This is a genomic window from Acidobacterium sp. S8 (assembly GCF_009765985.1).
Lineage (GTDB): Bacteria > Acidobacteriota > Terriglobia > Terriglobales > Acidobacteriaceae > Alloacidobacterium.
Genome location: NZ_LMUM01000016.1, coordinates 1 through 57,671, shown reverse-complemented (window position 1 = coordinate 57,671; position 57,671 = coordinate 1). Strand labels below are relative to the sequence as shown.

Genomic DNA, 57,671 nt, shown 5'->3' with positions numbered 1-57,671 from the left:
ATTGCTGTATACGGTACCGACTCCAAGACCCCTATTAGTGAACTGGTCATAGACGGCAACGAAGTGCATCATCTCAAGACCGGTTCAAGCGAATCGCTCGTAGTGAATGGGAACGTCACGAACTTCCGCATTACGCGCAATGTTGTCCACGACAACAACAACATCGGAATCGACGTCATCGGTTTCGAGCGCACCGCTCCCGACCCAGCAGTTGACCAGGCGCGCGACGGAGTGGTGAGCGGCAATCTGGTTTACAACATTACATCGCGCGGCAATCCGGCATATGGCAATGATGAATCTTCCGATGGTATTTACGTAGACGGTGGCACCAGAGTCCTGATCGAACAGAATGTCATCCATGATGTGGATTTTGGAATCGAACTGGCCAGTGAGCACAAGGACCGCGCCACCAGTTACATCACTGCACGAAATAACCTTATCTATCACGGCCATACCGCCGGTGTTTCCATCGGAGGTTATGCGCCTGAGCGCGGACACACAGAGCATTGCACCGTGGTTAACAACACGCTCTACGACAACGATACGTCGGGCACAGGATCTGGTGAATTCCAGATGCAGTGGAACATGACGGACAATATTTTTGTCAACAACATAGTCTACGCGGGGCCCCGCTGCCTTCTCACGGTGAACAAATCGCAGACTAATAAAAGCCAGCCGCCCGTCATTGTCGATCACAACCTTTATTACTGCGCCTCCGGATCAAAGGCGAGCAAATGGGGAGCGTCTTCCGCCGCTATGACAGGATTCGACAACTATGTTCAGTCAACGGGGAATGACCGTCATTCCCGTTTTCTGGATCCGCATTTTGTTGATGCTCCCAAGGATTTTCATCTGCGATCAGATTCTCCCGCGATTGCTGCTGGCACGTCCGACAAAGTGCCGGTGGGAGAACTGGATCTTGAAGGCTCACCGCGCGTCAAATCCGGAAACATAGACATCGGCTGCTACCAAACAAAATAGGAAGGAGTCTATTTACACCTGGCGCCGTGAAGTTTTGAGGTTAATCAGTTGATCCATGCGATCGCCCCTCGTTCGACGGATGGAAGCGTAAACCGCATCTGGCCGCCCCGTTGCTTTCCGGAGATCCTCGACTCAACTCCCAGGAATGGAAGGATGTGGAGTTGCGTACCCGGGGGCGCTTGCAACGTAATCTGTATATCGTGTTGTGTGCGCGGCGTCGCTACCTCGCCGGCCTTCAGGCCATCGAAGTTCGCGAGGAATATGAACTGACGCCTGCCGATCGTTGCGACGTGAGCTACGAGGTTTCGTGATGCCGTGACTTCGACCTTGTCGGAGAGATGGAGGGAACGGAGGAAATCGATCGCCCATGGGGAATCGGGGCTGCTGAAGTCCGTCTCCGCATTTTTTAAGTACGCGCGCTCTGGAGCATCAGGATACCGAACTGCGTTGCTCAAATCGTTCAACTTTGCTTCAGCCTGGCCAGTCATGATCACTCGGCCACCGTGCGCAGAAAATCGGTGTATGGCGTTTGATTCTGCATCGCTCATGACACGGACGTCAGGAAGAATGAGTACCTGTCGATCAAAGCTATTCACGGTTCGCGGGGTCACAATTCTGAACTGGATGTGATTCCGCAGCAAAAGCAGCAGCACACCTCGATACGAAGCGACAAAGTCTCGGGGATAGAAGTTCCGCGTGGTGTCGGAGAAGTACACGCCGACCTCACCGGTAGGTTCGCGGTGCACACCGAAGATATCCTCATGAGCGGCAACCCATTTGAAGATCTCGATGCGCGTCGCCAGGTCATTCGAGCCGGACATAACATGCCCTTTTGCATCCCAAAAATTCGCCCCCGCCATTAACTCCGACATGGCCAGATTGAGCATGGCATCCCGGGGGGCCACATGGGCCGCCCCATCCCATGAGTAGTTGAGGATCCATGTCGGCTTGTCGCCGGCGAAAGCACGAAAGCTACGAATGCCAATCTGATATTGAAACCAATCCAGAGGGGTGCGCGAGGCTGCCGTGTGATCTTCACTCTCGCCGAATTCGTATTCATGGGCAATCGCGTCAACCTGCGGATAAAGTTGGTAGACATCCGCGCCAACCCGAGGTGCCTCCGCTTCGATACCAGGATAGATCTCAGGGATAAGCGATATCGACGGGTTGACAGCGACGGCGTTGCTGAGAATCTCCGCAAGAAAGTCGGTGATGGTCTGAATGCGGAATTCGACCCACTTGCGAAAGCCTGGATCAGCAGTATCTCCCAGCTTTATGTCCTTGCGCGCATCGAGACCAGTTTGTGCCCGGAACGCCGCGACTGTATTGTCATCGAAGCTCGCCCAGCTATCTTCCCATCCGGTGAAGTGGGTCATCCAGTAGGGGATGTCGACATAAATGCCATCGATGCCGGTAGCTGCGATCTGGCGGATGCGCTCCATGTACATCTTGCGCCAATCCGCTGCATACGGACTGACCCACACGTCCTCTTCCCCTTTGGCTATCCAAAACGCGGCCTTGGTATCAAAAACAGCCGGCTCGCCGGAAAGCTTGCGCTGCAACCACTGCGGGTGCTCTTTGGCCAGGGTATGCGGGCTGTCCGCATGGGCGGAAATACATTCGAATCCCGCAATATAGACGAACGCCTTATTGTTTACGCGATGGGCCGCAGCGGCGACAAGACGGATGGCCTCTAGCTTTTCGCTGGGATTCCAAAGGCTCTCGTATCGGCCAGGGATGTCATTATCCACTTCAATTCCGTAGACGCCGCTGGCCTGTGCCTGCTGGACAATCTGTTCTGCATTTTTGGGGGTCAACGGGTAAGCGGCGATGCGCACCTTCTGCAACCAGGCTCGGTCGGGCTGCTGAGCCGGAAGCGATCTGGGGGTCGACAAAAGCGCGGCGCCCGAGAGGAGTAAAAAGAGCCGTGCTTTCCTGCTCGCGCGGTGAATCATTTGGATCACATGCCTTTCACACCGGCAGGTACTGGAACCAACGGGTGATTAGAATTCGTACCTGACGCCAAGTTGCATGTTCCTGGGCAGCGCCCCGCCCGCGGTACTGGAGATAATGCCGAAGGTCGAATCCCCATAGCCGTAGTCTGGGAGCCCGAATCGCTCTGTATTAGTGCAGTTCAGGCATTCTCCGTGAAACTCCAGATGACCAGCTCGATCGCCAAGCTTGTAAATTCGTTCCACGCTTATATCGGTGTTGTGGATGCCATCACTGCGGAGCTGAGAGAAATAGCGCGGAGCACTGCCAGCCTGCTGGTCACCGGGATCGGCGAAACAGTTTGCGTTGATATAAGGCATGCCATACTCCGCAGCCTTATGAATACTAATGCCGGTGGTCAGCGGCTGACTTGGACCGCAGGTAACATTCGGTCGCTGGTTGCCGTCTGCAATGCGGCCATTGCTCATCGTAATGTCGAGTGGTTGTCCGGTTTGAAAGGTGGTGAGGGTCGTAAGTTGCCAGCCACCAACGAGGGTATTCAAGAAGCGATTCATGTTCGGGCCGATCAGGGATCCGCGGCCTATCGGCAGTTGCAGCACAGCGGCCAGTACAAAGCGATTGGTCGCGTCATTCGCGCTCACCGACCATTCGGCCTTGAGATTATCCAACTCCTGCGGATTTCCGTTGTTCAAGGTGCCGACAAACGCATTAAAGCCGGTGGACGAGTTGTCCGTATTCTTCGACCACGTGTAGTTGCCTTCCAGATTGATATAGCGCCCTGCCCGCTTTTGAAAGACGACCTGCAAGGCGTTGTACCACGAGGCGGCGACGAGTCGCGGCAGGCCCTGAAAGACTCCGTCAAATTGCGGATACGGGCGCAGTAGGTTGAGTAGCGGCAGTTGAGGATCGCCATAGCGCGATTCCGGTTCGTTGAAGATGGCGCCTGGTCCGCTGAAAAGACTCTGGAACGGGTTGTTCACAAGGTTGTTTAAGTCTTCACTCGTGTATTGCTGCCGGATTGCAGAAGGAATGAAGTTGCGATTGTTGGTGCTGCTATAGCCGCCCCAGGGAAGGTGCGTGCTGTGATTCGCCGAGTAGTTGATGCCGACCACGACATTGTCCGGGAACGCCTGTTGAACACCTAAGTTCCATTGGTAGATCTCCGCATTCCTGGCGGTGCCAGTATCGAGATTATTGCCATTGGAAAGTCCCCACTCAGCGAGTTTGCCGTACTTGGTCCCTTGCGGTTGCTCGATGCCAGAGGGGAAAGGATTCTCGAGTGTGGCCGACCGAGTTAAATAGCCATCCTTGGTGAAGAAGACAGCAGGGCTGGCGGTAAAGGCGGTCCCGGGATATTGGTAATTTGTCGCGACACTCATGCCGTAGTAGATACCGGCACCTCCGCGTATAGCGAGCTTGTCATTCACCAGATAGGCAAAACCGAGACGCGGAGCGACATTGTTCCAATCCGCTGGTACGCTTCGCTTGTCGCTGGTGGCAAAGATGGTTGTGCCTGGAAGATTGCCGCTGATCCCGGCAACGCCAATGCCGCTACCGCTGGTGAAGTCGCTGAACTGTGAATTGTTGTGGCGCTCGGTGTATGGGCTGCTCCACTCGTAGCGCATCCCCAGGTTGAGAGTCAATTTCTGATTGACACGCCAGTCATCCTGAAAATAGAAGCCGGTCTCTTTGGACTTATCGGCCACGGATTGCGTAACGTTGATACTTCCTGAATCTCCGTAGCCCAGCAACAGGCCGGCGAAAGAGTTCCCTTGTATTCCGTTATCCGTGTCGTAGGGGACCTGCGCTGTAACATCTTGATCAAAGCTGAAGTATCCATTCGGATAATTAGGCTGGAAAAAGTTGTTATAAAAGAGCCGCTGCTCGCCACCGAACTTGAGTGTCTGTTGCCCTTTCGTCCAGGAGAAGGCGGAAGAGTAATTGACCAACGTGTGGGCAAATTTTGTGTCGACACAACACTGATCGTAGATCGATGTCCAGGGTGATTCCGGCATGATGATGGAGGGCATGCGCACAATGCCATTCTGTTCAAGATAGCTGGGAAAGCCGACCGAGGTGGGGCTTGGATAGTTCGAGGTACTGGGTGACGACACACGATCCAACCCGGCAGTGACGGTCCACAGCGTATGCGCGGTGGGCGTATAGGAATAGATCACTCCATCATTAAAGACCCGCTCCGTATACGCAGTTCCGTCGTTGAACTCGCCGTCTCCAAAGACTGTGGGGGTCGAACCATTTGAAAAGACGTTGCTATAGCGGCCTGAGAGAGTGGACTTATCGCTGAAATGCTGGTCGACTTTGATATCGAATTGTACGGTTTTTGACGTCGATAGAATGACATTTCTATAGTTATTCGCACCCGAGACGGCGTCGCCAGTGGTGTTGGGTTGTGGATATAACTTGAGAATCGCCTGTCCAACCGGATCGATTTCCGAGCCAGGGATCACGTTGTTTGCATACGCGGGCCGAGTGTAGGAAGCTGGGTCGATCTGGAACGGATCAAAGATCTGATTCTGGACCGGATTACCATCCTGGTCATAGGTCATTGCCTGGGAAAAATCACCGCCGATCTGCGCAGCAGTTGGAACGGTGGCAACGATATTCACGGGGTTGCTGGAGATGACGGTCTCAAGATCTGCAAAAAAGAACGTTTTGTTTTTGACAATCGGACCGCCGATCGAAGCGCCAAACTGATTCTGCGAGTGGCCTGGTTTCGGGCCGCTGTTGAAATAATCGCGCGCGTCAAAGATGGCATTCTGATTGAACTCGTACGCGCTACCGTGTAGTGAGTTCGTCCCAGACTTCATGACCTCATCAATCACGGTGCCGCCGTTGTTGCCGTACTCCGCGGAAAAGCTGTTGTTCTGGACTTTTACTTCCTGCAAGGCCTCGACCGTAGCCTGGTAATAGATATTCGACGTACCGCCCTCTCCCTGCTCCGGGGCGGTGGTGAGCGTGCCGTCGAGGCGAATTTCGGCAGTGGAATTTCTTTGCCCATTAGAAACGAAATTTGTTCCAGCGGGATACGAGTCGTTGATACCGGAGCCAGCGCTTTCAGTGACGCCGGCGGCGAGGAAGGCGAGTCCGAAGGGATCGCGGTTTGCAAGCGGTACCTGGGTCAGATACTTTTCGCCGATGTCTGTTCCCAGTGTGGCGTTGTCAGCATCAAGGAGAACCGGCACCGATTCTACGGTCACGCTTGTGTTCGCGGCGGCGGGCACCAAGGTAATGTTCAACGTTGTTTGTTGATTGACGGCGAGAACGATTCCTGGCTTCTCCACCGGCCCGAAGCCTGGTGCTTCGATCAGCATGCGGTAATTGGACGCGGGCAGCGCAGTAAAGACATAGAGCCCGTGATCATTGGACACCGTCCTTTGCGAGACGTTGGTACCGGTATCCGTCAAAGTAACGGCAGCATGGGGAATAACTGCCCCTGAGGAATCAGACACGGTGCCGCGCACTTGCCCCTGTTCGTTCGACTGCGCGTTGGAGCAGAGCGGGAAGCAGCAAATACACAGAATGATGAGGATAATAATTCGGAACCAAATGAAAGATCTCATAGTAATGCGCCCCGGACTGAGATTTCCGATTCACGTTCTCTTTTGTTACGTAGTGTCGTATTTAGTTGCTTTTAATTTGCATGTCAAGAAAAAAGGTTCCCCAACCCATCGTTCTTGGCGCAAAAGCGAAAAACGAATATCGACAGCGGTCGTTATGTAAGCGCATTGCCCGAGAATCTTCTCGGCAGTCACGATCCGGAACGATCTGAATGAGCTGCATCAACGCGGGCTGCGCTGCGCTCTTAGGGTTGCAACCTGATCCTTGCGTAGCACTCATCTGTTCGATGAGAGTCGGAGTTTGTTGTTATCGAGAGCTATCCATTCGAAGGCACACGAACACGATCAGAGGAATGCCTCTCTTCCTACAGAGCCCAGGCCAATTTCGGCGCACGCTGTGAAAGCATTTGTAACCCCCACATCCGCTTTGGCTTGCTCCACCGCAGTGAGAATTGTCCCCACTTTCCGTTTGCATCCTTCGGTTCATTGTCATATATTACGCACGATCCCATAATTGGAACCAATCGAAACCTTCTGGGACGAATGCTCAAGCGAGTTTCTTATTCCTGCTTCCTGAGACAGAGGCAATTGTTTGTCCAAGTGAATAACTGTTGCGATCGCGAGCACACGCTTTCCCTCTCAAGGGATTTCCTGGTGGATATCGCAGAGGCGATTGGTGGGAACGCGTCCCACATGCAACCCCAGCGAGGTAGAGAAAGGATGAATGGAATGACCTGGATCAGCCGTCGAAAGGTATTGTCCGCCACCGGCATGAGCATCTTGTCTGGAGGTTTGGGAAGGCTGTGGGGCAGTGAATTTGCCGGCGATTCGCGGGTAGATAAGGCGCAAAAGGAGGGCGAGAATGAGCCCCTTGCGTTAGCGAACTACGAACCGGCAAGCATGCTCCGCCTGCAGGAAACGCACGTGGCGAGAGCCAGATACCCTGTCATCGATTTCCACACGCATCTTACCCATTCCGCTCACACAGTCAATGGTGTCGCCCTCGGAGCGGAACGGGTTATCGCCGGTCCGCCGAAAGAGATGCTCGCCGTAATGGAACGCAAGAATATTCTTGCTTTAACCAACCTCACCGGCGGTTTCGGCGCCGGGCTGCAAGGCGCAGTCTCTCAATACGACAAGAGCTTCCCGACACGCTTTTATACCTTCACCGAACCATCCTATAACCTCTTTCAAGAGCCGAATTACGCTCAGTTGCAGGCGGATGCCATTCTTAGCGCGCATCAAGCAGGTGCTTGTGGCCTGAAGATTTTGAAGACACTCGGCCTGTATTTGAGTGAGCAAACCACCACAGGCAACCTGGTCAAGGTGGATGACCCTCGCTTTGATCCGATGTGGGAGACATGTGTCGGCCTGCAGATGCCGGTTGCGATCCATGTGTCCGATCCGCTGGCATTCTTCAGGCCTACAGACCGATTCAATGAGCGTTATGAGGAACTCAGCAATCATCCTGATTGGTCCTTCGCGGGGCCCAGGTTCCCATCGAATGACGAACTACTGCAAGCACGAAATCGAGTCTTTGCACGGCATCCCAGGACTAACTTCGTTGCGTTGCACGTCGGAAACCTCGCGGAGGACCTGGCGAACGTTGCGGAAAACCTCGATCGCTACCCAAACATGAACGTGGACATCGCGGCTCGTCTCAATGAGCTCGGGCGGCAGCCGCGGGCCACGCGTAAGTTCTTCGACAAGTACCAGGACCGCATCCTCTTTGGGACGGATGCGACTCCACAAGGAGAAAAATTCCCACAGCAGGTTTTCAATGACAGCCTGTACGAAATCTACTTTCGCTTCCTGGAAACAGATGATGAATACTTCGATTACGCTCCAGCGCCGATACCTCCTCAGGGGCGCTGGCGAATATCCGGAGTAGATCTGCCCGATTCGATTTTGCGTAAGATTTATAACCAGAATGCTGCTCGATTGCTCAACATCTCGGTTACTTAACGAGCGTTTTCTCTGAATTACGCCTTCACACTTCTACGGGCAACCACGAAGAATATGGCTGTCCTCCGTCACATCCCTAAAACGAGTTCTTATGAACCAACATATTGGTTTGTGCGCCTTGCTCCTCTTCGCTGTAACGATTCAGGGATACGCTCAAAATGACACCGTCATTGTCCGCCCGGTTGAAATCAACGATGTGCTTGTCAATCCCGGGATGGGCATTACGACATTTCAGCGGTTCAACGGCCACGAGCTAAACGGTCCTTTCGTCTGGTCAGAACGCGGTCCTGTTACGAAGCTGCCCGACACGTCCAGCAAGCCCAACTTCCCGGATACGTCGATTGCCTACCTGCGATGGTACTGGAGTACCCTCGAACCGGAACATGGCAAATTCCGCTGGGACATTATCGACTTAGCTCTTGAGGAAGCGCGAGAACACCATCAGACGTTGGCCATTCGGTTGATGCCGTACTCGGACCGTGATCCCCTTCCCGACTGGTACCGTAACTCAGGGGCACGGCGGGCCAATAAGTCGACTGATAAGGACGGAGATATCTGGCAAACGGACTTTAGCGATCCGTTGTATCTCAAATTCTGGGGCGAGTTAGTCGCCGAAGCCGGACGCCGATACGATGGCAACGCTACCCTCGACAGCGTCGATATATCTTCTGTTGGCTATTGGGGAGAGGGCTGGAGTAACTATATGCCCGACTTCTCTGCCCAACGACCGCTCATCGATATCTGGCTCAAGAGCTTTCACAAGACAACATTGTTGATGAACTTTGATGAGCCCGAAGCGCTGGCCTACGGAACGCAGCACGGCACCGGCTGGCGGTTGGATTGCCTCGGGGACATGCGTGCACCGTCTCCGGAGATGCTGGATGTATATCCACAACAGGTGGTTCGAGCCGGCATTCAGGATGTTTGGCAGCATGCTCCAGTATCACTAGAACCTGTGGCACACCATCGAGTTGGAAGAGAGATGGATTTGACGTGACCTATATCCTGGACCAGGCGCTGCGCTGGCACATCAGCTCCCTCAATGTGAAATCGTCTCCGCTCCCCTCCGAATGGAAAGACCGGTTTGAAGACTTTGAGAGACACATGGGATACCGGTTTATTCTTCGGCGTCTCGAATATCCGGCTAAGGTCACAGTCGGTACGGAGATGCCGATTCACATGTGGTGGCTGAACGCCGGAGTTGCTCCTATCTATAAGGAATATCGGCTGGCCGTGGAATTAGAGTCTGACAACGACAAGATTGTCCTGCAAGTTCCCGCAGATGTCACAAAGTGGCTCCCCGGAGACGCAGTTGTAGACCAATCACTTCGAATATCCCCCGATTTGCCGGCTGGTACCTATCGTTTTCTTGTGGCCCTGCTAGACCCAAGGACTAGTAAGCCTGCCATCGCGTTGGCAATTCGAGGGCGACAGACGGGCGGGTGGTACGACATGGGCTCGGTGGAATTGAAACCATAGCAGTTATGAATTTTTTCTCAAGTCATCTTTCAGGCCAGACCCAGATCATGCAACGCCAGGCGAGCGCCCCTTAGATTGGCTAATTTCATCTCGGAATACTTCCTTGAGAGAATGACCCCGTCGGCCCCGCCGCGGAAAGCCGCAACAACCGCATCCCTGGTGCCGTCAGGCGTGCACTTGCTATGACCGGGTTCTGTTGGAATGTCGATGTCAATGCCTGGCCACAACTGGGTCTTGGCTCCCTTAAGCCCCGCGCGTGAACGTTTGGTCTCACGATATACGTAATCCGCCGACAGACCGGCGAATGGGATCTCAGCCAGACTCTTTTCCTGGTAACCCAACACGCGGTAATGGAATTCCAGCAGTTGCTGCTTTGGCACGTCCCCGTAAAGTGTCTGATGCACACTGTCAATGTAACCCGCCATTCGTTCGCCAGCGCAGTTGTGATACATCACGATCTTCAAAAAGTCGGATACTGGCGCTATCGCAGCCAGATCCTGCTCCGCGCGATAAATCGGATTAAAAGAATTGGTTGAACAAATATGCCATCCCACACCCAGAGATGGATTCACATCCTTGACGTGCTTATAGATGGCCGCATAGGTCTCGCGAAGACTGTCCGTCCAAAGCATTTCCCATGCGAGAAGTTCGGGGTAGCGCAACATAAGCCCAAAGCTCGACATAGTAACCGTCGACTGGTCGTTGCCCTTTACGGCCTGAATCCACGAACTTCGCCAATTCGAGAAACGCTTCTTCAGCACGCTCAGGACTGATGCCGCGTTGTCTCGCCTTTGCCTTACAGTAATTGCAAAAGCAGCACACCTGGCGGGGGTTCGACGCTCCCCCTTCCTGGCTCGCACCGAGTGCCTCGGAAAATGCACCCTGGCGCTCCGAGCACCACATAATACCGTCGATGTCATAGGAGCGGGCCCAATCTTCCACGATGCCCAGGAGAAAGTTTCGGTAATTCGGATTGTTAAAGCAAAGCGTTGTTGCCGGCTTGCCCAATAAATCCTTCTCCTGTAGTTGGTCGATGCCTGGAATATCCTCGCGGAACGCATCTTCAAACCAGCATATGGTTTTGATGCCGCGTTTTCTGGTGGACGGCAGGATCGCTTCGAGCACATCGTAATCGCCAAGATCGGGTGCGCGGGTGCCCTTGAAGGTGGTGTTCCTGTAGAACTGCGGATGAATCGTGGCGTAATTTCCACCGTAGAATGTGCTCGTGTCGTATTCTTGTTTGCCGTGGTCGGGCAGCGGTTGACCGGATAGCTGTCGACCGACGATGCCGCGCCCGTAGGTGAAGGTCGCCAGAAAAAGCGTATTGATCAAAGCATCCTGCTGAAGCTCATCCAACACTTTCTCCGTTCCCTCATCGGCAAAGGAGACAGCTCCCACCTGAATACCGATCATCTTCTGTGTCGTTGTCGCAAACGCCGTTGCCGGCTGAGCTGCCGTTACGGTAAGCGCCGCGGCTGCGGCGCTCTGCAGAAAAGTGCGTCGATCCATATTTACCATCGTCTACCAAGAACATCTTCCTCCGGCATTCTGCTTAGAGTGAGACTGCGCCGTAGTCTGAAAAGAAGGAAGGACGTTCCTCTCTGTATTCGATCAAGGGCTGTAGTTTATCGAAAGATTACCACTCCCACATCTTCTGTATAACCGAGTTTGAAATCACTACTTCCAACAAGCTGATATATGAGCGGGAGTGCGCAAATTGCATGAGTGTTATGAATGCCCTTGTTTCTTCCTCGCCAATGTGAACCTTGGGGTGGAACGTAGTTTGTTCCGTTTGAGCAGGAATGCAATCATCCGATCCGACCGCGAGGTATACGGCGGCTTAAATGCTCGCGAGAGGATTGATCCGACGAGGGTGTTTTGGAGCAAAACACCCTTCTTTTTTGAAAATGTCGCAAACCCGTCGAAGCCGTGATATGCGCCCATGCCACTCGGACCGACTCCTCCAAAAGGAAGCGTGTGCTGGGGCAGGTGGAAAATGCAGTCATTGATCGTCACGCCACCTGATACTGTTTGCTCCAAAACTTTCTTGATTCGGGGACTGTCACGGTCGAAATAGTAGAGCGCAAGAGGGCGGGGGCGAGTGTTGATAAATGCGATCGCTTCGTCAAATGACGAATAGGTCACGATGGGAAGAATTGGCCCGAAGATCTCCTCTTGCATCACCCGCATCGAGCCTTCGGCTCCAAGAACCAGCGTGGGAGGATAGACGCGATTCTCAGCTGTGAAGGTCTCATTCGCCGAACCAGGCCGGACGATCTGCGCACCCGCACATTCGGCATCATCCACCAGGTCCCGCATGCGACGCCAGGCAGCTGGGCTAATCATGTGGGTGTAGTCGCCGTTACAGCTGGGGCGCGGAAACCGCCTGGAGATTACCTTCTGGCAGTCGCGAACAAATTCGTCCACTTTGCTGGAAGACACAAGTGCGTAGTCAGGAGCCACGCAAGTCTGTCCGGCATTCCAGAATTTTGCCGAGCATATTCGATCAGCGGCAATTGCTGTGGAGTACGACTCATGCACCAGAGCAGGCGACTTCCCGCCCAATTCGAGTGTGACAGGCGTAAGATTTTCCGCTGCCGCTTTCATAACGAGCCTACCGACGCGGTCTGAGCCGGTGTAGAGGATGTGATCGAAGGGCAACGTAGCGAAGATCTGAGCTACGTTCTTGTCTCCTGTGATGACTGAGACGTACTCCTCAGGAAAGGCTTCGCTAACCATCTGCTGTATGGCGGTGGCGGTCGACGGCGCCAGTTCAGACGGCTTGATCATGACATGATTGCCGGCAGCGAGCGCGTTCACGAGCGGAGACAGGGTTAGTAGAACTGGATAGTTCCATGCCCCGATGACGCCTACGACACCGAGAGGTTGATAAACGATCTTTCCGCGACTGGGCAGGAACTGCCAGTTGACCGAGACGGTGCGCATCTGCATCCAGCGATGGAGATTGCGCTTCACAAACCGGATTTCATCCACCACGGGAAAAATTTCGAGGATCCGAGTCTCTGAGGCTGAGCGCTGACCGAAGTCTATGTTCACTGCCTCTAGCAGAATGTCTTCGTACTTGAAAACGGTCTGCAGTAGCGTATCCAGAGCTTCCATCCGCTTCGCGTATCCAAGAGGACCATATTGGCGAAACGCACGTTGCTGATGGTCGAAGACCTCTCGAAGCGCCGGCTGAATGGGAACGGTATTCTCCTGGTTTCCCACGGAATTTCCTTTGACTATGGCGCCTCGCTGCTATTCATTGACGCTATAGACCGTGAAACGTATCTGTGCCCCTGCAGCGCAGCGCGTATAGCAGGAGCGAGGTCCGCCGCAAGGTCCGACTTAAGGACGTAGGCAGACGCACCGGCGGAGAATGCGGCTGCAACGAAAGCGCGGTCGTTATAAAGCGTCAAGAACACCACTTTGGCTCGACGATTGTCGCCCAACAGGGATACTGCACGCAATCCGTCAAGAATAGGCATAGAGATGTCGATTACCAGTACCTCAGGATCGAGACGCCGCATCTCCGCAAGGGCATCCCGTCCGTTGTTGACAACACCAACTATGTCAAATTCTCGATCCAGTACCTTTCGTACCCTTGTCAGAATTCCTTCATGATCGTCAGCGACCAACACTCGCACCTTGTTCACAATAACCGGGCCCACTTCTATTTAGATTCAAGAATTCCACGCTGCGCTATCGCGCAACTCGTACTCGCAATATTGTGGACTTGTCAGGCAACGACACGTGTCTTTCGTCGCCGTTGAGGCGGCGGGACGGCATCCAATGGTCGCCTTGAAATGTGCCCTCTTCAATGGAGATGAGCTGGGCGTCGCGCAGCGGCCCTTCCATTTCGCGGAATGTGACATCGAAACCCGTGCCCATCACGACGAAGTCGTCTGGCGCGAGTTCGATGATCATGCCGCAGGCCCTGCCTTTCGCGGGATCGAACGTAGCGGTGAAATCGATATTCGCAGCCAGCCGATCCCCAACGCGGATGGACTCTTTCCAGTCCTCGCCATTTGCCAGTCCCTGCAGGATGGGGTGGAGCTTGCCGGTGTATTGGTAACGGGCGATAAGCGGGAGCATGGGGCGGAGGACGCCGTACGCATCCTCAAATAGCGAGCCAATTGCTGCTGGGGCTCCTCCCTTCTGCACGTCGTCAATCCCAAAGGGGCTGAATCCGATTCCATTGAAATGACCAAAAGTGGTGTAGGCAAAGGCAACAAAGTATGGATTGAAGTTCGTCTCCGGCACGAGGAGCGGATTGTCAGGACGAGTGTATTGCGCTGCAACATCGTAGAACTTGGGGTAGTAGATGTCCGGCGCGAGAATGTCAATGCCGGGCGCTGCTGCTTTCCAAATGTCGAGCACATTCACCGTTGCGCCACCGCTCGGCCATCTGCCGGGGCGCTCGACGCCTTCGATCAGCCAGACATTCACGTACATGGGCAGCGGGTACTCATGCTTACCGGCAGTTGCGACGGTATTGACGTAATTCGACACAAGCCATCCGCTGAATGCTTCCGGCGCGAGTTCTCCGAAGACCTGTTTCCAGCTACCCGACTTTGGCGATTGATTCCATACAGCAGCCATGGCCGCTGAAAGTTGCTGGCGATGGCTCTCGAGGAAGCTGAGCAACTCCTTTGGCACCGGTCCATCGAAAAGATGGTTAGAGGCTTCGGAGTAGTCGCGATCGGTTCCAAAGAGTCCAGGCTCGTTTTCTACCTGCATCATCAGGACGGTGCGCTGTGCCTCGTCGACGCTCTTTATGTGTTGCATGAGAGCTGAGAATGCATGCGTGTCAGCTTCCATGGCAGCACGGCAAAGCGGAGAAATGATCTCCGTCTCCTCGCCTCGTGACCCCTGTACTCGGGTGAACTTCTGCTTATCGCGCTTCACCCATTCGGGCACGTAGTGGCTTTCGCCGTTCTTCCAGGTGCCGAACCATAAGAAAACAAGGTGCAGCTCGCGCTTACGCGCCGCCTGGATAGCAAGATCAACGGAGCTAAAGTCGAACTGCCCTTGTTTCGGCTCGATCGCTTCCCAATAGATGGGGACCTCGGCCGTATTGGCATGCCAGCCCGCAAGGACATCGAGTGCCTTGTTGAGATCGTCGGCATTTGAAGTGTCGGAGTTGTGAAGCTGCCCCCCGAGCATCAGATAAGGACTGCCGTCCACGAGAAGCCGGAAGTGTTCCCCCTGCTTCTCAATGCTGGGAATTGGCTTCGAAGTAGACTGCGCATAGCTCGCAAGAGGCAAGGCGATGAGGGTCAGCACGCCACAAGCGAGGCGAACCATTTTTCCTGGAAGCAGCTGTAAGTTCTGTAGACGAGGGCGAGTGAGCATAGTAATCCTTCAAAAATGCCAGTTAAAATTCAAGCCGCATTGAGATCTGGCCAGTGCGGTTGCCGCCAAAGTCCGACCCGCGCGCTGAAGTGATCTTGCCGAAATTTGGATTCGTGATGTCGAGTAGAGGATCGCTCAGATTCGTGTGGTTCAACACATTCGTGAACGTGACTTCCGAGCGCAATTGGACCCTCTCAGTAATCGCAATTCTTTTATTTGCGCCAGCAGACCAATTCGCCGTTCCCGGTCCCTCGATATCTCCGATACTTGCATTGCCGAAACGCCCGATGGGATTCGAGGTCACGCCGACACCACAGGCATTACCGGCATAAGAGCTGGCGGTATAGCCACTGTTGCTTGGGCAAGCGAAAGCCTGAGGATTGACCCACTGATTCCTGTTCTGATGAGCAGGACGAACCTTGCCTACAATGTCAGGACGTTGATCGCTTCCGTACAGAATGCCTGACCCTGTACCCGAAGGATCGGCGTCACTCCCGGGAATGTAGGGGGTGAGGTAAGGCCCCGTCTGCCAGAGAAAGATGCTGCTCAATTGCCATCCGCCAACCATCGCATCCTCAAAACGGTTCGCGTCTGCGGCGAACTTGCGACCGCGGCCGACGGGGAGCTCATATACGCCAGTGTTGATCCAGCGGTGACGGCGTGTTCCATTTACATCGCCGTAGTCGATTTTGCGATTGTACAGATACGTTGACTGACTGGAATTGCCGCCATTTTCCGACTGGAAGCCTGAAGCGCCCGTACCCACGTTATCTGCTAGATTCTTGGCCCATGTGTAGGCTGAATCGAAAGTAAAGCCGCTCCGGGTTCGGTGGTTCGCCTCCGTTTGCAGCGATTCGTAGTTTGCCTGCGCACCGGGAAGATGGGAGTTTATAGCGCCCCAATTCGGAAAGGGACGATCCGTAAGCGGACGCTGCAGGGTCGGGGTGGTACTCGAATAGGACATGGCATTCAAGTCTGGAGTCCATACCAGATCGTCCGTCTTCATCGCAATGTAGGAAATGCGCGTACCAATATTGCCCTGAAATTGGCGGTCGATGGACACGTTCCACTGCATGGAATAGGGGTCTTTCCAGTCGATTTTGTCGGCCGTGTTGAAACTTGAAGAGCCGTAAACCGGAGTACTCAATCCAGTGCCCGGGCTTGTCTGCGGCCACATGTACGCCAGACCATTCGGCGTCATCGAATTTTGAAAGCTGAGCGTCGCAGCCTGCAACGAGTCGGTCATCGCAAAGAAGATGCTGCCCAGCAATGTTGTGTTGTAAACGCCGAAGCCGGCGCGTACCGCGGTTTTGTCATCATTGAAGGGACGCCATGCAAGTCCAAAGCGCGGAAGGAGACGATCTTTTTGCGAATGGCGCAAACTGCTCGGCAGATGAGCCTCGCTGTTGGAGAGCACAGGCGTGCATTGCGCATAGGGAGTGCTCGACGGGCCGTATCCGCAACCGTCGAAAGTGGCAAGAAAAGACGGGTCGAGAAGATTCTGGTGGCCGGCAGGATAGATGATCGAGCCGGTGCCGGGAGTACCGGGATCAAAGTTTCCGATCGCTCCATTTGCGTCGTGATACGCCGGATGGTACTCATAGCGCAAACCATAGGACACCGTCAGATTCGGCCTGACATTCCACTGGTCCTGCGCGAAGCCGCCGTAGTAGATCGATCTGCCATCGTTCTCGGGAATCAGCGTGTAATACTGCGTCTCTACAGGGGCTCCGGAGAGATAGTCCGCAAACTGCGCTGCACCGCTATTCGCAAGCAACGCACCGGTAACTTGGCCGGTAAAAGCAAACACCGAGACATTATTGAGCCCGTAACTCCCGAGCGTAGTGATCGACTGCATCGTACGGATATCAAACCCATATTTTGTCGTATGTGTTCCCTTGGTCCAGGTTAGATTGTCCGCATATTGGAACAGATGACTTTGCGACGTATTATTCAGATTGCCGGCCTTCACCATCGTGAGGTTGGGGAAATAGATGGCCGCCATGCCATTCACCGGATAGTTCGGACCAACCGGCTGAAATCCAGCCGCCGCCGTGTATGGCCCACCATTGAGTTGGTTCCGCATCCCGTTTCTCTCGTCGGTAAATCCGAAGCGAAACTCGTTAAGCAGGTTCGGCGTAAAGCTATAGACAAGAGAGCTGGCCAGAATCCGATAGTCGTCGAAATCAGTAACCGAGGGTATGTTCAGGTCCTGCGGAGCCAGACTCGTGATGTTCTTAAATGTGTATCTCGCAAAGCCCTGAAGTTTCTGGCTAAACCGGTGGTCGATGCGAGCGTCGAATTGGTTCGATTGGTAACTGCTGTCCCGATTCGCGGCGTAGTTATAACCCAAGCCGGCTTCCGCTTCAGTAACCGTCTGATAGTTGCTGACATTCGGTGCGGGAAAGAGACTCAGGAACGGCTGAGCCGAAGCATTGACCGGCGTTACGACGTTGTTTTGATAAATCCCGCCGTTCGAAGGATTGAAGAGCCACGTTGATGGATTGGATGGATCAAACGGAATCTCCTGGCTGAAATCTCCTGCCAGCATAGACTGCGTCGGGACCAGATCCTGGATCGTCGACTGCTTGGGAAAATGAAATCCCTCATAGTCTCCGAAAAAGAAAGTCTTGTCGTGCCCGCTGTACAGGTTCGGGATATCCAGAGGACCACCAGCACTCGCACCAAAGTCATTGCCGATCTTCTCCGGCCTCTCGACTTTTCCCGTCGCAGGATCGACAGGCGTGCCATACGCGACTGCATCAAATGCACGGTTCTGGTGATACCAGAAAAGTGACCCATGCAGCTGATTGGTTCCGCCCTTGGTCACAGTGGTGATCTCGCCCGCCTGCCCGAACTCGGCATTATTGCTAACGCCGTCAACTCGCATCTCCGCGATGGACTCGGTCGACGGAAATGCGTCCGAGAGTGGCGTGTTGCTCGTCACGTTCTGCGTAGAAATGCCATCAACAGAGGTTTCCGTCTGGAATGGCTGTCCTCCCTGCACCGAAAAATTGAGGCCATTATCGGATTGCACACCGGGAAGTGCCTGAACCATATTAAGCGGGCTGGTGCTTCCGCTGGCGCGATAGTTCGATGGCAGACTCATGACACTCTGCGTGTTCAGCGTAGATGCAATCGAGGGGGTTTCCGTCTCGATGGCTCCGACGGTACCTGCATCTACCGTGACTTCCTGCTGCGCTGCTCCAACAGCCAGAGTTACGTCGACGCGCAACTGCTGTCGCGCTGCCAGCGTTAAGTCAGAGATTAATTTGCTCTGGAAGCCAGCCTTGGATACCCGTACCTCATATCTGCCCGGAGACAGATCTGGCGCCTGAAAATCGCCGCTGTTGTCGCTGGCATAGTTTGCCGAACGTCCCGTGTCCGCATCGATGATGACGACTTGCGCAGCAACGACGAGCGCGCCGCCTTGATCTTTGACCGTGCCAAGAATTGTGGACTGGACCGATTGCGCGGTCACTTCAATCGTAGCCAAGAACAGAATCAGTGGAAGGAAACGCCAAAACCGGTACTGCAAAAGCTCACCCCTTAAACTTGTTTAAGGTATATGAGCATTGCTCGTATTACAAGTCAAAATTAAAGTTTGAATAATTTTTTTGGGGTCGGCAAATGATCTTGGGGTTTGAACCACGCGGCACCTAGGCAGTAGTAATACCAAAAAGTAACTTATCTTGCGTTGATAAGAAGCAGGCACTCATTTTGAAGGCCCACTCCAGAGGATAATTACATATGAGCGTCGATTATCTTATGTAACGGAGTGCCGCCTTATCGCAGTCCGCACTCAGTATGCAGTTATTTCTTGAGGAACGCGGCCATCACGATAACTTGCCGCTGCAGTAGCCTCGTCCTTTAATAAGCGTCGATTCGCAATCATGCGCACCCAGAACGGAATATGGCTGATTCGTCCTTTACATACTCGCGCTATCACATATGCCTGCGCACATTTTTCGTAAAGCTCTGTATTGAAGAGTACGCGATCGCAAGTCATACCCAGGCACAGCAGGCGCTCGCCGAAGAGCACGGCATTGCCTCCGCGCCGGAACATTTGCCTGACACATTCTTCGCGCATGGGTTCATCGCTCTTCAGGAAGCCGGATGAACCGATATGTCTCACCTGCTCATCGAAGATCGGCGGCAGAGGGCTACCAGAATTGGCAAGCAGTCGCACCCATTTCGGACATGTGATCGCAATTGCGCCCACATCGCTGCGTTCCTGATAGATCCATGCGTGGAGCATGCTCAAGTCGTCTTTCGCGGAAAAGTGAATAACACGAATATCGGCGGGCTCCGCCTGACGCCAGTCCTCGCTACCGGATATCAGCATCATCTGTGCCTGTCCGGGTATTCGCAGGGAGAAGCTGTCTGCCGAATTATTCAGGAATTCTTTGCGGGCAAGACGGCGGCAGCCCTCCACCAATTGCTCTTCGAGTTGTGTCTGCATTGCGATTACCCCTAAACGAGTTTCAGCACATCTTCGAAGCGGTTCAGCGCATCGTCGATGACCGCGTCCGTGTCAGCCAGCCCGGTATAGATGCGACTACCCGCCAAAGTCACGATCCCATGCGCGCTGAACGCCGCTCCCATCTCTTCCATCATGTGTCTGCGTGGCCCTGCCTCTTTCATTACCTTAAGTGGATTGCGCATGCTCATCAGCATCACGCCCGAGGTCTGGAGATGAACAATCGAACCCATGTTGTAGGCAACATACGGCAGCTCCAGACGCGTGATGATTTCCTCAAGCCCTCGTCGCAACCGATCACCTGCACGCCCGGCATTCACTGCAGCGTTGGTCCGCTGCATTTCTTGAATGGCAAAATAACCCGCAGCGCACGAGAGAGGATTAGCCGAAAGCGTCCCTCCCACAAAGGCGCGCTTCGACGCCGTTCCGATACCGCCGGCCAGCAGCATCATCACATCGCGCCTGCCACCGATGCCGCCCGCCATCGGATAACCGCCGGTCAGGCATTTACCTAATACGGTAATGTCCGGATTCACTCCGAAATAGCCTTGTGCGCCTCCCATGCCAACCCGAAATCCAGTGACAACCTCATCGAAGATCAGCAGCGCGCCGAATTCCCGGCAGAGACCCTGCAGCTGATAATTGAAGTCGCGCGTGACAGGTCGGGTACCGCTCTCCGGACCCAACGGCTCTACGATGATGGCCGCAGTCCCCCCGCGAAGCCGATTCAGTTGCAGCGTTCGACGCAGTCGATCCAGATCATTCGGAAATCGCTCCTGGATGTAAGCCGTGGATGATCGCGGTATGCCCATGGCCTCGCGACGGCCAGTACCTGGAATCCGCATGCCATAGACCATCTGATCGCTCCAGCCGTGATACGCGCCCCCGATCTTGATCACCCGCTTCCGTCCTGTGTACGCACGGGCCAGACGAAGCGCCGCCATCACAGCTTCCGTTCCCGAGCCCAGCATCCTGAACATCTCAATCGACGGCAGCGCCTGACATACCAGTTCGGCCAGCTTGATTTCATATTCGTGCAGGAGGCCGGTTACCGGGCCGCAGGATTCCAGCAACTCCTGGACCTGCTGCCGGACTCTTGCGTCATTCGAACCAAGTAGGGTCGGTCCCCCTGCCTTCAGGAAATCAATATAGCGGTTACCATCTACGTCGGTGAGATATGCTCCGTTTGCTTCGGACACAGCCAGCGGAAACGGATAGTTGAACGCAAGGTTATGTTGAATACCGCCTGGAATAACTCGCGATGCGTTCTCGGAGAGCCGCTGCGAAAGAGTGCATCGTTCCGAGAAATACCTGAGGACACCCTCCATATTTTCCCGGCGAATCGGGCGAATCGGCTGACGCAACAGTGCCGCAAGACGCTCGTATAAGGCGTTGGTATCTGGCCATTCCGAAATGCCATAAGAAGAGGACGCAGCGCTACTGTTGGCGAATGTCATCGGGTCGGCAGTGAGATTCATTGCGCGAACTCTGTTTCCGCGGCGCCGTCCAACTGTCTGAGGACTGCGGACAAATTTGGCTCGAGACTCCGGCTCATTCGGCTGTTGATTACGTCGCGAAAGAAATTCGTACACTCCGCCTCCAGCGCTTCCACTCTAGCTACAACCTCGCCGAGCGTCGCGCCGCAGCATACAACGCCATGGTTGCGCATGAGATAGGCATGGATCTCGGGCCGAAGTGTCTTGCCGAGTTTCGAAGCCAGCCAACTCGTACCAGAAGGCGCATAGCCGACAAGCACAGCCTTCGGCCCAAGAAGGGTCCGGCGATGCGGTTCTTCAATTCTGAGATCACGACCCAGCAAGGTATAGGCGCTGGCAATCGGCTGATGCGTGTGAATGCTGGCGTCGCAATCGTGCCGCGCGCGCAGGATATTGGCATGCAGTCTAAGTTCGACAGAGGGCCGACGAGCTCCTGCAACCTGACGCAGATTGTCTAAACGGAGCACGCAAATGTCTTCCGGAAGCATTGCGTAATAATCCGTGGCCGAGGGAGTAATGGCGAAATGGGCGTCATCGATTCGGCAGGCAACGTTCCCGCCTGTCCCAGCCAGGTATCCTTTGTCTGCCAACAACAGACAGGTCGAAACAACCTCGTGGCGCGCTTGTTCGAAAGTCATGGATGGGCTCTCTTCTCTGAATTCAATCGGCGATAAAAGGGCGCCAGGCGCCGGTAGGCAAATTTGAAAGTCTCGAAGCTTTCCTTGTACAGGGCTTGCCTTTCCGCGTCGGGCAAGTAGGTGCGGCGGATGCGAATCAGGCCCGGTATGTCGTCGTAGGAAAGGGCTCCGATTCCCACGCCGGCAATCAGTGCTGCGCCGATAGCGTTTGCCTGAATAGGAGCTTCTGGCTGTCGAACCGGAATGCCTAAGACATCGGCGAAGATCTGGCACCAGACGTCGGAAGTCGCTCCCCCGCCAACCATCGTGATTTGATCGAGCGCCTTCCCTAGAAAGCGATTTAATGGAACCGCCATCCAACGCGTGTTGAAGGCAACACCCTCAAGGAATGCCCGGACTACGTCTTCGCGCGAGTGCTGAAGTGACATGTTCAAGAGACCTGCTCGCAAGGTAGGGTCATCAACCGGGCTGCGTTCTCCACAAAGCCAGGGAGCATAAAGCAAGCCGCGGGCGCCCGCTGGCGCACTCGCGGCCATTCGGTCTATCGCGGAATAAGCATTCTCTGGCCGTTCAACGCCGAGCCCGTCTTCATGGAAAAGTATCTTGTCGCAGAGGAAAGACAAGTTAGAACCAGCCGATGACTGGAGAGCAACCGCCAGGTACCGACCCTTGACCGCGCACGGTACAGATGCGATCTGCGCAAACGGGTCTGTCTTCTTGAAAGGAACGTGCATGCCAATCCATGAAGACGTACCGATATAAAGGTGCGCTTCTCCGTCGCGAACCGCGCCGGATCCAATCGCAGCAGCAGAATTATCCACTGCGCCAGCTACCACGGGCGTATTTTGCGGCAGCCCCAGTTCCCTTGCAGCCGCATCGCACAATGGGCCGAGCACTTCCGTGCAAGAGACAATATCCGGAAGCTTATCCATCGCAATGCCCGACTGTGCGACCAGCTTCCGGTCGTAGCGGATACGGTCGACATTGCGATTGTCAGTGACCCAGGAAGTCAGAATGGAATCCGCGGTAGCAACGAACCTGCCTGTAAGTCGCAAGTTCATATAGTCGAGCGCATTTAGAAATTTATGCGTCCGGCCATAAATCTCTGGCCAGGAGTTCTGGATGAAGGCCATATGCCCCAGTGAATCTTTCCCTGAGAGCGACGGCGCACCGCCTGAGCGCCTGATCCAGCGAAACAGCTTGATCGGATCATAGCCGGCCACCGAGAAGATCCGGCCCGCGGCTCTTCGGCGGATCGCGTCACGTCCGCGCATGTCAAACCACAACATGGCACGATGGAGCGGCAGGCCGTTCTTATCAACCGGAACCGTACATTCGCCCTGACAGGAACAGCAAATAGCTGCAATTTCTCCCTGGACCTCAGGCAGTGTGGCAATCAGCTCGCGAGCTGCGCTGACAAAGGCGTTCCACCAGTCTTCGGGCGCCTGCTCCGCCCCAATTCCATCGACAATATGCAGGGGGATGGAGCGAGAACTCCATTTATGGACAGCCCCTTCGAGCGACACCAATGCGCATTTGCACGCAGACGTCCCCAGGTCAACCGCAAGTACAAATCGTTTATGGCGTTTTGTCGCCACGGCCTCTCCTGGCGCACGTAGACTTCGGCGTGGGTCTGTTTGATAAGACCGCTGGTCCACCCAATTCTGAACCCAATCCTGCAAGCTTTGCGAATCCTCGGCTTCTCAAGCAAGAATATGAGCAATAGTCATGTTTGTCAATGCTCGATCCCTATTGACACGCACCCTTCCGGCGAACTAGTTAAAGGGAGGAAAGCTTTGAATCGTTTCGATTGACAGCGTCTCATCCGCCATCTTCTAATACATGATCACTAGTCATGTTATAGGTGCGTTATCCCGCCTTACAAAACCTTGCATGGAGTCATGTTGAGAAACATCTTGCCAAGTAGGCGGGACCGAATGATCGTGCTGCCTGCGATCGGGTCGCAGCTGATTGCCACGACAAGTCTTTTCCTCATGCCCGCCTTGATGAGTACTCTCCAGGCTAAGGCAGGCTTGTCCGACAGGGCCTCTGGATTGTTATTAAGCATGGAGTTGGCCGTTTCGGCGTTCACAACCATATATTTGACCGCATTCTTCCACGGCCATTCCTTCAGACGCTGGGGCGGCAGACACCGGGCATTGTTCGGTGGCGCTCTCGCGATTGCGGGCACAGCGGTTACGCTTGTCTCTCCTGCGGTGCCAATGCTTTTTGCAACACGCCTCGCTGCCGGAATAGGCGCAGGTATTGTGGGAGCCGAAGCAACGAGTGTCTTGTCGCGAGGAGTTGAGCGGGAAAAGCTGATTGCCATTGTGACGATTGCTTCGATCGTGAACGCTGCAATCTGGCTTGCGGTGTTGCCTTATATGGTTGACAGGCTTGGATACCGCGGTCCATATCTCTGCCTTTTGCTGGTCGCCATGAGCGGCACCTACCTATTGAGGCGCCTGCCGTCAGTATCCAGCAGACCGGACTCTGGTCAGCAACAATTAAAGTCGTCATTTAATTCAACCGCTGTGTTCGTGGTCGCAGCGATCTTTCTCACACAGCTAGGGCAGGGCGCATTCTGGAGTTTGGAGGAAACCTTCGGCGCGCGCGCCGGCTTTAGTAGCCACGCGATTGGGATTCTGCTCTCCGTCGCCACTCTCCTGCTGCTACTCGGCGCTGTGGCATCCGCCTGGATAAGTGGTCGGCTGGGAAGGTTCTATTCATTGTTCGTTTTGATCGCGTTGAATGCCATCTCAATTCTTCTTATCAGTGTGATTACGGTCCACTGGATATTTGTCGCGGCCAATGTTTTGCAATCGATCACGAACCTGTCCTCGGTTATCTGCCAACTGGGTTTGGCCGCCAGCCTTGATCGGACTGGACGCGTAGTTGCCGCTGGGACAAGCCTGGTAACACTCGGCAATGGGCTGGGACCCGGTTTGTCGGCGAATTTGAACGATGTATTTGGTGCGCCGTCTGTAGGCATCGTAGTCCTCGCGTTTAACCTGGTGGCTCTCGGGCTTTATTATGCGGTCAGTCTGCACGAGGCAGAACGTCCGCGGGTGCCGGCTTCTTTGACATAACCTTGCAAGCTATGGAGGTCACAAGTGCTTTGCCCGTTTCTTTGCAGGGCGAGCCTTCCCATTCGTGCGGGCGTTGCGGCCGCCGTCTCCGCGAGGTCTTTTCTTCTCTGGTGACAAAACTTTGCTGGCCTCCAGAGTCTTCGGGTCGAGAAGCACCGAGAGTGCGGTCGTCAGCGAACGAAGGACACGAGCACGGTGCGGCTCTGGAAGAGTAAGAGCAAGCCTGGTGGTAGCGCTGGCAGCTTCGATCGCGATCAAGGCGCGATCGAAGAGGGCGCTCGCATCGCATTCAGGGTGCCTCAGCCGCAGAGCATCCGCAATGCTACGTGCATTATGAAGAGTGTCTTCCACGTTGAGTGCGCGCAGCTCCATCGATGCAGTTACGCAGCTCCATATCTCGATGAACGCGGGATTGGACGCTTGGAGGTCAGCCATCTTGTCAATAATGACGTGATTCAGGTGGCTCGAATCATCCGTGCTGTTGTCCAGAAATTTGTGAATCTCCTTTGTGAGAGTCTCCGTAATCGTTGAGGTATAGCGGGTCCACATCTCGCGCACGATAGCCAGTTTCATCGGGAAATATTGGTAGACAGTGGCGATCGGCATCCCTGCTTCGCGCGCGATTTCTCGCATGGAGGTACTTTCATATCCGCGCGCCGCGAAAAGATGAAGAGCGGCTTTCAACACTGTTTCGAAGCGGGCTTGACTGCGCTCCTGTTGCGGTATCCGCTTTATGAGCGTTCTGCCCTCAACATCAAACATCGTTTCCTCCACTAGAACCTGTCTCATCGATTCCCGCTGCTCGCGAGATATTTGAATCGTTTGCGACCAATCACAACTCTAGCGTTATGACACGCTTATCTTTGTCTGAGTTAGCAGTATCCGTTGTGACCGCTAACCCGATCCTGCGATCATTTAGGCAACAACGGGGCGACAGCCTACTTTCCATCGATATGTCTTACGCATTCCAAACAAAAGTGGCCGCGCGGATGCCATATTATAACTATTGTTCATGTTCTGGATCGGACGCCTTCCGGCTATGGCAGGCTTGCAACTCTAGACACAAGAGATCGCAAAGAGAAGTCTACGAGCGGAATCAGGAGGGGCGACTGCGTGCTCCCGGGGGCCAGCTTAGGATCTCCGATCAACAACTCTCAGGGAAGGCTGCGGACCACTTCAGGAGTTAAGACTTTTCCTCGTGCTGGTCGTCGGTGTCCGGAAAAGTCTGCCGCAGTTCTAGCGTCGGAACGGACAGGAGGACAGCGTCCGCTACTGACTGGACCAGTCGTACAGGTAACTCGAGCGTAGCAGCGCGGAGCAGGCCCCGGGCAGCACCGATCTGCTCAGCGGCCGACTTATTCAATTTGATCTGGAGCGCGGCGATAATCCACGTGGAGGTGTCAATAAACAGAGCAGCAACTTCGCCGATCGCTTGCCCGTCAGCCGCAATTACTGTTCTTCCCCGAAGGTGGTCATCAGAAACCTGCATCGTCGAACCCCCTATGTGAGCAATTAATTACCTGAACTTGCCGCGCTTGGGTAATGCAGCGAGTGTACACCTCTCCTTGAATGTGGTTGACGGGTACCCCGCGCTGTCCACAGAACCCTTCAGGCCATCGGGCGCTCGGGAGAAGCGCCGAGTCAAGGGATGAATCATCGCCTGCGCCCACATGAGTTCACACGCATATCATTGCGCGGCGCCTGTTTCTTCTCCGAAATGTGTCTACATATAGACGATCCCAAGCCACAATTCCCGTGGAGAAGTCTCCGGCAAAAACGAGATTGGGGCTATTTCTTCGGCTTTTTGGAAGCGGGTTTTTGGGGTTCGGGCTTCGGCTGCATCTGAATGTCGTGCAGGCGAATTACCGCTGCAGCAGCTGAAATCTTTACCTGGTCCTTGTCGTCCTGGAGGCCGGCCTCAGCCGCGTCCAGCAATGCCGGATCTCCGCGCCTGGCAATTGCATCGAATGCGGCGGCGCGGACGAGCCATTTGTCCTTGTTGGCCGATGCCTCGGCCAGCGCTTTTCCGCTCTTTGGATCAGGGTCTTTGGCCAGCATCAGAGCTGCCGCAGCCAGCACCGGTGAGGTATCGTCGCGGGTGAGCAATTTATATCCGCCCATGGCAAGGCCGCCGAATGGTATAAACCCGATGCCCGCCTGTACGCCGAGAGCCGCCATCTTCTTTGGATCTTTGAGCATTTTCTTCTGCTGCTCGGTCAGGCTTTGGCCGGTCTTCTGCCCTCCGGTAAGGACTGCGTAATACACGTTGTATCCCGAGTTGTCACCCAGCTCGATGAGCGAGTGTGCGGCGGCGATGATAACCAACGGGTCCGTGTCCTGAAAGGTCGCGTGTAAGTCCGCAATTGCGTCTTTCGCTCCCATCTCTCCAAGTGATTGAGCCGCAGCGGCTCGCACCACGGCCTGCTTGTCGTTCTTCAAGGCAGAAATTGCGGCATCTTTGGCCTTTGCATTGCCGTTGAGCTCGCCAAGTACGTGGGCCGCTATTGCGCGCACGTCAGTGCTGTTGTCCTTAAGGCCAGTGTTCAATACCGTCCAGGCAGTCTGCTCTTGGGCTTGGGCAGAATCCTGCGCGGTTGAAGGCGCTGCAACTGTGGACAAAACAACCAGGCAGATTGCGCAAATCAATAATCTCATCTTGTCTTCCCCGTCGCGTCTCACGACCGCCTCGAAAACTTTGGAACATAGTAGCGGTTTCCGGCGCCGATGGGGAAATTAACTCGGGGAGAGGAAAATCCTTGGTTCATTCACACTGCCAAGATTGCGGATGAGAACATCGCTTATTGAACGGGCGACCTGTGGGTATTGAAAACTCAGATGTGAGACAACGTCCAAAATAACGCCGCGTCAGAAGGCTCTATAAGCGATTCGCCGGGAACGGCTGACCATTTTCCATCCCAAAAAAATCATGCCGCTCTCATGAGTATCGAGTTTTCACCAGCCACGGCTGGTGGAACCCACTGGCTGAAAAGTCTCACGAGATCGTAGGCGGCGACCTCCATCAGTATTTGCGGTGATTAGAAAAAGCTGGTTCTATCGGTTGCCATAGCCACGTAAAGCGGTGTTCCAACGAGGACATTGGGGAAATCGGATTCACCTGGCGGTTTTGTCTTGGCAGGCCAGTAGGCCAGCCGTCTAGCAAAGAACTCAAGCTGCTGATTCGGACCATAGATGGACCGCAAAGCATGCCGCGTCGAATATCTCAACTCTTCTGGTGCATCCATAACCGAGGTGTGGGCCAAATCATTCTTCTGCGTATCAAGGTAGACCGACAAGAAATGAAGCACAGCTGGCGTCGAGACGCTCATAGGGAACGCGGCCCCCGTCGTATTTCCTATCAGGTTACGGACGGGACCACCTAAACCGAGGATCGTTTGCTTTGTCTCCGCCCCAAAATATGCCAGAAAGGATCGATCAAGAATACAGTCACTCCATTTCATCTCTAATGAGCCTTCAAAATATTCATTTGGCTCATCTACCGTGCCTACCTCCCCAGATCCGCGAATGTATTCGAGTACGGTTTCGAGTCGCGCTATACGGCTCTCTTCAGTTTTGGTCTCAGCGGATTCCCACGCGCCAAAGAGATTCGTATCGATCTTGGACCCGACCGTCACCCTCTTCTTGAGAGCTCCCCGCAGCTGTGAAAAAAGCACATCTACCTGGGCGTCCGAAATGTATATGTAATACTTCACGTTTTTCTAACGCGCTGATTCTAGCAGCCGGAGAAAATGTATTGGTGAATTTAGTGATTTGCCTGCTTCTCCACAGCAAAATGAAATGATGAAGGGCGCTTTTTAAGCAGATACCTAACTTTTCTACCGAGCCGGACCGAGGGTATATCGGGCGATTTTGCAAACGGGCAAAGCGCTGAAAATTACCATCTAGTAAAATTCGGCTGGTTTCACCAGCAGGCGATGGCACTCTCTGCTCAGAATCGATGGGCCACGAGGCTCTGGTTAACTCAATGCCTTGGCGAGTCGAATCAAGCCTTCCCAAATCGCAGGCTTATCGTAGCCAGCAAAGCCCAGAAGCAGTCCCTTCGGGTCAGGACGTCTCAAGGTAAATCGGTCAAGGGCGAGAACTTCAATTCCCTGGGCCGCCGCCAGCTTCTCCGCTTGCCGTGAAGTCATCCCGTTTTTGAGAAACCCGATAGTGTAGAGCCCGGCCCTGACTTCGGAAAGTTCAAGCAAGCCACTTAGATGTTGCTTGCTCCCTTCGATCAATGCCGCGAGGCGGCCGGCATACAGATTACGCATGCGTCGCAGATGGCGTGCCAAATGTCCATCCACGATGAAGTCGCAGAGGACTGCCTGGTCGAAGGTCGAATTCCGAAAATCTGTTTGATAACGGAAGGCCAGGAAATAATCAGCTAATGACGGAGGCAGCACTACGTAACCCAAGCGTAAGGATGGAAACAGTGTCTTGCTGAATGATCCGATGAAGATCACATTTGAATGATTATCAAGGCTTTGCAAGGCGGGCACCGGCTGTCCCTCGAAGCGGTACTCACTGTCGTAATCATCCTCAATCACAAAGGCGCCAGAACGTGAAGCCCAGCTAAGAACGGCCATCCGTCGTTCCAGGGACATTGTGACACCCAGCGGAAACTGGTGAGCGGGCGTCAGATAGACGCCCTTGGCACGCGGACAAATTTTCATTCCGGCAGAGACAGACAGGCCTTCTTCGTCTACCGGCACACCGATGATTCTTGCCCCCACATTGCCGAACGCGATGCTGGCTCCGAAATATCCAGGATCCTCCATCCATATCGGGTCCCGCGGTTTCAGAAGAAAGCGTGCCAACAGGTCCAGCGCTTGTTGTATCCCAGAAACGATCATGATCTGTTCCGAACTGCATCGCACGCCGCGAGACGTGCGCAAATACTCGGCAATCGCGTCGCGTAATGGCCGATAGCCACGCCGATCAGCTTCTGTCTTCAGCCATGACCTGAAGTTTCGTGCCCGGTTTGCCGCTATACGTCCCCAGATCTCGGATGGGAATTCGTTGGTGGCTGGATTCCCGATCCTAAACGGGCGGACGCCCTCTGGAAAAGCTAAGTCGACGAATGGCTTTGGCTGGACGTATGCCGAAATGACACGACGAATGTAAGCCGGAGGAGTCGATGTCATCCGCTGGGTTGGCGGAGGTGCGGCTATGTGATTTACCCACGTACCTAATCCAACACGACTGGATACGTATCCCTCAGCTTGCAGACGTTCGAGAACGCTGACAACTGTTCCACGTGAGAGGCCGTACTGGCTGGCGAAGTCTCGGGAGGCCGGTAGTCTCGTGCCAGGCCCAAGCCGACCTACAAGAATGGCAAGTCGCAGTTCTCCATACAACCACGTTGTTAAAGTCTGGTGCTGCGGACGGCTATTGAGAGTGAGTTCGAACGAGCTGACGGTTTTCGACACGTGATTTTTCTTGGTCTAACGATATTAGCGCAAAATGGCTCTATTCAATGTACCAATGCCGCTCCATACTGTGAGTTCTGACGTCAGAGCGTGGCTGTTCTCAGCTTTCTGCCAAGGCTGAGGTTGGGCCGTGCAAAGGAGATTATGCGGATGAGAGTAGGCATGTGGTTCTATGGCTTGGCAACAGTCGTTACCGGGATCCTGAATATTGTTTGGGGGGAATTCGAGGCCTCCCATCAACCGATACAATCCTTCGGCCAGCATATTCCTGGCGTACGCGTATTTGCATATCTCGCCGGTATCTGGCTGGTTGCGGCTGGCATGGGAATCTTATGGCGACGTACCGCACGGGCGGGAGCAGTGGGATCAGCCATGATCTACCTTATCTTTGCCCTGTTCTGGCTGCCCCGGTTCTACACTGCGACTCATGCGTTTGGTCTTCGAATTGGTGTCGTAGTTTTCGTCCTGGGCGGTGTCGCTGCACAGATTCTCTTAGTCGCCCCGGCAGCCATCGTCTACTCCGCGACCCAGTCACTCGATTCGGAATGGCGAAGGAGAGCAGTGATTGCCGGTCGTTGGATGTTAGGGCTGCCTCCGATTACCTTCGGTCTAGGGCACCTCATCAATCTTCATGCTTACGCACGCTTCGTCCCGCATTGGGTGCCGTTTGCATCCTTTTGGATAGTGCTGACCGGCATCGCTTTCCTGCTGGCTGGGACTGCCATTGTTTGCGGCATTCAAGATGTATTCGCTGCCAGGCTTCTTGCCCTGATGCTGTTGGTGTTTGAGGCGGCTGTAGAAATACCACCAGTGTTTATTCAGCCGCACAGCCAGATTGCATGGGGTGGTGCAGTCTACAACCTGACGGCGATCGGAACGTGTTGGATATTCGCTGAGTTTGTCGTCAGGAGTCGTCGGGCGGAGCGAAGAGAAACCGGCGTCTCCGGTCAAATCGTCACATCTCGTCCTGATTCGCTCATCGCGTGAAGCAATCCATCTAGATATTCCTGAGACAATGTGACATTGTTCAGCCGCAGGGCCTTTCTTGAGATGGCCGCCGCACTTTGCGCAAGGCTTACATTTTCCGGCGACATTTCAGCAAGCGTGCTGCTTCCTTTGCGCGAACACCGCGACCTCTTTCCAGAAGGTGTGGCATCCGGATCGAAATGAAAATAGCGTCTTGCTATGGACTCGTCGTCCACCTCTGGACGGCAAGGCTATCAGCAGCTTGACGGAAGAAGGCGCAGAGGATGAGGTCTTCCGCGATCTCGTCTCTCGATCAGAAGTTCGGATCGCCCTGAGTCTGGTTGGACGTGCCGTGGGCTCGTGGCCGCTGGGGCAGTTTGGAACACCCAGAGATGAAAGGACAAGTACTTTCAGGTAATCCGAGATTTTCTGTTTGAACTAAGGCTAAATGAGTAATTGTCGATTGCATGGATTATGTAGGCAGACGCACTACAGCGTCTCTCAAGTCTCGCCTGTATGAGGCTCTATGCGAATATTTTCAGTGTTCGCTGTGCTGATTGCGCAGATATTTCTATTTGCAAAAACACCGAACTCCGCGGTGCGGGAGTCAAGGCTGTTAACAGAAGACGTGGACTATGATGCGCGCGTTCACCGGTTCCCTGTAACGGGCGTATGGCAGAAAAGATTGAGGAAGCGCACTTGGCATATGGTTCTCACAAAACAACGGAGATGTGATTTTGTGGCGGAGAAGGAGAAGGTATGTACCGATTATCGGCGAAGGCCTCCACATTGGAGCGCGTGGAATTGTGGTGACCTACTCTCTCCCAAGCTCCTGCGATGCATCCAGACGGAAACCTATTGCAGTTATTGCCGGGCCTTACGGACCATCTCAACCAGCGCTGTCCGAGTCTTCATAGGGGTATCTATCTCTTGGGGAAAGTTGATGCGAACGGCTTTCATTCCCTCATGCGTCTTCAATCGAAGAGTGAAACCCAGTCGATCGACCGAAGTCATGGTCGCTTCTGTCGCTTCGAGCCCAGCATGAAAACGTGCCAGGAGGATCATCGAATCAACATGGTCAGCGTTCATGTGCGTAAGGATTCCGGCTGCGGCCTGAGCCAGTGGATCAGGGGCGGCATCTTCGTAGTCTCTGGCTCCGACCCACCCCATCACGCCAAAACCACCCACATAGTAAAGATCGACAGGCTGGAGCCGGAAGAAACTGAAGTCAGCGAAGTCGACCCAGTAACGGCTATTCCCATGACGAGCAAGGTAAATCTCTCGAATGGAAGCTGAATCGCTTGCTGACACAGATTCAGCAACTCCGACCAACGTCGCGCGTGCAGTTCCAAGTGGATCTCCATCGGAATTCGCCGGTCCGATGAAGAGGCTGCATCGCGGATCGGACTTCAGATTCTGCGTATGCATGGCCATATTGCTGATCAGAAAGAGCGGACGGCCCGCCAGGTCGAGCGCAAAGGGCATGAGAGATCCAAAGGGAAATCCAGGATGCTTGCAGGAGAGCGTCGACAGGGTCCCGACCGGCGCCAGCGAGATCAGGGTGCGGATACGCTCAGCGTGACCTGGTTCAGGGAGTTGCGGCGATGCTGGCCCGCTGGATGCGTGCTGCCGGGGGCAGCGGTTTCATTCGAGGACATCGGCTTCTTCACCTTTCAACCTATGGTATCGGGAGTGGCCACGCGGTGCATTTATCGCATAGGTGCCGTCGTCTCGTTGAATTCATCGGGTTGGGATCGTCAACAAAGGGAAGAGCAAAAACCTGCGCGCCGCAAACTCAGGAGAGGATTTCTCGGGGAAGAAAAAAATATAGGCGTTCTTGATTTCAACAACTGGTTGCCCCCAGGGCCGAACACTATCTGATCCTTCCTTTAGTATCTTTTAGAATCTTTGTCGAAGTAGACCAACACGAATGTCCACTTGTCATTGTGCGTGATTAGCATTTGATTCTTATGCGGCGTTTGAGCGATACTCTGGGTACGCTTTGCAATATCGGATTCGGCGCCAGGAGTTAATTTTCCTTGGCCCGAAGCCCCCGCTACAGGCTCGTTGCTCAAATTTGATAATGAGATTTGATAGCAATGAGGCGATGAAGCCGCGAATTATTGATTATGTAGGGCGGGAGTAGTTCAGTGGCAGAACGTCAGCTTCCCAAGCTGAATGTCGCCGGTTCGATCCCGGTCTCCCGCTCCATTTGAATCAAGAGCTTGCAACATTCCACCGAATCCTGAAATCGTTTTGAACACCATTTGAACACCAATTACATGACTAAGGCTGTTTCCAGCTGCTGTACTGCCTCAAGTCTTTGTTTTACCGAGACCTGTGTGTACACGTTCTGGCTTACATCCAAGCTGTGTCCTAGCTGGTCAGCTACCCATTTGGGATCGACCCCCAATTCCTTCATGATGCTGGCATGCGTGCGCCGCATCACTTGGAAATTGGCCCATTCCAATCGAATCTTTGACAATCTGGGAAGAATGTTTCGACGCCAGACATTTTCCTTCGCGAGTGGGGTTTTGTTTTTCGATGCAAATACGAAGCCTGCGGCTTCGTATCTGCAACCAATCGCCGCCACATCACAATATCCGGGGAGAACCTGTTGTTCCCAGATGCTTGATTGTTTCCGTGCTGAGAGATTGGCCTCCCAACCGTGCTGGATCCGCCACCGTCTCAGGTTGATTCCACGGCGGCAAACCAGCGTTCTTAGGCTCTCTTGACTCTATCGTAGCGCTCGACGGACCGCCTCTGTCGTAGGGGCGCCTTCGTGTGGACCTCGCTCATAGTGCCTACTTCCATCTCTGGACTGGAATGCACCATCAAATGCCGGGACTAAACATCTAGCTCATCACGCGGCCGCAACTGGATCCATATGCACGAGGCCCCGTCTGAACGCTACATTGATCGCTTCCGTGCGTCCGGTCACATTGAGCTTCTCCAGAATATGCGTCATGTGTACCTTCACCGTCGCTTCACTTATATCCAGCAGCGCGCCGATCTCCTTGTTGCTTTTGCCGTTGGTAACCGCTCGGAGAACTTCCGTTTCCCTAAACGTCAGCCCGCGGTCGGCGACTCTCTTTCCTAGCTGGGCCGCGACTGCGGGAGGAATCCACCTCTTGCCTTGCGCCACGGCGCGAATACATTCGACGAGCTCATTGAGCGATGTATTCTTGAAAAGATATCCATAAGCGCCCGCCTTCAGCGCTCGATAGATATCTTCCTCACCCTGACATGTCGTAAAAACGATGAGACGCGCAGCCGGCTCTTTCGCGCAAATGGACATGACTGTCTCCACGCCATTCATGATCGGCAATCTCAATTCAAGGAGAGCAATGTTAGGAGACTGTGCAGCATATTTCTCCACTGCTTCCTGACCATTGGACGCCTCAGCGACGACCTGCATGTCAAACGTGCGGTTGATCAGCGTTGCCAATCCCTCGCGTACGATCGGATGCTCATCTGCGATCAACACCGTATATGGTTTGCGGGGAGTTCCGAGACTTCCCCATGATCAGCAATGATTTTATTTGTAGTCGACACGTGAATCCTCCAGCGTTTTGCCGATTTTGCCTTTTGGCGGTGGTCCTTAGGACACATCGCAAAGTGGCAGACTTCATTGGAAAACTCGAACTCACTGCACCTGCGCGAATGCAGATACAAAGCACGAAGACGTCACTGTGTTCGTCTTTTCGCTAACTTGAGGGCTATGTGAACAGCGTTTAGCAGTGCATTATCTTCGAACGGCTTGCCAAGGAAAGCAACCGCTCCTGCCTGTGCAGCCTCGTGTCGTACCTCTGGTTCGTCGCGCGCCGAAACAAATACTACCGGTAATCCGTTGTGTTCTGCTGCCAGGCGGCGTTGCAGCTCAAATCCGCTCATGCCAGGCAGTCCTATGTCCAGAATGATGCAGCCAATCCCTTCGTGACTGCCGGCGACAACGTAGTCCTCTGCCGAAGCGAAACTTTCAGCCCGTAATCCAGCGGACTTGAGGAGCCTTTCAAGGGACCTGCGCATCCATAGGTCGTCATCCACGATCGCTATGTGTGTAGTCTCAGCCATGGCTCCCCTCCTTGAGCCTGAACTCGTGTTGGCTAATAAATCCGGATCCCAGTGATCGATCGAGAAGAGGCCCGCCGATTGTCTTGCGTACCCGCGGGTCGTAAACTCATTCGCCTCACTTGCTTCTATGAATGGAGCGTAGCGCTGGTAGTGCGGCTTGTCTATTGGATCTTGGTCCCATAAGACTGGGATCAATTGGCGTGGAGGCCAAGCTTCTCGGCCATGTGGATCAGATCAGCCAATGATACCGCTTTCATCTTCTGCATAACCTGACCGCGATGAACCTTGATGGTCTTCTCGCTTGCTCCTAGCTGCGCGGCTATCTGCTTATTCAACAAACCGCTCGTCACGCAAGGGAAGACCTCTCGCTCACGGGGTGTCAGCAATGCATAGCGCTGTTGCAATATGCGCATTTCAGCGCTGCGTCGTCTCAGGATGTGGCTTTGTTCGATCCCGCGCTGGATTGCTTCCAGCAGATCCTGTTCGCGGAAGGGCTTGATGAGGAACTCAATCGCGCCGGCCTTCATGGCTCGAACGGACATCGGAATGTCACCATGGCCAGTGATAAAAACAATTGGAAGAGCTATCTTCTCAGCAGCAAGCTCCTTCTGAAGATCCAGTCCGCTTAGTCCGGGAAGGCGAACGTCAAGGACCAGGCACCCCGGAGCATTGGGACGCACGCAGCGCAGAAATTCCTGTGCTGATGAGAAAGTCTGGGCCTCAATGCCAACCGAGCGTAGCAGTCTCTTAAGAGAAACACAAACCGAAGGCTCGTCGTCCACGACAAACACAGTTGGAGGCGTTTCGTTCATCGCATACGCCTATGCCATAGCCGGCAAGGAAAAGCGAAAAGTCGCCCCGTGGGTTGTGGGATCATTGCTGGCCCACAACCGGCCGCTGTGCGCCTCAATGATCGAGCGGCTGATGGACAAACCCATGCCCATTCCGTTTATTTTCGTTGTAAAGAATGTATGGAATAATTGGTCGATATGCCGGGGATCAAGCCCGGTGCCGGAATCCTGCACGGCGACCTCCAGGCCGGATTCGCGCGCGTCGGAGCGGATCACCAGAACTCGCGGGCGGTCTAAAATTGTGGTCATTGCTTCGATACCGTTCATGATCAGGTTCAGCAGAACCTGCTGCATCTGCACTCTGTCGCCCATTACTGGTGGAAGTGCAGCCCACAATTCCATCTCCATGGAAATATGTTGCTTTTCCAGTATGCCCGGGATAAAGGCCACCACCTCATGAATCAACTGATTCATATCCAACGGCGTCTTCTCCGGAACACTTTTCTTGAGCAATTCGCGGATGCGTGAAATGATTTCTGCTGCCCGTGTTCCTGCTTCCGCAATATCGGTCACCGCCTGTTGCACCTCCCCGAGATCCGGTGCGGCGTTAGCCAGAATCCGCCTGCTCGCGTTGGCATTGTTGACGATTGCAGTAAGCGGTTGGTTAATTTCATGCGCAATCGAAGCGGTCAACTCGCTCATAGTAGACATTCTGATGACCCACGCCAGTTCTGCCTGAGCTTCCTGAACAGCCTGATCCGCCCGTCGGCTTTCCGTCAGATCCCGCGTAATCTTGGCGAAACCAATCAACTCTTCGTTCTGGTCGTGCAATGCGGTGAGAATCGCATTTGCCTGGAAGCGCGATCCATCTTTACGGAGCCAACACCCGTCTTCTTCGAACCTGCCTGCCGTGGCTGCTTCTCGCAGGGCCTTCGCTGGCCTGCCCTTACGCAAATCTTCGTCACAATAAAAACAGGAGAAGTGTTGTCCGATAATCTCCTGCGCCTGGTATCCTTTGATACGCTCCGCTCCGCTATTCCAGCTGGTAACGAATCCTGCCGGGTCCAGCATGAAAATAGCGTAGTCTGCGGTACCTTCCACTAAAAGGCGAAATCGCTCTTCGCTTCGACGCAGTTCTTCGGCAGCCTGCCTGCGCTCAGTAACATCTAGAGTCACACCGATCATCCGGAAAGGTTCGCCTGCGCTGTCGCAATGGGTCAGCCCTTGGCTCAGCACCCAGCGAAGTTGACCATCCTGTCTCTGAATCCGATACTCGACATCAAATTCTCCGCCCGGTCGAAGTGCTTCGCGAATAGCCAGTTTCACGGCCGCGCGATCCTCGGGATAAATCAGCGAAATAAAGCTTATTTCGTCGAACGTCTGTCCGCTTGGCTTAAGACCAAAAATTTGAAAGTGCTGATCGGACCATACAGCAATGTCCATGCGGGGATTCCAGTCCCACACACCCAATCCTGAGGCTTCCTGCGCTAGCCGGAGCTGCCCTTCGCTGTTCCTAAGCGTTTGCTCTATGCGCCTGCGTTGATCGATCTCGAGGAGCAGGTCTTCATTGACTTTCCTGAGCTCCGCTGTCCTTTTCTCGACCCGTCGTTGCAGTTCCGCCTTTGCCAAACTCAGCTCTTTTTCTGCACGGCTCCGTTTAGCGATTTCAAGCCGTAGTGCCGCGGGACTCGGCAATGCGACGGCGTGAGGAACCAGCTTCAAAAGTAAGATGGCAGTAGGTACGGAAGCCATGGCAGTGATGGCCTTGATCGATGCGGACACCCAGTAGTCCGCATGCCACAGAGTCCACACCTCCATTGCGTGTGTTGCACCGCAGGCAAGGATGAAAATGCCAAAGCAGACAAACATCCAGTGAAATGGAAGATCTCTACGCTTGCGAACAAAGTACCCGAGTGTGAATGGAATGGAAAGGTAAGACAACGCAATCAGAGAGTCTGAGATAACATGCAACCACACCAGGCCTGGGTCCCACATATAGCAGTACCCATGAGGCATGAATGGGCCAGACGAGAAAAACGCCTTTAGGACTGGCATCGTGCACCTCGCGGCATTTTACTTGCTCCGCGACCAAGGACACTGCTACAGACTAATCGCGATAGAAACCGCCGATTGATAAAAGATCACCCGTCGTGGTTCAACCTCGTCCTCGGAATAGTGTGACGTAGACATCCAAAAGAGCCAGAAAAGATTGCAGAGTGTGCGTATGCCGCCTCCATCTGCTTAACATTCCAGATGGAGAGGGAATGCGAAACGAGCTCTTACAGGTCATCGCTTCAGCCCCCTTGGCTTCAGCGGAACCTAGTGCTTGGTCCCATGTAACCAGCGATCGATCGAGATCATGATACTCGTTTACATGAAACAAGGCTATGTCTCGAGATGGTCTCCCATGATTGACACCGTCGAAAGTGCTGATCAAACGGGTAAAGCTTTCCCTTCGAGACGGAAATCTTCTCGGATGCGATACCGATCAAGCGCGATAGTGTTTGTGGTCCGCCACCGGATCAAGCAAACATATGACGTGCTCGCCTGACCGCTGATCGAAGTGGTACAAGAGAACTGCATCAACTGCCGTCGCGGTTTTTGTGCGCTCCAGCTCCGGGGTTCCTAGACTGATCTCGCCGCTATTCTTGATGCGAAGTTCGCTGCCGACTTGCAGCGGCACTCGAATCCGTATCAGCTCTTGCATGCCTTCCATGGTGTCTCCTTTTCATTGTGGCCCAGAGTTCAGGAGAACAATATGCGCTCGCGGCCATTACCCAGACTTCCTGCGCAATGGTTTCGCATCATCCGAATGCTGGGCGTCCGCTGTTACCTTCTCAGCCGATGAACTTCCACCCGCGGTCCAACAGGGCGTACCCATGGGCGTACATAAGGATGAACGTATCCGACTCGGTTAACCCACACTCGAGTCCATGGACGGCGATCGATGAGAATCGTGTGGGAAGGCCAGATGAATCCCGAACCGAGCCACCATCCCCATCCCCCGAATGCTGCGCCAATGGTGATTCCAGGACCGAAGCGAATAGCACCTGCAAGGGCGAAACCCGGCCGCGGCGGGGCGAAGACGACGAGCGGATCGTATGAGGGTACGTAAAGCACGTTCGGCTCGACAGGCAGGATCTGGATATATCCTCCGTCCGAAACGACGTTGACGTACCCGTTGGTTGCCAGATATCCATAGCCTCTCGCCCGCTGGCGCATCCGTTGCACAGCATCCATGACATCGGCATCCTGCGTCAGAACCGCGTTGCCGAGCTGCTCGGTCCATCCTGGATCGCGCGCCATCATGTCCAGAACTGATGGAAATGGCAGCAGGCCGAGAATGCTCGGATCCCACTGCAAATGGTCGGCCTGAATGGCCTGAGCCAACGCGTCGCCTTTGAGATAACTGTGTTGATCAGCCCACGTTGCAGCTTCGGGAATCTCGGTCCAATATGTCGACGCAGTGAGCACCTGAGCGAGCAACGGGTCCGGGTAGAGTGCAATCCGCGATACCAATTGGTCCAATTGTGGCGGAGTCAATGCCACCGGCTGCGCCGACGAGATTACAGGGAGAGACACAAGCATCAGTGCCAGACAAGCCGGCAGCAACGCGCATGTGAAAAGCATCTTACCGATCCATCCGAGAAAGTGATCGAATGCGTTCAGGAGCATTGCGTCAGATCTGCTTGTTTCGTCTGAACGTTCTCTTTGAGCATTGGGCAAACTGTCTTTGCGTCCGCTTTTGATAAGAAACCTGCCGTCGGCTTGTCGGGGCATACGAATCCATACTCGTACCTGAGCGTCGTTCATTGTGTCTCCCTTCATCAAATTTTGAACCGGTAAGAATAGATCATGCGGCGGCGTCCATCCCTTGTGTTTCATCGATTAATCGAGGACGTGCGGAGAAAAGCACCGCCCGGGAGTGACCGCTGTTTTGATTCATGGCGTTGGCGCTCCGGAAACACCGAGCTTATCTCTTAGCTTTTCAATTTCCGCCATGCTCTTTTGGTATTCGAGCAAGGAAGAGATGATGGAAGAGAGTTGGCGGGCCGTATCTGCATTCTTCTGCAGATATTGTGTATATGTCTCGGAGGTAGGGCGGGTCTTGTTCTGGTTCAGATAGTTGATTGCAGCTGTTGTGTTGGCTGATAATTCCTTCACCAGAGGCAGCATTTGTTTTACCGCCTGTTCCTGCAATTCAGAACCCGACTTCTGGGCTTTATTCAATTTCTCGATGATAAGAGCCAAATTGTCCACGTGTCCCTTGACCTTGGCCAGCATCAGCGCATGCGTCACCCAATTTTCATCATTTAAAATAAGCACCTTGGTCTCATTAGCATCGTCGGCCAATTCAAGGGCTTCGTCGCTTGCATCGGAGAGAAGCTGCGTCAACTGCTGACTCTCCGGCCTCGTGACATATCCTGCCAGCGGCAATTGGAGTAGGACGAGAACCATTAGAATTCCTATGGCGAAAAGGATGTTATGTGTGTGGACGGTTCTCATCGTGAACTTCCTCCTTTCACAGCGATCGCTGACCCATTCGCAACGTTAGTCTTGCGATGCCGCTAAATAGCAAACTGATCCCGACCAACGTGCCCACGGCCCATAGTGAACTCGATGGCCAATGGAAGAGGATGATGCCGGCGAGCAGTAACGAGACCAGACCATCTACGAGGAACCAACCCGCTCCTCGCAGCCGGCGAAGGAGAGAGAAAATGACGAGCTCGAAGACTCCCTCAGCCGCGATATAGAAAGCAAGCACAAGCGTGAGCGCAATTGCTCCGGCAACAGGCAAAATCAGCATGTAGAGACCGGCGATCACATATACGAGCCCGATAAGAATCTGCCAGATAATGGCACCGGCTCCGCGCTCTGACCACGCGTAAACCAGATGTGCAACACCAGCGAACAGGACCAGCCATCCAAAGAAGATGCTGGCTGCAATACCGGCAAAGAACGGCACGCCGATAGCCAATAGTCCAGCCAGAAGAAGCAGGGCTCCCAAAAAGATGGACCACCCTTTTGAGCTTGTATTGGTAGCTACTGCATTCAAGACTTCCTCCTTTGTGCCTTGTGAATGGCGGCACATGTTTTCCGGAGGTGCGCCATCAGCTTGAGATATTCTGACGGCGCCCACTTCGGATACAGTGACTACGAGGATCGAGGTGGCAATTTTTCGAACATCTTATCCACTGCCTTTTCGAGCTTCTTGGTGTCTTTTTCCGGCTTATCAGAAAGCTGGTCGTGTGCCAGGCCGCGCCACACGAGATGTTGTGAGCTAGTGTCATAGATATCGACGACCAGGGTTCCGACCGGAATGCTTTCGACGGTCGTCGTCGCCATTCCAGTTCCCCAGCCATGCCATCTCCAACCTCCTCCTAAGCCGTCATAAAAAGTGGTGTATTCGGCCTTATCTTTTTTCACCAACACGGCCGTTATCGTAACGTCTCCGCCGGATGGCACCTGCTGCCACCCTTTCGCTTGAAGGTCACGGTCTACTGCATCACGGATACGAGACTCAAATAGAGGATCCGTGGCATGGACACGTCCCCAGGAGTATGTGTGATATTGGGTAAAGTTGACGGAGTGGTCATAGTCGGTCTCCACTTTCTGCGCCAACGCTGGAATCGAAAAGAAGACAACGGCAAGAGCCACTGTCAATGACATCCTCTGATGAAGCTTCATGGTGAGACCTCCTGGTCTGGGTTGTATCGATCCAACTTGTTTTCACTCATGATCTTTCTGCCGTTTCGGCACGCTAAGATCCAATCGCGGAATCGCGAGACATCGAAGCGAGATCATCTGCAGTTGATTGCAAATTCAATATGGCTGCGACGTTTTAGTTCGTGGGCGGCTCAATCTTGTCCTGGAGTTCCTCGAGCTTGGTCCGCGTGCGGTCATACTTTTCGTAGGAGGAAATTATGTCCGCCAATTGGTGGGCTGTCTCCGCATTTTGTAGAAGATAGTCCTTGTAGTCACCCGAGACGGGGCGAAGCTGGCTTTTGTTCAATTGCTCGATAGCCGCAGTCGTATTGTTAGCTATCTCTTTGAGCAAGGGGACCATGCGATCAATCGCCTGCTGTTGCCAGGGTGAAGCCTCATCGCGCTCGCTCTGCAGCTTTTCCAGAATCTTTCCCATGTTGTTTACGTGGTCCTTAATCCGATTCAGCATCTCGGCATGCGATTGCCAGCTTACGTCATTGCGGAGGAGAGAGGTCATATCATCCGCATCGCGTGCGAGTTCAAAGGCCTCGTCCTTCGCGGTATCAAGTTGGGCTGCGACCTCAGCATTGGGCGGCTTCCGGGTAACCGATCTGAGGACGGGTGGCAAAAGCGCTGTGGAAGCGAATATAGCGATCGCCAACAGGCTGCGAACTACCTTGGGTGAAATTGACATATTTATCTCCTTTCCGCGTGTTCGACTGCAAAAATCGGGCCTGGCATTTTAGCGCCGCTCCGGAGCTGACTGCCGGTTGAAGAGCGAGGACAACTCGTCTTTCAGCGTGGAAAAAAGTGAGCTGGTATCTCCATTGCCTTTTAATTCCTTCTCGAGTTGCGCAATGTTGGTATTCAAGGCGGCATATTCAGGAGCACCCGCCACATAGCCAAGGTCTTGGGCGCGCTGAAGCTGGTTCCTGGCTGTCGCCAGTAGCGTTTGCGCCACATTCTTGTCCTTCTGTTTCTGGTCTTCTGCTGCCATAATCGCTGCCCGCGCAAGCACAACAGGGATCGGTGTAACTTTTTCAATTACAGTCAGAGTGTTGAGCGCAGTCAGAAGAGTCTGGCTTGCCTGGTCATTCTGCCCCTGATCTAGAAGGCGAGCCGCGTCCTTGAGAGCCGTGGGATAGGTGGCGAGAGGTAGATTGTAGATGCGGACACGAATCTCGCTCATCAGCGAATAGAGAATGAGCCGTGCGGTGGGGTAATCCTTGGCTTTTACCGCATCGGAAACGCCGTGGTCCAGCGTCTGGATAGCTTTCTCGTCGAGCGGCGCAGTATCGATGACATCGACTTCGGACGCCACCGGAATCAGTGCTGCAGCCGCGTTGCGAGCCAGCAGAATATTGATCTTCCCCGTGGCCGCCTCGATAGCAGCAAGCGCATCACTCTTCTTATTCGCCGCGATTGCATCGATCGCAGACCTCGTTTGATCAATCGCAGCTACCGCATCCTGATCGAGTGACTGGTCTGTCTGGTCTTTGGCGCTTTGCCGCTCTTTCTCAACTTCGGGGCTAGCCTGCTTTTCGGCAGCCTGTCGCTGCTGCTCGAAGTTCGGTTGGGATTGTGCCTGAGTCTGCGGTTTTGCTTGCGGGGCGTTGGCAGCTGTATTACTGGAGCTGCAGCCCGCAATCAACACCAGACAGGATGCGATGAAGATCGCAATCCAACGCCCGTAGATATAGATTGGTTGTCTCATAACGATCCTTCTTTGCCCTCACAATTGACTCAGCTTGAGTTGGCATCCAGCTCTACAACACAATCACAACCAAAGACCCGCTAGTTGAGTCACTGCTCGGTGATGTTAGCCACCTTGTGTGCTTGAAACAATTCGTCTCTAGCACGATTTTTGAGTGAGTATGCGTGCTTAGACACAGTTCTATCCAGTAGCGAATGACTAAGTAGGACTTTGGTAGTAGAACGGGCGGTGGGGGACTGGTTCCTGCGGTGCAGGTTTCGCGGGACAGAGCGGAGTAGCCAATCTATACGCAGGTCATTCTCGCGTATACGGAAATGGTCGTATGGCCGAATGCTGCCCACGTCCGAGTGAAGCTTGAGACTCCTTGCTTAACCTTTCTTCCTCCTCACGAAGAATTGTTTTTGCCGATGTGTGAGCGCTAGCATTCTCAAAGTAGAAATTGCTCATGAAGGGCCTGAAAGAGTAAAGAAGAATCACCTGGAGAAGCGCCGTGACCCGCATCCTGTGGCGAGCGTTCGATTGCATCTTGGGCTGTCGGCACCGCAACCTGAGCCGCCCCTTCACCCGTTCCGGCCGCACCTGCGAAGTGTGTTTGGATTGTGGGAAGCAGTTGCCGTACTCCCTCGAAACGATGTCCCTCCGTAAAGAGAAGCGGAAGGACGAGCGCACAGACGCGCGTCTCAGCCATCGGACCGAGGGCTATGTGCTGCAAGAACAAACATTGCAAGAGATCACGTTGCATCGTGTTTCGTAAACCTCGTGCGTGCACGGTCACGAGCCAGAATCGCAACCAAGGCAGCTTCAAGCAGTGCCCAGGCCGCAGACCCCTGTATGAAACATGCTTTAAGCGAATGGTGCCAGGAAAAATCGTGAAGGAGATAACAAATGGCGAACATAGGCCTCGCCGCCCGCCGTGGAACAAATCGCGAAGTAGATGACAAAGCCGCAACATTCCTGCACGGGTCGCGGACTGCCAAAGCGACAACGGAAATTACCACCGCGTTTGAGACGCGAATAGGGTCATCCTCCCTGTGTGCCTTCGATACTCTTCTAAGCGAATTCCGGCATCATCTCTATCTTTCGCGCGGCGCCACCACCGCACTATTAGTGGCAGCAACTGAGGCGATTACGCAATCACGCAGTGCGGACGTCGCGGATGTCGTGGAATCGAGCTCGACCAAGAACGGTGCCCCATCGGCACCAACAGCGGTGCTTGAGAACAGCATGGAGCAGCAGCAAGCCGTTACGGAAACTCTATTCCAGCCCTTCCAACTTGGTCGCTACAAACTTCCGCACCGCATGCTCATGGCGCCGCTCACTCGGTCGCGCGCTCGCCAACCCGGGAATGTGCCTTCTCCAATGAATGCCCTCTACTACGCTCAGCGCAGCTCAGCCGCTCTCATCGTTTCGGAAGCGACCCAGGTCTCTCAGCAGGGACAAGGCTATGCGTGGACACCAGGCATCCACAGCCTTGATCAGGTGGAAGGCTGGCGGCTCGTCGCCGAAGCGGTGCACAAGGGCGGCGGCTCGATCTTCATGCAGCTGTGGCATGTTGGACGCATCTCTCACCCGTCGCTGCAGCCTGACGGCATGCTGCCCGTGGCGCCCTCCGCCATTAAACCCAAGGGAATGGCGTTTATCGAAAATGAAAGCGGCGAGGGAGAGCTGGTCCCCTTCGTAACTCCGCGTGCGTTGGAGACGGAGGAAATTCCTTACATCGTGAAGCAATATGTGCGTGGAGCCAAGAATGCGCTGGAGGCCGGCGTCGACGGCATCGAGATTCACGCAGCAAACGGCTATCTTCTTGACCAGTTTCTCAACTCCGGCACCAACCAGCGTGCCGATGCGTACGGCGGATCCGTCGAAAACCGCGCGAGGCTTCTCCTTGAGGTGGTGGAGGCGATCATCGGAGTCTGGGGCGCTGATCGCGTCGGGGTACGGCTTTCTCCGCTGGGTACGTTCAACGACATATGCGACCAGGACCCCGAAAAAACCTTCGGCTGCGTTGCGAAAAAGCTCAGTGAGTACCGGCTAGCCTACCTGCACCTCGTCAATCCGGCGATTGCTGAATTTGAAAAAAAAATGGAGCCTGATCCCCGTGCTATCCGGATGCTGGATCTGATGCGCAAGAAATTCCGCGGCCCCTTGATCATCACAGGCGGCTTCAACCACGACACAGCAGAGAGCTGGCTTAAGGAAGGTCGAGCGGACCTGATTGGATTTGGGCGCAAGTTTCTGGCCAATCCGGATCTGCCGAACAGGTTTCGCCAGCACGCCCATCTCAATGCAGATGATCCCGCCACTTATTACGGCGGGGGCGCGATAGGCTACATCGATTACCTCACGCTCGCGCAAGAGCGCGGTGAGGAGCCGAAGCCGCACGTGGATGAGAGATGGCGTTAGCACTCGAATAATCCGGAGTTGGAGCTCAGGCGCCCTTTGAGTGGATTGAAATTAGCCACAGAGGCACAGGCGCACGAACACAGTCAGGTGAGCTCCCGCCATCGTCACGGGTTCGGTTGTTATCTCATGGCTTCCGGGCACTGCCGGCCCCCGCATCAGGAACCAGCAGCTTGCATGACACTTCAAGCAACAGACATGTATCAGAGGAGAGGACCATGAAAGCAGTCGTTTACAACGGACCCCGCGACGTCAGCGTGAAAAATGTTCCTGACGCCAGAATTGAGCAGCCCAACGATGTGGTCGTCAAGATCACCACCACCAACATTTGCGGCTCTGACCTGCATATGTACGAGGGCCGGACCGATTTCAAACCGGGAGGCGTTTTCGGTCACGAGAACACCGGTGAAGTCGTCGAGGTAGGTCCTGGAATCAGCCGCATCAAAAAAGGTGATCAGGTCAGCCTGCCATTTAACATCGGTTGTGGCTTCTGCAAAAACTGTGAAGCAGGTCTTACCGCATTTTGCCTCACTGTTTATCCAGGAATGGCCGGGGCTGCTTATGGCTTTGCCGGCATGGGGCCTTTTCCAGGCGGACAAGCGGAATACCTCCGCGTCCCCTACGGCGACTTCAACTGCTTGCGCCTTCCTGAGGACGCCCGGGAAAAGCAGGACGATTATGCATTTCTGTCCGATATATTTCCCACCGGTTGGCACTGCACCCGCCTTGCAGGTCTCCAACCCGGCGATTCCATTGTGATTTATGGTGCCGGCCCGGTTGGTTTGATGGCCGCCTTGTCTGCGATGATCCAGGGCGCCAGTAAGGTCATGGTCGTCGATCGCCATCCCGACAGGCTTGCCCTGGCAGAAAAGATCGGTTGTATTCCCATCGACGACTCAAAAGCTTCCCCCGTGGAACAGGTGTTAGCGCAAACCCGCGGAGAGGGCGCCGACAGAGGTTGTGAATGCGTGGGCTATCAATGTCACGAGCCACACGGCCGCGAAATACCCAATCTCACTATGAATAATCTTGTAGGCTCGGTACGCTTCACCGGCGGAATCGGTGTCGTCGGCATTTTCCTGCCCAAGGATCCTGGCGGTGCCGACCAGCTCGCCAAGCAAGGTGAGATCGCTTTTGACATGGGGCTCTTCTGGTTCAAAGGACAGTCGATCGGCACCGGGCAAGCCAACATCAAGCACTACAACCGGCACCTGCGCAATCTGATTCACGCCGGACGGGCAAAACCGTCCTGGATCATTTCGCATCGTTTGCCTCTGGAGCAAGCACCCATGGCCTACCAACATTTCGACGCGCGCGACAATGGGTGGACGAAAGTTATCTTAAAACCAGCGGCCTAGTCTTGATTTGCCTTGGTAGAGTGGGGGTTGAACGCCGCCCCCACCCTCTTTTGGAGTGCAGCAATGGAACAGCGTTACTTCGGGTCCACTCATCGTCAGGTCGCTGTGATCGGCCAAGGCACCTGGTACGAAGAAATTGAAGACCCTGCGTCAGTCATCTCCGCTTTGCGCCTTGGCCTCGATAGGGGCATGAAGCACATTGATACCGCTGAGATGTACGGCTCGGGAGCTGCCGAAAGGCTGGTTGGCCAGGCAGTTGCCGGGCGGCGCGACGAAGTGTTTCTGGTGTCAAAAGTTCTTCCTCAGAACGCCGGGCGGCACACAACCATCAGGGCGTGTGAGCAATCTCTGCTTCGCCTCAAGACCAACCACTTGGATTGCTACCTGCTGCACTGGCGTGGGCGCCATCCGCTGGAAGAAACGGTTGCCGCCTTCGAGCAGTTGCGTGACGAAGGGAAAATACTCTCCTGGGGTGTGAGCAATTTCGACGTCGACGATCTGGAGGAAATCCGGAGCATCGTCGGCGAAGATCTGCCCGCCTGTAACCAAGTCCTTTATCACCTTCAGGAGCGGGCCATTGAACATGCTGTCATTCCCTGGTGTCAGCAATACAAAGTGGCTGTGGTGGGATACAGCCCACTGGGCCATGGAGCATTCCCGGCGCCACACTCGCAGGGCGGGCGGGTGTTGCGCGAAATAGCCGAACTGCAGCATGCCACCCCGCGCCAGGTTGCGCTCCAGTTCCTCGTGCACCGCCCCGGACTCTTTACCATTCCCAAAGCTTCAACTCCCGAGCACGCCGCGGAGAATGCGGGTGCCGGAGATTTCCACTTGTCTACAGCAGACATCGCCCGCATCGACAAGGCCTTTCCCCTGGGTCCGCGTCCTGCTAGGCTTCCGATGTTGTAGACCTGTGAGGCAAATAAAATGAGTGCGTCCACTCTTCAACATCCGTTTCGGTTACAGCTTCTAGGCATCCACGGTTCGTCCGCCAGTTACAGCCTGCGTGATTTTCTATACCGCAGCAATGTTCCTTTCGAATGGATCGAGCTGACCTCTGATCAGCAGGCGCGGGAGTTGGCCCAGGTCAACAATCTCCACGATCAGCGCCTGCCGGTTTGCCTCTTTCCCGACGGCGCGAGGCTGGAGAGTCCTACCATTCGCCAGATCGCGGAGAAGTTAGGATGGTTCCAAAAGCCATCCAGCGCAGAGTACGATCTGGCCATCCTGGGCGGCGGCCCTGCCGGGCTTAGTGCTGCAGTCTATGGCGCATCCGAGGGCCTCAAAACCCTTCTGATCGAGCGCTACGCCGTAGGAGGACAGGCGGGTACCAGCTCGAGAATTGAGAATTACCTGGGATTTCCTGAGGGCATTAGCGGCTCTGACCTCGCGAAACGTGCCCGCGATCAGGCCAATCGCTTTGGAGCAGAAATTCTTCTGCTGCATGAGGGTGTGCGTGCCGAGCTCGTGCCCGGAAATTCGATCGGCCACCTGGCGGATGGCACTAGCTTTGTGATGCACGCCGCGATCTGCGCCTCGGGGGTTGAGTACCGCCGCCTCAACCTCTGGAACGAAGAACGGCTGCGCGGCGCGGGTGTCTTCTATGGCGCCGGTACCAGCGAGGCGGAGCTGTGCAGCAGCCAGGAGGTCTTTGTGGTTGGTGGCGGCAACTCCGCTGGACAAGCGGCCATACACTTTTCCCGCTATGCCCGAAGGGTCTACATCCTGATTCGTGGAGACGGCCTGAAGGAAACGCTCTCGCAGTATTTGATCGATCGTATATTGAGCTCGCCTAAGATCGAGGTGAGACCGCATACTGAAGTCGTTGAGCTGCATGGCGACGACCACTTGGAAGCCATTACCCTCATCGATAATTTGACCGGGCGGCAGGAAACGATCAACGCGTGCTGGCTTTTTCTATGTCTCGGCGGTCTTCCCAATACGAACTGGGCCGCAGAAGCCGGCTTGGTGCGTGACGAACAATGTTATCTCGTTACCGGTCCGGATTTGCGTCGGGACAGTAGTTTCGGCAGCACATGGTCGCTCGACCGCGAACCCTACTTTTTGGAAACCAGCTTTCCCGGAATGTTTGCCGCCGGCGATGTTCGCCATGGGTCTGTCAAACGATGCGCCTCGGCTGTCGGCGAAGGCGCAATGGCTGTTACGTTTGTCCACCGTTATTTAGCCGGCCACTGAAAGGAAGAAAACCATGTCAGCCTGCTCTCATTTAAACCAGATTCGACCAGTGTCCCCTCGTACTCCCGAAGGCTGTGAAGAGTGCTTAAAGACGGGAGGGTACTGGGTTCACCTTCGCTTATGCCTGGAGTGCGGCCATGTCGGCTGTTGCGACCAGTCCCCCGGCAAACACGCCACCAAACATTTCCATCGCACCAGCCATCCCATCATGCGTTCCTTCGAGCCCGGTGAGGATTGGGGCTGGTGCTACATTGACGAGGTCATACTGGATAATGTGGACTTATGGACCCCGCGGCACCGCGCGCGGACAAGTCTATAAATTGATGTGCAGGACAATCTTTCCGACGACGTGCCCTTCTTCGATCCTGCGATGAGCTGCGGCCACATCTTTGAATGAAAAGACCTGGACCCGCAGCGGTAGGGTCTTTGTACTGATTGCTGCGTTCAGCCTTTCGAACGCTTCATGCGACATCGCACCATCGAATGCTGAAACCGGATGGCCGCTGAGGTGTGGTTTGGGCTCAACGCCATTCGGAAAGGCAATCGGCGCTTTAGGCTTCAGATGCGAAAAGAAATAAGCTAACGCGTCACTATTGGCCGTGACCAGGGCAGCGTCGAACCCGTCCTTGGCCGCGCGCTTGATTACGCCCTCGCGTTCCGCGGAATTTGGATCGACGGTGTGCGCAGCTCCCAGCGACCGAACATACTCTTGTGCGTCGGGTCGCGCTGTGCCCACGACCGTTGCCCCTTTCTCGCTGCCAAGCCAAACCGCGCAGGAACCGACGCCGCCACTCGCGCCGAATACTAATAAGGTTTGAGCGCGAGTCGCTTTCAGGGTTTCCAGGCCGGATTGAGCTGTCAATGCAATGCACGGCATTCCCCCTGCGATCTTCATCTCCAGATGTGCGGGAACGGCAGCTACCCTGTCAGCCGGAACGCTGACATATTGCGCGTAGAATCCGCCGCTGCCGTAGCCGTAGCTGTAAGAGTAAACGCGATCGCCGACGTGGAACTTTGTCACATGGCTGCCAACGGCAGCAATGGTTCCGCTCCCGTCTGCACCCATGATTGTTCCTGGTTTGACCGATCCCCAGGATCCTGCGCGCTGCTGAGCGTCCCATATGCCCACACCCACAAACTCGAGCGCGATAAGGACGTGGTTAGCCGGTAGTGCGGGTACGGGCACATCTTTGATGTGAATGGCTTCGGGGGGCCCCGCCGCATCCACAACCGCAGCTTTCATAACCTTCGGAAGGGTTGATGAGATAGTCATCGTTTAACTCCATTACTAAGTGCCAGGTAGATAGCGCTAAGATCGTCTGCTCCGAAGCCGGGCTCGGCTTCTGCCCAGATAGCGTCGATCTTGCTGAGAATCGGGAGCCGGGCACGCTCTTCTCCTGCTGCTGCGAGTGCTAGCTGAACATCCTTGTGCGCCCAACGAAGCGGAAATTCCGTTTCCGCGGTGCGCCCTTCTTTTATCTTCTGCAATTTAGCCACGGCCCATGCCGGAACCAGGGGACCACCTGAGACCAGTGACGTGAAACGACCCAGATCGATCCCGAGTGCATCGCCAAGTATAGACACTTCCGCGACTCCCTCCATGAGGACGGCTATCCATGCGTTGAACAGGAGTTTCATGCGGGTTCCCTGTCCCACATCGCCGAGCCAATGTGTCTGCGCAGCGATCGCATCGAAGAATGGCTGTGCTGTCGCGCCCGCGCGACCTTGGTCGCCTGACGCAAGAATGACCAGTTTCCCTTGTTCGGCCGCAGCTTTGCTGCCCGAAACCGGCGCATCCAGAAACCCGATCTCGGGTCGTGTGCCGGCCAGGCGCCAGGCGCGTTCCGTCCCCTCGACCCCAATTGTCGACATCTGTATCCAAACCGCGCCTGGCTTCATGGCCGCAAGGCCCTCTCGCTCCGTCATGATGCTCAGCACCGCATCGGCGTTCGACACCATTGTGACGACGACATCCGCATCCTGAACCGCATCGCGAACCAAGGGTGCAATCCGGAGATTGCCGGAAGCAAGACCGGAGGCGCGGCCGGGCGACCGATCCCATGCCGTGGTATCCAAACCACCGCGAGCAGCGCTACGGGCCATCGCCGCGCCCATGATACCCAGTCCTAAAATAGAAACTTTCGCACTCAGATCCATATAGATGTCGATGCTAGCGCCCAGACGCAGCGAGGCGCAATTCCTCACAGCGAATAGAACTACCTAGGTCCTTGGTAGGATCCCTTCATACGACCAATGGCAAATTAAGAATGCAATTTCGGATATGGCACCCATTTTTCGAGAAGCCGGCCTTTCGGCAACTTGCCAGAGGCATAGCCGATCCGACCGGTGGGCAATGAGAAAGTAGCCGAATCTTGGGTCATTTTTCGCGGATTCCGCTCATCGGGGACTCAGGTGCGAGGGAATGGAATTGCACTCATACGGCCCCTCAGACTGCCGCAGATCCAGCCTTAGCCGTCTCAAACGTGAGGTTTACCGATCATCCGCCAATAGGTTGAGTCCGGTGACGCATTCCATGAGGACAGTCGGGAAGCTGGCTGCTCATTTTTAGTCCTCGCATTCCGTTTTATCCTCTCGATACAATCGCTCCTTAAGGAGGGGAGGCTCGGCGAAGATTTTGGGCGGTGGTCATCCGCCCAGAGCAGAGTCGCGATCACAGGCCCATCCCGAAGCTGAGTGCGTTGGCGCTTCGTTGCCATTCTGAACCGGAATTATGCGTTAGACCTCAAGGCTCGCCTCGGAGTCAAGTTCTCTCTCTGCAGAAAAGTCGATAGCATGTTACTGATCGGCTGGTTTCTGTGAGCCAGCACCTTCGACAAGGGTGACGAACCGGTCAACGCCATTGACGGTGAAGTGTTCAGTCATCCCACTGGGCCACAGCACCTCAATATGATCGATCGTTGTGATCGGTCCCAATCCGAAGTGCAGGCGAAGATCGCTGCTGGAAATATAGCTCGACCCACTACGTACTTCCTGGAGCCATTTTCGCCCGCCCGCAACCACGGTAACCTGTGTTCCAATTCCGTCACGATTGGAGCGCGTACCTTGCGTAAAGACGCCTAGCCAGTGGTTACTATTGGACACGAGGTTAACCAGCAGCATTGGTTTTTCATCGATGTTGTTAATCACCGCGGAAAGACGACCGTCGTTCCAGAGATCAGCTACTGCCAGCCCACGACTGGGCGCGAGCTCCGTGCAACCAGGGCCTGCGTTCTTGCTAATGTCTTTGAACTTCCCGTTTCCCAGATTTTGATAGAGGAGGCGAGGCTCTCGATACGACGAGCCTAAGTGCGCGTAATCTACTTGGGGATAAACATGGCCATTGGCAATAATAATGTCAAGAAGGCCGCTGTTGTCCACATCCAAAAACATGGTGCCCCAGCCGAGATACTGCGTATTGAGGCCAAGTCCTGCGTCTGCGATAGCTGCCGTAAATGTCCCATCCCCGTTGTTGTGATAGAGCGACGAGGTGTCGTCCGAGAAATTGGTCTTGAAGACATCTGGCCAACCATCACCGTCGTAATCTCCTATGGCCGTTCCCATACCTGCCTGCTCACGGCCGTCTTCGTCATAGCCTACACCGGCATCAGGGGCTACATCGGTAAAGGTGCCGTCCTTATTGTTGCGGTAGAGAATACTGGGTGTGCTGTCGCATGCCACATAGATATCGGGCCAGCCATCGCGATTGTAGTCAAGTGTGGAGACGCTAAAACAGTAGTGTCCATTGGTTTTGGTAATGCCGCTGGCTCGACTCACATCTTCAAACTTCTTGCCGTCCAGATTGTGATAGAGAATGTTCGTTGTGAAAGGAAGACCGCGTGGTCCACACATCACCGGCGTTCCTTTCCATATACAGGTAAGACCTTCGCCGGGCTTTGGCAGCGACTTGAGATCCAGTTGAACGTAGTTCGCCACCATCAGATCAAGCTTGCCATCCCGATCGTAATCTACGAAGGCACAGCCGGTTCCCCAGGCTTCGCCATTGCCAGATACACCAGTTGGACCTGCTACCTCTTTGAAGGCTCCATTCCGCTCGTTATGGTAAAGCCGGTTTTTGCCATAGTAGGTAATGTAAAGATCGTTGTAACCGTCGTTGTCATAGTCTCCGACGCAGACACCCTGCGCCCATCCAGATGCAGTCAATCCTGACTCTGCGGTCACATCTTTAAAAGTGCCATCGTGATTGTTACGATAGAGATGATTGGTAGGGTGCACCACCGGAGACGGTTCTCCGTCGAGAGTGCGGCCATTGAGCAGGAGAATGTCAGGCCAGCCGTCGCGGTCATAGTCGAGAATGGCAACGCCGCTGCCTGTCGTTTCGATGATGTACTTTTTGGAAGCTGCATCTCCGTTCACGTTCTGCATGGTCAGCCCGGCTTCCGGAGCGACATTTGCGAACCAAGCCGGTCCGGGGTGACTATCGCTCGCGGCATATGGATGAACCGGCGCCCTCACGAGCCTGCTTCGCTGTGTCTGTCCGATGGATGTTGTTACAGAGACAATGAGAAGAACGTATAAAATTGCCGTAGCGGCGAAATGACTTGCGATCCGGATTCTGATCTGGGATGGGCAGCGCATCAAGCACTTATCATTTCTGATCTCGCAGTATGCTACAAGTGTCATGCGTATCGTACCGCTTTTTGCCTTTTTGCTCGTCGTAGTCCCCTCAGCCAGTGGCCAATCCTCCTCACCCGCCGATACTACTCAACAGTCTCTTGCATTGGCGCACAAGGATCTGGAACAAGGTCAACAGGCGGAAGCTATCGCACTGCTTCAGAAGCTGGCTGCTATCCATCCACCAGTCAAGGGACTGCAGCACGAGCTGGGAATCGCATACTATCGGACCGGCAAGCTGTTAGAAGCTCAGCGCGCATTCGCTGCCGCCATCCAGGAAGATTCGTCCGATGCTGAGTCAGTGCAGATGCAGGGTCTCACACTTTATCGTCTCGGCCGCCCAGCCGACGCGATTCCTTATCTCGAACGGGTGCGTGAATGGACTCCCAATTCAAATGCTGACGCCAATTATGTGCTTGGCCTTTGCTACATGAACGCACAGCGTTACGATGACGCACGCCGAGCATTTGCGACTGGATTCAAAGTGAACCCAGACTCCGGCGCCGCCTATCTGTTATTGGGCTCTATGCTCCAGCGGGCGAACCTCGAAGAGTTCGCGGCGATACAAGCACAAAAAGCTCTTCAGCTCGCACCGAATCTTCCATTGGCGCACTTCCTGCTTGGTGAGGTCTATCTTTTCAAGTCGGATGTGGATCACGCATTGCAGGAGTTTGAAAAGGAGCGTCTGTTGAATCCTGGTTATGCGCCCGTCTACGACCGGTTGGGAGACGTTTACACGCGGACGGACAGACTTCAGGACGCGCAAGAAGCGCTGACAAAAGCCATCTCGCTCGATACGTCCAGCACAGGGTCGTTTATCCAAATGGGTAAGGTGCTGCTGCGCAGGCAGGATCCGGTGAGCTCCATTATGTACCTGAAGCATGCGGAGAAAATGGACCCAGCAAACTTTATCACCCACACGCTGCTTGCTCAGGCCTATCGAAAAGTCGGTCAGGAGGATGAAGCGAAACAAGAGATGGAGATGGCCTCAAAGATCCACGTCGAAAATCAGCTTAAGCTACAGCCCATCGAATGAGTTTTTGGGGTAAATCAATGGACACGGATTGTTACCAGACGTGTCTGCAAGGGAACACCACCACCAATGGTTGTTTCGAGCACCGCCTCGAATGGCCGAATTTCGCCTTTAGGTCCGGTAATTTGTCGCAGCAGTTCTGCCGTGCTATCCGGACGGCAAACATAATCGACAGCGGCTTGTGTTCCAAAGGTGGTCAATCCGCTGAAGATTAGCATGCGTTTCCCAGGTTGCACTCCAGGGAGTAGCGCGAGGATCGCATAATCTTTCGTGAGAGGCCGTTCGGGCCTTGAGTATATTGGGGGCTCGCCGGGTTTGGGATGATGATTGACCAAACCTGCAATTCCCGGCTGCGCCATCATCGTAAAGTCTGTCGTCGACTCCAGGACCCGTAGGGAGGGATTTTCGGCGACAGACCCGATAAAGATCAAATTCTTTGTCTTAGCTTCGTCCCAAGTCATCAGCTGGCTGCGCTTGAGAATGAAATGGGAGCCATGCGCGTCGAACAGGGTTGTTAGCGCATATACCGACGCCAGCTCGCCGATCCCGGTGTAGGTGTCCACATAATCGTCTGTCGTCGCCGCGTTCTGCCGCTCCTGCGGCGGAGCGTAGCGCAGGCCATTCGTCGAATCCCCTATAAAGAGAGCGTTGCTAAAGATCACGAGTGGGGGATCTTCAGAGAAGAAGGGGCGCCAGAATTTCTCCACAGGCGATTGCGAAATGCTTGGACGCGCCCAGGGCCGCCAGAGCAGGAGCGCACCAGCTGCGAGTAGAGAGGCGAATATCAGCAAGAAAAATGTCCACCCGCGAAGTGTTTTACTAGGCGCTGGAGGCACTAGAACGGGTAAGGATTTTTCCTGAACCGACAGCAATTCAGCTGAAACTGGCTCTGATTTCGCGTGAAAGACCGGAAGATAGTGCCCCTTCGGGATCTCAACAATAATCTCTTCGCCTACCCCCTCCTCGGCGAAGTACGCGGCGAGCTTTTGACGCAGCAAGCGAGCGTGCGTCCGAACGATACTGTCCTCGCTGGAATTGTAGCCAGGATGGCGATGGAAGATTTTGATACCGATCTGCTGCTCGGTAGCCTCTTCAGGAGCGTCTCGAAGGGCGCAATCCGCCGTGTAAAAAAGGAATTCACAGAGACGTGCAGAGGACTTCAGGTGCCGGCTGGCAGCAATTCGCTCGATTAGAGCCCATCGCTCATCTTCTAAGCCTTTATCGCTGATTTTAAAAGCCTTATGCACCGCCACCGTTTCCTGTCTGGAATTGTTTCACACGGGAATTGACGGGTCAAATCACCGTAAAAAGATTGTCATCCGTCTATGCGACTGGGGATACTTCTTGGGTTGTGTAAGAAGTACATGATCTGTGGAGGGTAGCTGTTCATAAGAAGCCGCCGATCACTGGGTTGCAGATACCAGCTCCAGCGATCAGGTGGACTGCTCCTCATTAGCAAGCGCAAATGCAATGAGGCAATGGGGATTCGAAATCCGAATATAGGTTGTAGTTTTTAGGAGGCAGTATGCAATGGGGAAATACATTAAAGAGGCGCAATCGCCCATTTATCAGGAGAGACCGTGTGAGCAGCTACCTGCTCGCGCTGGTGTTGATGCTTTGTTCATTTGCTAGTGTCCTACCATTAGGTGCGCAGGCAGTCTACGGCTCAATTTTTGGAATAATCACAGATAATACGGGCGCTCTTGTCCCGGGGGCGACCGTTACCGTCACCGATATAAGCAAAGGGACAAAAGTCAGTGTTCAGACGAATGAAAGTGGCTCGTATACGGTTCAGCACCTTATTCCCGATACCTATCGTGTAGAGGTGGAAGTAACCGGGTTCAATAAAAGCTCAGCAGATAATGTGGTCGTCTATGCAGATACAGCCCCAAAGGTGGACCTGCAGCTTTCAGTCGGTTCAGTCTCCAACACCGTAACCGTGAGTGCATCACCCGGTCTCCTGGAGACAGATCGCGCCGAAGTGAGCACGATTCTGAACACGCGGGCTGTAGAAAACCTGCCTAATCTGAACCGCAACTTTACCGCTTTTGAGTTGCTGACGCCCGGCACAACGTATATCGGCTGGGGGCCAGGCGAAGGCAGTGGCAATCCGCAGCGGAGCCAGTCGATCGAAGTGAACGGCCAACTGCCTTTCGCCACAGGATATGAGCTGGATGGTACGGACAATCAGGAACCTATCAACGGTGTAGCCGTCATTAATCCGAACCTGGATTCGGTCTCTGAGATGAAGGTCACATCGCAGAATTATGACGCCGAATTCGGCAAGGCCGTCGCTGGACTTGTCACGGCTCAGACTAAATCCGGCAGCAACGCTTTTCATGGTTCTGCATTCGA

49 protein-coding genes and 1 tRNA gene (1 of these 50 running past the window's edge) are annotated in these 57,671 nt (G+C 54.5%); 16 read left to right on the top strand and 34 right to left on the bottom strand.

Annotated features, from left to right (window positions below; all coding sequences use genetic code 11):
- Window positions 1-981 carry the 3' portion of a right-handed parallel beta-helix repeat-containing protein gene (locus tag GSQ86_RS05760; protein ID WP_254062168.1) on the top strand. The gene continues 525 nt to the left of window position 1, outside the view, so only the last 981 of its 1,506 coding nucleotides appear in the window; its start codon lies beyond the left edge, outside the window; the stop codon is at window positions 979-981.
- A gap of 44 nt (window positions 982-1,025) precedes the next feature.
- On the opposite strand, the gene GSQ86_RS05755 is transcribed toward GSQ86_RS05760, so the two are convergent.
- Both GSQ86_RS05755 and GSQ86_RS05750 read right to left on the bottom strand, forming a co-directional pair.
- Window positions 1,026-2,876, bottom strand: a complete 1,851-nt coding sequence (locus GSQ86_RS05755; protein WP_158749009.1) for a hypothetical protein — start codon at window positions 2,874-2,876, stop codon at window positions 1,026-1,028.
- A 108-nt stretch (window positions 2,877-2,984) separates the two neighbouring features.
- Window positions 2,985-6,515 carry a TonB-dependent receptor gene (locus GSQ86_RS05750; RefSeq protein WP_158749008.1) on the bottom strand — a complete coding sequence of 1,177 codons (3,531 nt, stop codon included), beginning with the start codon at window positions 6,513-6,515 and terminating at the stop codon, window positions 2,985-2,987.
- Between the two features lie 726 nt (window positions 6,516-7,241).
- Between GSQ86_RS05750 and GSQ86_RS05745 the strand changes: the two genes are divergently transcribed.
- From GSQ86_RS05745 to GSQ86_RS22940, 3 genes are all read left to right on the top strand, one after another.
- Entirely contained in the window at window positions 7,242-8,477 is a 1,236-nt protein-coding gene (locus GSQ86_RS05745; protein ID WP_216841028.1) for an amidohydrolase family protein, read from the top strand.
- A 91-nt stretch (window positions 8,478-8,568) separates the two neighbouring features.
- Entirely contained in the window at window positions 8,569-9,474 is a 906-nt protein-coding gene (locus tag GSQ86_RS05740) for a hypothetical protein (RefSeq protein WP_216841027.1), read from the top strand.
- A complete protein-coding gene (locus GSQ86_RS22940; protein ID WP_216841026.1) occupies window positions 9,471-9,956 on the top strand; it encodes a DUF4832 domain-containing protein in 486 nt (161 codons plus the stop codon). Before GSQ86_RS05740 ends, GSQ86_RS22940 begins: the two co-directional genes overlap by 4 nt.
- Before the next feature lie 29 nt (window positions 9,957-9,985).
- On the opposite strand, the gene GSQ86_RS23320 is transcribed toward GSQ86_RS22940, so the two are convergent.
- The 10 genes from GSQ86_RS23320 to GSQ86_RS05695 all read right to left on the bottom strand — a co-directional run bounded on the left by GSQ86_RS23320 (window position 9,986) and on the right by GSQ86_RS05695 (window position 23,523).
- A complete protein-coding gene (locus GSQ86_RS23320) occupies window positions 9,986-10,588 on the bottom strand; it encodes a hypothetical protein (protein ID WP_254062167.1) in 603 nt (200 codons plus the stop codon).
- A complete protein-coding gene (locus tag GSQ86_RS23315) occupies window positions 10,542-11,465 on the bottom strand; it encodes a family 10 glycosylhydrolase (RefSeq protein WP_254062166.1) in 924 nt (307 codons plus the stop codon). Before GSQ86_RS23315 ends, GSQ86_RS23320 begins: the two co-directional genes overlap by 47 nt.
- Before the next feature lie 219 nt (window positions 11,466-11,684).
- Entirely contained in the window at window positions 11,685-13,184 is a 1,500-nt protein-coding gene (locus tag GSQ86_RS05730; RefSeq protein ID WP_158749007.1) for a coniferyl aldehyde dehydrogenase, read from the bottom strand.
- A gap of 14 nt (window positions 13,185-13,198) precedes the next feature.
- The gene (locus GSQ86_RS05725; RefSeq protein WP_158749006.1) at window positions 13,199-13,612 is read right to left on the bottom strand and encodes a response regulator transcription factor; all 414 of its coding nucleotides are present in this window, start codon (window positions 13,610-13,612) and stop codon (window positions 13,199-13,201) included.
- Between the two features lie 46 nt (window positions 13,613-13,658).
- A complete protein-coding gene (locus tag GSQ86_RS05720) occupies window positions 13,659-15,311 on the bottom strand; it encodes a DUF5597 domain-containing protein (RefSeq protein ID WP_216841025.1) in 1,653 nt (550 codons plus the stop codon).
- 22 nt (window positions 15,312-15,333) lie between these two features.
- Window positions 15,334-18,807, bottom strand: coding sequence for a TonB-dependent receptor (locus tag GSQ86_RS05715; protein WP_216841024.1), 3,474 nt, complete (start codon window positions 18,805-18,807; stop codon window positions 15,334-15,336).
- A 306-nt stretch (window positions 18,808-19,113) separates the two neighbouring features.
- A complete protein-coding gene (locus GSQ86_RS05710) occupies window positions 19,114-19,773 on the bottom strand; it encodes a class II aldolase/adducin family protein (RefSeq protein ID WP_158749004.1) in 660 nt (219 codons plus the stop codon).
- Between the two features lie 11 nt (window positions 19,774-19,784).
- A complete protein-coding gene (locus GSQ86_RS05705) occupies window positions 19,785-21,269 on the bottom strand; it encodes an aspartate aminotransferase family protein (RefSeq protein ID WP_158749003.1) in 1,485 nt (494 codons plus the stop codon).
- Complete coding sequence (locus tag GSQ86_RS05700) at window positions 21,266-21,925, bottom strand: class II aldolase/adducin family protein (protein WP_158749002.1); 660 nt, start codon at window positions 21,923-21,925, stop codon at window positions 21,266-21,268. The genes GSQ86_RS05705 and GSQ86_RS05700 overlap by 4 nt, the downstream gene beginning before the upstream one ends.
- A complete protein-coding gene (locus GSQ86_RS05695) occupies window positions 21,922-23,523 on the bottom strand; it encodes an FGGY-family carbohydrate kinase (protein WP_158749001.1) in 1,602 nt (533 codons plus the stop codon). Before GSQ86_RS05695 ends, GSQ86_RS05700 begins: the two co-directional genes overlap by 4 nt.
- A gap of 318 nt (window positions 23,524-23,841) precedes the next feature.
- Between GSQ86_RS05695 and GSQ86_RS05690 the strand changes: the two genes are divergently transcribed.
- Complete coding sequence (locus tag GSQ86_RS05690) at window positions 23,842-25,014, top strand: MFS transporter (RefSeq protein ID WP_216841023.1); 1,173 nt, start codon at window positions 23,842-23,844, stop codon at window positions 25,012-25,014.
- Between the two features lie 18 nt (window positions 25,015-25,032).
- On the opposite strand, the gene GSQ86_RS05685 is transcribed toward GSQ86_RS05690, so the two are convergent.
- The 5 genes from GSQ86_RS05685 to GSQ86_RS05665 all read right to left on the bottom strand — a co-directional run bounded on the left by GSQ86_RS05685 (window position 25,033) and on the right by GSQ86_RS05665 (window position 30,446).
- Complete coding sequence (locus GSQ86_RS05685) at window positions 25,033-25,776, bottom strand: TetR/AcrR family transcriptional regulator (RefSeq protein WP_158748999.1); 744 nt, start codon at window positions 25,774-25,776, stop codon at window positions 25,033-25,035.
- A 421-nt stretch (window positions 25,777-26,197) separates the two neighbouring features.
- Window positions 26,198-26,503, bottom strand: a complete 306-nt coding sequence (locus GSQ86_RS05680; protein WP_158748998.1) for a PRC-barrel domain-containing protein — start codon at window positions 26,501-26,503, stop codon at window positions 26,198-26,200.
- Between the two features lie 299 nt (window positions 26,504-26,802).
- Window positions 26,803-27,669: a HEAT repeat domain-containing protein gene (locus GSQ86_RS05675; protein WP_158748997.1), complete on the bottom strand. Its 867-nt coding sequence runs from the start codon at window positions 27,667-27,669 to the stop codon at window positions 26,803-26,805.
- A 380-nt stretch (window positions 27,670-28,049) separates the two neighbouring features.
- Window positions 28,050-28,724, bottom strand: coding sequence for an SAVMC3_10250 family protein (locus tag GSQ86_RS05670; protein WP_158748996.1), 675 nt, complete (start codon window positions 28,722-28,724; stop codon window positions 28,050-28,052).
- A gap of 264 nt (window positions 28,725-28,988) precedes the next feature.
- Window positions 28,989-30,446, bottom strand: coding sequence for a PLP-dependent aminotransferase family protein (locus tag GSQ86_RS05665; RefSeq protein ID WP_158748995.1), 1,458 nt, complete (start codon window positions 30,444-30,446; stop codon window positions 28,989-28,991).
- Window positions 30,447-30,590: 144 nt separating this feature from the next.
- Here GSQ86_RS05665 and GSQ86_RS05660 point away from each other — a divergent pair, with 144 nt between their 5' ends.
- On the top strand, window positions 30,591-31,433 hold the full coding sequence (locus GSQ86_RS05660) for a hypothetical protein (RefSeq protein ID WP_216841022.1): 843 nt from the start codon (window positions 30,591-30,593) through the stop codon (window positions 31,431-31,433).
- An 843-nt stretch (window positions 31,434-32,276) separates the two neighbouring features.
- Here GSQ86_RS05660 and GSQ86_RS05655 read toward each other — a convergent pair.
- On the bottom strand, window positions 32,277-32,945 hold the full coding sequence (locus GSQ86_RS05655) for a HugZ family protein (protein WP_254062178.1): 669 nt from the start codon (window positions 32,943-32,945) through the stop codon (window positions 32,277-32,279).
- A 603-nt stretch (window positions 32,946-33,548) separates the two neighbouring features.
- Here GSQ86_RS05655 and GSQ86_RS05650 point away from each other — a divergent pair.
- Window positions 33,549-33,623: transfer RNA gene (locus GSQ86_RS05650), tRNA-Gly, on the top strand.
- Between the two features lie 67 nt (window positions 33,624-33,690).
- On the opposite strand, the gene GSQ86_RS05645 is transcribed toward GSQ86_RS05650, so the two are convergent.
- The 12 genes from GSQ86_RS05645 to GSQ86_RS05590 all read right to left on the bottom strand — a co-directional run bounded on the left by GSQ86_RS05645 (window position 33,691) and on the right by GSQ86_RS05590 (window position 43,697).
- Complete coding sequence (locus GSQ86_RS05645; RefSeq protein WP_158748994.1) at window positions 33,691-34,005, bottom strand: tyrosine-type recombinase/integrase; 315 nt, start codon at window positions 34,003-34,005, stop codon at window positions 33,691-33,693.
- A gap of 270 nt (window positions 34,006-34,275) precedes the next feature.
- Entirely contained in the window at window positions 34,276-34,899 is a 624-nt protein-coding gene (locus GSQ86_RS05640; RefSeq protein WP_254062165.1) for a response regulator transcription factor, read from the bottom strand.
- Window positions 34,900-35,099: 200 nt separating this feature from the next.
- Window positions 35,100-35,486 (bottom strand): response regulator transcription factor, encoded by a 387-nt coding sequence (locus GSQ86_RS05635; RefSeq protein WP_158748993.1) that lies wholly within the window; start codon window positions 35,484-35,486, stop codon window positions 35,100-35,102.
- 191 nt (window positions 35,487-35,677) lie between these two features.
- Window positions 35,678-36,298, bottom strand: a complete 621-nt coding sequence (locus tag GSQ86_RS05630; protein ID WP_158748992.1) for a response regulator transcription factor — start codon at window positions 36,296-36,298, stop codon at window positions 35,678-35,680.
- A gap of 9 nt (window positions 36,299-36,307) precedes the next feature.
- Window positions 36,308-38,332, bottom strand: a complete 2,025-nt coding sequence (locus tag GSQ86_RS05625) for a PAS domain S-box protein (protein WP_158748991.1) — start codon at window positions 38,330-38,332, stop codon at window positions 36,308-36,310.
- Window positions 38,333-38,765: 433 nt separating this feature from the next.
- Entirely contained in the window at window positions 38,766-38,993 is a 228-nt protein-coding gene (locus GSQ86_RS05620; protein ID WP_158748990.1) for a hypothetical protein, read from the bottom strand.
- 113 nt (window positions 38,994-39,106) lie between these two features.
- Window positions 39,107-39,952 (bottom strand): DUF3300 domain-containing protein, encoded by an 846-nt coding sequence (locus GSQ86_RS05615; protein ID WP_158748989.1) that lies wholly within the window; start codon window positions 39,950-39,952, stop codon window positions 39,107-39,109.
- Between the two features lie 267 nt (window positions 39,953-40,219).
- Window positions 40,220-40,672, bottom strand: coding sequence for a hypothetical protein (locus GSQ86_RS05610; RefSeq protein ID WP_216841021.1), 453 nt, complete (start codon window positions 40,670-40,672; stop codon window positions 40,220-40,222).
- 127 nt (window positions 40,673-40,799) lie between these two features.
- Window positions 40,800-41,333, bottom strand: coding sequence for an HdeD family acid-resistance protein (locus GSQ86_RS05605; RefSeq protein ID WP_254062164.1), 534 nt, complete (start codon window positions 41,331-41,333; stop codon window positions 40,800-40,802).
- A 98-nt stretch (window positions 41,334-41,431) separates the two neighbouring features.
- Window positions 41,432-41,965, bottom strand: a complete 534-nt coding sequence (locus GSQ86_RS05600; protein WP_158748986.1) for a DUF4136 domain-containing protein — start codon at window positions 41,963-41,965, stop codon at window positions 41,432-41,434.
- A 154-nt stretch (window positions 41,966-42,119) separates the two neighbouring features.
- Entirely contained in the window at window positions 42,120-42,677 is a 558-nt protein-coding gene (locus tag GSQ86_RS05595; RefSeq protein WP_158748985.1) for a hypothetical protein, read from the bottom strand.
- A gap of 48 nt (window positions 42,678-42,725) precedes the next feature.
- On the bottom strand, window positions 42,726-43,697 hold the full coding sequence (locus tag GSQ86_RS05590; RefSeq protein WP_158748984.1) for a YfdX family protein: 972 nt from the start codon (window positions 43,695-43,697) through the stop codon (window positions 42,726-42,728).
- Between the two features lie 490 nt (window positions 43,698-44,187).
- Between GSQ86_RS05590 and GSQ86_RS05585 the strand changes: the two genes are divergently transcribed.
- From GSQ86_RS05585 to GSQ86_RS05560, 6 genes are all read left to right on the top strand, one after another.
- Window positions 44,188-44,451, top strand: coding sequence for a hypothetical protein (locus GSQ86_RS05585; protein ID WP_158748983.1), 264 nt, complete (start codon window positions 44,188-44,190; stop codon window positions 44,449-44,451).
- Window positions 44,452-44,582: 131 nt separating this feature from the next.
- Window positions 44,583-46,100, top strand: a complete 1,518-nt coding sequence (locus GSQ86_RS05580; protein WP_254062163.1) for an alkene reductase — start codon at window positions 44,583-44,585, stop codon at window positions 46,098-46,100.
- 215 nt (window positions 46,101-46,315) lie between these two features.
- Window positions 46,316-47,455 (top strand): glutathione-independent formaldehyde dehydrogenase, encoded by a 1,140-nt coding sequence (locus GSQ86_RS05575; RefSeq protein ID WP_158748982.1) that lies wholly within the window; start codon window positions 46,316-46,318, stop codon window positions 47,453-47,455.
- Between the two features lie 63 nt (window positions 47,456-47,518).
- Window positions 47,519-48,364: an aldo/keto reductase gene (locus GSQ86_RS05570; protein WP_158748981.1), complete on the top strand. Its 846-nt coding sequence runs from the start codon at window positions 47,519-47,521 to the stop codon at window positions 48,362-48,364.
- Window positions 48,365-48,382: 18 nt separating this feature from the next.
- A complete protein-coding gene (locus GSQ86_RS05565; protein WP_158748980.1) occupies window positions 48,383-49,651 on the top strand; it encodes an NAD(P)/FAD-dependent oxidoreductase in 1,269 nt (422 codons plus the stop codon).
- A 13-nt stretch (window positions 49,652-49,664) separates the two neighbouring features.
- On the top strand, window positions 49,665-49,970 hold the full coding sequence (locus tag GSQ86_RS05560; protein ID WP_158748979.1) for a ubiquitin carboxyl-terminal hydrolase 14: 306 nt from the start codon (window positions 49,665-49,667) through the stop codon (window positions 49,968-49,970).
- Here GSQ86_RS05560 and GSQ86_RS05555 read toward each other — a convergent pair.
- The 3 genes from GSQ86_RS05555 to GSQ86_RS05545 all read right to left on the bottom strand — a co-directional run bounded on the left by GSQ86_RS05555 (window position 49,965) and on the right by GSQ86_RS05545 (window position 54,124).
- Window positions 49,965-50,924, bottom strand: coding sequence for an NADP-dependent oxidoreductase (locus GSQ86_RS05555; RefSeq protein ID WP_158748978.1), 960 nt, complete (start codon window positions 50,922-50,924; stop codon window positions 49,965-49,967). The genes GSQ86_RS05560 and GSQ86_RS05555 overlap by 6 nt on opposite strands.
- Window positions 50,921-51,808: an NAD(P)-dependent oxidoreductase gene (locus GSQ86_RS05550; protein ID WP_256366819.1), complete on the bottom strand. Its 888-nt coding sequence runs from the start codon at window positions 51,806-51,808 to the stop codon at window positions 50,921-50,923. Before GSQ86_RS05550 ends, GSQ86_RS05555 begins: the two co-directional genes overlap by 4 nt.
- Window positions 51,809-52,447: 639 nt before the next feature.
- Entirely contained in the window at window positions 52,448-54,124 is a 1,677-nt protein-coding gene (locus tag GSQ86_RS05545; protein ID WP_254062162.1) for a CRTAC1 family protein, read from the bottom strand.
- A gap of 166 nt (window positions 54,125-54,290) precedes the next feature.
- Here GSQ86_RS05545 and GSQ86_RS05540 point away from each other — a divergent pair, with 166 nt between their 5' ends.
- Window positions 54,291-55,319 carry a tetratricopeptide repeat protein gene (locus GSQ86_RS05540; protein WP_158748975.1) on the top strand — a complete coding sequence of 343 codons (1,029 nt, stop codon included), beginning with the start codon at window positions 54,291-54,293 and terminating at the stop codon, window positions 55,317-55,319.
- A gap of 14 nt (window positions 55,320-55,333) precedes the next feature.
- On the opposite strand, the gene GSQ86_RS05535 is transcribed toward GSQ86_RS05540, so the two are convergent.
- Window positions 55,334-55,978, bottom strand: a complete 645-nt coding sequence (locus GSQ86_RS05535; RefSeq protein ID WP_158748974.1) for a hypothetical protein — start codon at window positions 55,976-55,978, stop codon at window positions 55,334-55,336.
- A gap of 255 nt (window positions 55,979-56,233) precedes the next feature.
- Between GSQ86_RS05535 and GSQ86_RS05530 the strand changes: the two genes are divergently transcribed.
- Together GSQ86_RS05530 and GSQ86_RS05525 are read left to right on the top strand one after the other, a co-directional pair.
- Window positions 56,234-56,509 carry a hypothetical protein gene (locus GSQ86_RS05530; RefSeq protein WP_158748973.1) on the top strand — a complete coding sequence of 92 codons (276 nt, stop codon included), beginning with the start codon at window positions 56,234-56,236 and terminating at the stop codon, window positions 56,507-56,509.
- 389 nt (window positions 56,510-56,898) lie between these two features.
- Window positions 56,899-57,671 (top strand): carboxypeptidase-like regulatory domain-containing protein (locus tag GSQ86_RS05525; RefSeq protein ID WP_254062161.1); only part of this gene is annotated, 773 nt, incomplete at its 3' end.

Bases quoted from the DNA above. Each gene is read 5' to 3' on its own strand.
- GSQ86_RS05750 (WP_158749008.1), bottom strand. From the start codon at position 6,515: ATGAGATCTTTCATTTGGTTCCGAATTATTATCCTCATCATTCTGTGT.
- GSQ86_RS05745 (WP_216841028.1), top strand. From the start codon at position 7,242: ATGACCTGGATCAGCCGTCGAAAGGTATTGTCCGCCACCGGCATGAGC.
- GSQ86_RS05740 (WP_216841027.1), top strand. From the start codon at position 8,569: ATGAACCAACATATTGGTTTGTGCGCCTTGCTCCTCTTCGCTGTAACG.
- GSQ86_RS23320 (WP_254062167.1), bottom strand. From the start codon at position 10,588: ATGCTTTGGACGGACAGTCTTCGCGAGACCTATGCGGCCATCTATAAG.
- GSQ86_RS23315 (WP_254062166.1), bottom strand. From the start codon at position 11,465: ATGGATCGACGCACTTTTCTGCAGAGCGCCGCAGCCGCGGCGCTTACC.
- GSQ86_RS05720 (WP_216841025.1), bottom strand. From the start codon at position 15,311: ATGCTCACTCGCCCTCGTCTACAGAACTTACAGCTGCTTCCAGGAAAA.
- GSQ86_RS05710 (WP_158749004.1), bottom strand. From the start codon at position 19,773: ATGCAGACACAACTCGAAGAGCAATTGGTGGAGGGCTGCCGCCGTCTT.
- GSQ86_RS05705 (WP_158749003.1), bottom strand. From the start codon at position 21,269: ATGAATCTCACTGCCGACCCGATGACATTCGCCAACAGTAGCGCTGCG.
- GSQ86_RS05700 (WP_158749002.1), bottom strand. From the start codon at position 21,925: ATGACTTTCGAACAAGCGCGCCACGAGGTTGTTTCGACCTGTCTGTTG.
- GSQ86_RS05685 (WP_158748999.1), bottom strand. From the start codon at position 25,776: ATGTTTGATGTTGAGGGCAGAACGCTCATAAAGCGGATACCGCAACAG.
- GSQ86_RS05680 (WP_158748998.1), bottom strand. From the start codon at position 26,503: ATGCAGGTTTCTGATGACCACCTTCGGGGAAGAACAGTAATTGCGGCT.
- GSQ86_RS05675 (WP_158748997.1), bottom strand. From the start codon at position 27,669: ATGAGATTATTGATTTGCGCAATCTGCCTGGTTGTTTTGTCCACAGTT.
- GSQ86_RS05660 (WP_216841022.1), top strand. From the start codon at position 30,591: ATGCGGATGAGAGTAGGCATGTGGTTCTATGGCTTGGCAACAGTCGTT.
- GSQ86_RS05635 (WP_158748993.1), bottom strand. From the start codon at position 35,486: ATGGCTGAGACTACACACATAGCGATCGTGGATGACGACCTATGGATG.
- GSQ86_RS05630 (WP_158748992.1), bottom strand. From the start codon at position 36,298: ATGAACGAAACGCCTCCAACTGTGTTTGTCGTGGACGACGAGCCTTCG.
- GSQ86_RS05625 (WP_158748991.1), bottom strand. From the start codon at position 38,332: ATGCCAGTCCTAAAGGCGTTTTTCTCGTCTGGCCCATTCATGCCTCAT.
- GSQ86_RS05620 (WP_158748990.1), bottom strand. From the start codon at position 38,993: ATGGAAGGCATGCAAGAGCTGATACGGATTCGAGTGCCGCTGCAAGTC.
- GSQ86_RS05615 (WP_158748989.1), bottom strand. From the start codon at position 39,952: ATGCTCCTGAACGCATTCGATCACTTTCTCGGATGGATCGGTAAGATG.
- GSQ86_RS05600 (WP_158748986.1), bottom strand. From the start codon at position 41,965: ATGAAGCTTCATCAGAGGATGTCATTGACAGTGGCTCTTGCCGTTGTC.
- GSQ86_RS05595 (WP_158748985.1), bottom strand. From the start codon at position 42,677: ATGTCAATTTCACCCAAGGTAGTTCGCAGCCTGTTGGCGATCGCTATA.
- GSQ86_RS05590 (WP_158748984.1), bottom strand. From the start codon at position 43,697: ATGAGACAACCAATCTATATCTACGGGCGTTGGATTGCGATCTTCATC.
- GSQ86_RS05580 (WP_254062163.1), top strand. From the start codon at position 44,583: ATGGCGAACATAGGCCTCGCCGCCCGCCGTGGAACAAATCGCGAAGTA.
- GSQ86_RS05575 (WP_158748982.1), top strand. From the start codon at position 46,316: ATGAAAGCAGTCGTTTACAACGGACCCCGCGACGTCAGCGTGAAAAAT.
- GSQ86_RS05570 (WP_158748981.1), top strand. From the start codon at position 47,519: ATGGAACAGCGTTACTTCGGGTCCACTCATCGTCAGGTCGCTGTGATC.
- GSQ86_RS05565 (WP_158748980.1), top strand. From the start codon at position 48,383: ATGAGTGCGTCCACTCTTCAACATCCGTTTCGGTTACAGCTTCTAGGC.
- GSQ86_RS05560 (WP_158748979.1), top strand. From the start codon at position 49,665: ATGTCAGCCTGCTCTCATTTAAACCAGATTCGACCAGTGTCCCCTCGT.
- GSQ86_RS05555 (WP_158748978.1), bottom strand. From the start codon at position 50,924: ATGACTATCTCATCAACCCTTCCGAAGGTTATGAAAGCTGCGGTTGTG.
- GSQ86_RS05550 (WP_256366819.1), bottom strand. From the start codon at position 51,808: ATGGATCTGAGTGCGAAAGTTTCTATTTTAGGACTGGGTATCATGGGC.
- GSQ86_RS05540 (WP_158748975.1), top strand. From the start codon at position 54,291: ATGCGTATCGTACCGCTTTTTGCCTTTTTGCTCGTCGTAGTCCCCTCA.